Genomic DNA, 57458 nt, shown 5'->3' with positions numbered 1-57458 from the left:
TTCGCTGGGCAAACAAAAAGGTCTCATTTTTTGCAAAATTCGTACCTAAAAAAATAACACTTTATAAACAATTGGTTACAAATAAAAAATATTATAAAGGGTTAAGGTTGTAAAAAAAACTGACATAGTTACCGAGATTATTTAAGTTTATTATTAAATCCCCAAGAGCTGCAACCAAATATTACTTTGAAAAAATAATTAGCTCATATTTTTAATACAGTTAGTTTGTTTACAGGTGTAACTGGTGCACTATTTCAAATGAGGATAATACCAGTTTAATAAAGCGTGTTATTTTATAATATTCAGCTTCAGGTGAAGTTTGTCGCAAATCTGTCACAGTTTTGTCGCAGATAAAATATAAGGAGTTGTGACAATAAAAAGTAGAAGTCGTAAAAATAATAATTATAAATGATGTTTTATTAAGGTATTTAATTATTATTTTTAGAAAAGTTTAGCAATGGCGCGCCATGCAGGAGTCGAACCTGCGACCTTCACCTCCGGAGGGTGACGCTCTATCCAGCTGAGCTAATGGCGCATAATACTAATTTTGACTGTTTCCCTTTTTTACCACTTTAACCCTGACCGTATCCTCCGGAGGGCGACGCTCTATCCAAGTGAGCTAATGGCGCATATTACTGTTTATAATTAAAGTGGCTTTGAGTTATAAATAAACCCGTTGAGCCACAGGTAGATAATTGACGAGCATTCTATAAAAAGCTTTTTGCTAATACTAGTACTTAATTGTTTTAAATTGATTTTTGATTAACACGTTTACTAAGTTGCTCTGCACTTTCTACTCGCTCTGAGTATCTATCGACTAAGTAATCCTTGTTATCTCTAAGTAGTAAGGTGAATTTCATTAACTCTTCTACTACATCAACAATACGGTTGTAATAAGCAGATTGTTTCATTTTGCCATCTTCTTCAAATTCTAAAAATGCTTTAGCCACTGATGATTGATTAGGAATAGTGAACATTCTCATCCATCGCCCCAAAACACGCATTTGATTTACCGCATTAAAAGACTGTGAGCCACCTGATACTTGCATAACGGCTAATACTTTACCTTGTGTGGGGCGAACGGCACCAATACTAAGAGGCATCCAGTCTATTTGGCTTTTTAAAATACTGGTCATGCTGCCATGACGCTCTGGAGAGCACCACACCTGCCCTTCTGACCAAATCATTAATTCTCGTAACTCTTGTACTTTTGGGTGTGATTCTTCGTCGGCATCGGGTTGCGGCAAGCCTTCGGGATTAAATATACGAGTTTCTGCGCCGTAGGCAGTTAACAACCTTGCACTTTCTTCTACCACTAAACGGCTATAAGAACGTTTTCTAATTGAACCATATAAAAGTAAAATACGTGGTTTATGCGCTTCGGGGGATGTTTTAAATTTATCTATAGTCGGAATATCGAAAGCATCGTTATTAATATTAGGTAAAGTGTCTGTTGTCATTAATCATTCCTTGCTGTGGAAAAGTAAAAATATAGGATCGTAGTGATAAAAATAATGAAAACTATGCCATATAGAAAAGCCTTAGTACAAACCTAGGTCGTAATTTAATAGGAATCTGATTGAATTATAAGAAAGGGCAATTTATGATAAATTTATTAGTAAGATTATTCATCGCTTAATAAAAAGTGTATGACTATGTCCCAGCCTATTTTTACATACTACTTCGATTAAGCTGATCAATTCTGTGCAAAAAAATCAACTTAATGGTGCCATACTTTAGGAACATATATAAATGGAAGTTATTGGTATATCAGGTTATTTTTTAGCAACAAGTGCTTATTTAGTATTTATATTATTGTTGTTAGCAGCCCGCAATAAAACCCTCACCGGTGGATTGGTATTGCTGGCGGCATTATTAGTTTTTGCTTCTTCACTTAGCGCCGCATTACAGCCTAAACAAGGTTTTTCATTGCTGATTATTATGGCAATAGAAACCTTCAAGCTTGCGGTTTGGTCTTTGCTTATTATTTGTACTCAAGCGAATATTAAGTCGATTAATGACTTTGTAACACACCCCAAAATTAAACAATATTTGAAGGTTTGGGTTGGTTTATCCTTACTTTGTTGGTTGGCAGTGTTCTTTGTTAATGACGGGGTAAGTTACTTATTTTTATTATTTTTATTATTAAATTTATGGCTATTAGTGTTACTTGAACAATTATACCGAAATGCAGAAGTTAAAGTTAAGTGGGCTATTTGGTCATTAATTATGGCGCTTGGTGTGTCAACGGTTTTCGATTTTATAGTCTTTGCTCAAGCGGCTATGGTTAATCAATTAGACTTTTCGTACTGGTACGCACGTGGTTATATTGTCGCTGTGGGTATGCCGTTAATCTTAATTAGCACCAGACGAATTAAAGATTGGTCGGTAGATGTTTTTGTTTCTCGTGACGTTGTTTTTTATAGTTCAATGTTAATGATTTCTGGCTTATATTTATTGCTGTTGGCCTTTGCTGGGTATGTAATTAATTACTTCGGAGGCTCTTGGGGTAATATTATCAGTATTGCTTTTTTGATTTTAGGTGGCTCTGTTTTAGCGGCTTTATTGGCAACTGAAAGATTACGTAAAGAAGTAAAAGTGTTTATTACCAAACACTTTTTTGCCAATAAATATGATTACCGGGTTGAGTGGCTTAAATCGATTGAGCAATTAGAAATTAATGAAAGTGATAATTATCATCAAACCGCGACCGACATTATTTGTTCGTCGTTGAATATTCATCAAGGCGCGTTAATTAAAAAGAAGCCTTCGGGTCAGTTTCAGTTACTCTATCAAGAGAACTTTAGCCTTGAACAAGCTGATTTAAGTTTTTTAAGTGCGGTTGATGATTTTTGTGTGCAGCATGGTTGGATTATAGATATTCGCGAGCTTGCACGGGTAGATGAAAGTTATCCTGGATTGTTCGTAGATGTTAAGTTTTGCAGTCAAAAGAATATAGATATTATTATTCCTATTTTTATGAATAAAACGATTTATGGCTTCTTTTTATTAGCAATGCCTAGCAAACAAGAGTTATTAAACTGGGAAGATAGAGATTTACTTTTCTCAATATCTAAACAATTAAGTAATTATTTATCGTTAAACGAAGCTAACGAACGTTTAGCTGAGTCTAAACAGTTTGATGCTTTTAATCGTATGTCTGCTTTTTTAGTGCATGATTTAAAAAATATTCAAGCACAATTGGGGTTAATCAATAGTAATGCTAAGCGTCATAGAGATAACCCAGAATTTATTGATGATGTTTTTGAAACTATTGAGTCTGCAACAGCGCGACTTGAAAAAGTATTAACACAATTACGTAATAAGCAAGTTGCTGAGTCGAGCAGTAAAGAAGTGAATATTGCAGCTTTAATCACTGAAGTCGTTAAACAGCGCAATGTGCAACTGCCTAGCATCAAAATGGAAGTGTCAGTTGAAGATAATATTGCGATAGATGCCGAAACTTTTTCATCAGTATTAAATCACTTATTACAAAACGCACAAGAAGCGACAAATGATAACGGCTGGGTTACTATTGTTGCTAAAGTTGAGTCTGATAACTTATTGATTAAAATCAGTGATAACGGTTGTGGCATGTCGGAGCAATTTATCGCTAATAGGCTATTTAAGCCCTTTGATACCACTAAAGGTAATGCCGGTATGGGGATTGGAGTTTATGAGGCTAAACAGTTTATAGAGGGGCTTGGCGGTATTATGCAGGTCACTAGCCGTGAAAATGAAGGTAGTGAATTTAATATAACTATTCCATGTGATTATTCAGCATAAAATGATGTATTAAATTGCCGTATACTCACTGTAATTAAAAGAAAAACTGTAACTTAAATAAAAAAATAATAGAATTTAAATAAAGGAAATAGCATCGCTATGGAAAAGTTACTGATTGTTGATGATGATCCAGGTGTACAAAAACAGTTGAAGTGGAGCTTAGCTGACTATGAGGTTGTGTTAGCTGATAATCGCGAAAGCGCTATTGCTGCTGTGCGCCGATATGAGCCTAAAGTGGTGACTCTTGATTTAGGTTTACCACCAGATGAAACCAATGCCAGTGAAGGTTTAGCGGCGTTAAAAACTATATTAGAAATAGCCCCGCACACTAAAGTTATTGTGATAACGGGTAATGATGACCGGAGCAATGCGTTAAAAGCGATTGAAATGGGCGCTTACGATTTTTATCAAAAGCCTGTCGATGCTGATGTTATCAATGTAATTGTATCGCGCGCTTTTAGTTTAGCTAACATAGAAAACGATAATCGTAGCATGAAGTCTGTGATTGGCTCAGATTGCGGTATTATCGGTAGTAGCGAAAGCATTGATAGATTACGTCTTATGGTGCAACGTATTGCGCCGACCGAAATCACTGCTTTATTATTAGGTGAAAGTGGTACGGGTAAAGAGGTAACAGCAAAAGCCATTCATAAAGTGAGTGACAGAAGCGATAAGCCTTTTATCGCGATTAACTGTGCTTCTATTCCTGAAAATTTATTAGAAAGTGAATTATTTGGTTTTGAAAAAGGTGCTTTTACTGGAGCTCATAAAACAACGTTAGGGAAAATAGAATGTGCCCAAGGAGGTACATTATTTTTAGATGAAATTGGAGATATGCCCTTCCCTTTACAAGCTAAATTATTGCGTTTTCTACAAGAAAAAGTCATTGAACGTTTAGGTGGGCGCAAAGAGATACCCGTTGATGTGCGCGTGGTTTGTGCAACCAATCAAGATCTTGAAGCCATGGTTGCCGCTAAAGAATTTCGAGAAGATCTTTTTTATCGAATTACTGAAATCACTTTAAATATACCGCCATTGCGAGATCGCGATGAAGATATTCTTATTTTAGCTAATTTCTTCTTACAACAATACGCGGCTGAATATAAACGTAATGCTAAGTCTTTTGCTGATGATGCCTTATATGGTTTACGTCAGCATAAATGGCCAGGTAATATTCGAGAGTTACAAAACAAGGTTAAGTCATCGGTTATTATGAGTACCACCAATCAAGTTACGGCGTTTGATTTAGGTTTTTATGATAAAGAAAATGCAGAATATGAATTGTCGTTAAATTTACGGACGGTACGAGAACATGCAGAAACTATTGCGATTCAAAAAGCTTACGCATTAACCGAAGGGAATATGTCTAAAACGTCAGAGTTATTAGGTATTACTAGACCTACGCTGTATTCGTTAATTGAAAAGTATAATATTGCGATTAATATTTAGTTTTATTATTTAGTTTTATAAAATAACTTAGAGCACCATTTAGTTAGTATTAACGAATCTAAATGGTGCTTTTTTGTTTAACAGCAGTAATTACGCTGCGGTTTCTTTCTATTCTTTCTATTCTTTATTAGTTTGCGCTTTGGCAAATTCACGACTTTTTTGCTTTAACAGCTTATCGATATAACGTGTCATTTTAATCTTATGTTGAATAGAATTTTCTAGTATTTCTTCTACTTCTCTTAAAACATTTTTTATGTTTTCAACGTTTTCGCTTGAATTTATTGCCAACGGTTGTGCTTGCTCGGTACTTTTTAATGCGGCTCCGTTAAGTGAGCCTGTAAGCTCAACAGACATTTCGCTGGCGACTTCATTAATAACATCACAGTTAATCGTTGTGAGCTCTTCAAGAAAGCCAAATAACAGTAAACGATCAACAAAGATGTTTATTTTTCTAGGCACGCCAAGGGTTTTTTCAAAGATCACTTGAAAAGCGTCATCAGGAAATAGTGCTTCTTTATTGCAATTAGCCTGCACTAAACGATGATTGATATAATCTTTTACTTCTTCAACTGTTAATGGTCTTAGGTGCGCTGAAGCTATGATGCGCTGTCTAAATTGTTCCATATTAGGCGCAGATATAATGTCTTTTAACTCTTCTTGACCTAATAAAAAGCTCTGAATAAGTGGCTTATTATCAAGCTGAAAATTAGAAAGCATGCGCAGCTCTTCAATGGTTTCTGACGGTAAGTTTTGCGCTTCGTCTACTAATAATAATGCCCGCTTACCTTGCTTGTGTAAACCAACTAAAAACGACTCTATAGCACGTAATAAGTCAGCTTTACTGTTTCCTGCCACTGGTATTTTAAATTCGGCAGCAATAAGTTCAAGTAGCTCGTCAGGTGATAATTTAGTGGTAACTAACTGTGCTGCTACAATATTTTCATCAGCAATATTAGCTAATAAATTACGAGCAATAGTTGTTTTACCTGTACCAATAGGACCAGTAATAACGATGAAGCCTTCACCTTGTTCGAGTCCATATTGCAAATATGATAAAGCGCGTTGATGGTGGCTTGTTGCAAAGAAAAAACGTGGATCAGGGCTTAATTGAAAAGGACGTTCACTAAAGCCGTAGTAACTTTCGTACATATTAAAAATCTTTTGTTAAGTTAATAGAAGCTCGTGCCTCGGTATAGTCATAGCGAGCGATATTTGATTCTCTATCAAGGTATTGTAGAGTAAAAAATGTATTGAGTGATGACGCTAAGCTTTTATCATAAGTCGCTGAAATGGTTTTATATCTATCATCTTGATATGGACCTCCAGGTATATATTTATCAAAAATATTCTGGGTGTAATCAACAAATACAGTCATGTTACTACGCGAGCTTAAACGACGAGTCATAGTCAAGCGGGCATCAGCATATATATCAACTATATTAGTACTTAAGCTTTCTGTTTGGTTATATGATGCTGCAAAGGTAAAAGTTGTTCGAGATAGTGCTAACTTGGTTTGCCATAACCATATTTTATTTAAAGTGAATTGATTACTTTGCTCTAATACCGATGTAGTTATGGGAATACTTTCAAAACCATTAGTGTTATCAGGCACTTGCCCTGGCGGTAAACAATCATTAATACTTGCAGCGTTAGTTGGACACCATAAATCATTATCAATCTCTTGATAATTAGTACGTTCAAAAGCGTTTATTGTTTCATGATAAGAAACAGTGTTAGTTAATCTTCTGGTACGGTGCGTAAAGTCTAGCTCGTAAGAGTCACCAAAAAAACGGGTTGAATAACCAGCTTTAAGTGAAGTTCGCTCTGATGGTTGCCAGTCTATATTAATGGCAGTGTAATCATCACTGGTTTGATTTTCACCAATAATATAGTTGTAGGATAAATCTATTATAAAGTGTTTACTGGCCTGAAAACGAATACCTGGTCCCCAAGAAGGGATGGCTTCAGGGTTACTGCCTTGTAATGTGCCTGTTACCCTTTCATTATAAATCCGAAGAAAAGGGTTAATTTTGTAATCTGTTATAGCCCCTATTTTGGTTTCAAATTGATAGTTTTCACTGGTGTAACCTTCATTTTTTTGATTAATAAAATTACCATTAACATCCCAAAAAACATTACGTGCAGCGCTACCATTAACACTATTTATAGTGGCTGAAAACCCATGGCTTTCGCCTATATCATCTTCTGTTTGTACGTTGTTATAAATTAAAGAAGTACCTAAAATATAGTTACTGTTACCACTATTAAAAGTCAGCCCTACTGCGTTGTCTATTTGTTGAATAGTATCGCCTGTTATTAAATCAGCTAAGCTGTTTTCAGTGGCGTTTCTGTTAATATTACTCACTGATGAACTAGCAATCACCTTTAGGTTGTCTTGCCAAAGGCTATATGAAGCATTAGTGTTGAGTGCTAAATAAGCATTGTTTTTTTCACTGTCATGGCTATAACCCGCAAAGGTTTCGGTGCCTGAGAAAGAAAATTGCAACTTTTTTGAAGTGTAGTTTGCATCGGCGCCAACGATAAATTGGCTAACTAAGCTAGATACTTTGTCGGTATTTGTTAAATTTATATTGTTTGTGTAAGTTTCGGTAAGTCCTAAACTAGGCACAAAAGTCCACTCACTCGCTAACAAAGTGTTTGGAGTAATGCAGCTATATAACAATAAACTTATTGTTATATAGCTGGCTTTTATTTTTAGAAAATTACTGGTTTTTACGACCATAGCCATATCCATAATAGCCGTAGATATCTTTCTTAGAACGAATAGTTTTATTCATCACTAAGCCTAAAGCGATATCACTATTGAGCTGACTTACCGCTATTTTTACATCATCTGTTTTAGTTTTTGACTCTTCAACCACAACAAGTGCTTGGCCTACTAGATCTGATAAAACCGGTGTTTCTGTAACCCCTAATATTGGTGGGCAATCAAAAATAACAATTCTGTCTGGGTAACGTTCAGCCAACTCTTTTGCTAAATTAGCCATACGCTCACTGGCTAATAACTCATTGGTTAAGTGATGTGGTTTACCTGCAGGGACTAATTTTAAGTTATCAATATTGGTGCTGTAAATAATATCTGAAATAGATGAAAGTTCGCCAAGTAAGTATTCAAGTAAGCCCTTCTTACTTTCAAATTCTAATTCGCGGTGCAAACTAGGTCGTAATACGTCGGCATCAACTAAGAGTACAGTTTTGTCTTGTTCAAGCGCAATACTTAGCGCTAGGTTAATCGCGACATAGGTTTTACCTTCATTAGGATGAGAGCTACTCACCATAATTAAGTTACTATGATTCAACGTTTTTGAAGCTAAACCAAAGGCATTATTCAATAATTTACGTTTAATGTGTCTAAACTCTTCTTGAATATAATGAGTGCTATCGGGGCTATAAATAAAACCGCGCTCATTAAGCCTTTCACCATTAAGTATTATCTTATCTTTATTGTCATTGCTTTGTGTTTGCGCAGGTATGTTATCTATATTGTCGGTATTGGGTTTAGCAACAGCGTTATTGCTAATATTACTTTCAATGTTATCAGCGCTTTTTTCAACAGTATCGTTAGTGTCGTTATTCGTTTTGCCTTGTTGCGCTAACTTTTGCTTAGCCAAGGCTTTTTCAATAATACTCATGGCTAAAAAATCCTTAAAGATGCTGGAACGTGTTCAGTAAATAAAAAGTAGCTTATGAATAATGCTAATAAACAAAATAATAACAAATTAGAAGCAATAAAAATTAAGGTTTTCTTTTTGTGCCATTTATGAAGACCTAAGTTTTCATTGGCAGAAATAACCCCAAAAATAGGCACACCAGTAATTTTAGACAGTTGCGTAGTTGAAGTTGCTACCGGATTTAACTGACTCATTAAGAACGATAAACCAATACCTACCGCAAAACCAAATACCGTAACTACACCAAATAAAATAAAGCGTTTTGGTCCCGATGGTTGAGTAGCTGTACGTGGCGGGTTAAGTACGCGAAATTGAATTTTATCTGTTGTTTCATCAGCTTGCTGTGCCAATTGTGCGGTTTCTTTACGTGATAATAACTCTTCATATTTTGACTTAGTTATTTCATAGCCACGGTTTAATGCGACTAATTCCGCTTCTATTTCTGGTAAGGTGTGAACCATGTTTTCAAGCTCAACTATACGTTCACGATAGTTATTTGCACGCACGTTAAGTGAAGCTATCAAGTTTTCTAATTGATTTACTTCTATTTGTACTTCTTGCACAACTGGATTGGCGCTTAAGCGCTTTAAAGAGCTATTACTTTCAGTATTTTGTTCTAGGTAGCTTTCAATTTCTGAACTGCGTAATGTTTCTAAATGAGTTAAATTTCTTGATACTTCGATAACATCAGGGTGTTTATCTGTATAACGAAGCCTTAAATTATCTAATTGTAATTCCAATTCGCTAATTCTTGCGTCGTAGGTTGTTTGTATTGAGCTCTCGCTCTTTATTTTATTATCACTGCCAGTATCAGCCACAATAGATTGCGCTAACTGTTCTTTAGCTGAGTTGAGGCGTGTTTCATTTTCTAAAATTTCAAGTTCTATTGCTTTTAACTGGTCTTTAAAACCATTCAGTTTTGCATAGTAGCCACCTGACTGATTAGGTAAAACACCACTGTATTTTTGTTTAAAGTTGGTTAACCTTGCTTCTGAATTAGCGAGACGGTTTTCATACTCTTTTAATTGCGTATTTAAAAACTTTTGTGCACTATCTGAGTTATTTCGGGTTTCACCTAGGGTATTTTCGATAAAAACAGTGAGTGCTGAGCGGACAATAGTTTTGGCCATTTCAGGGTCTTTGTCTTCAATACTTAAGGTATAAATGTTCTCGCGACCCACGCCTGATATTTTTATATTTTCTTTTAAGTACTCAATTATCTCTTCATATTCTTCGCTATTACTGGCTCGTACATCTAAATCGGTCATACGTGAAATTCGTTCTAAATTAGGACGACTTAAAAGTGTTCTAACCATCAAGCGAATTTGTGTATTGGGATCTGTTTCAACGGTTAAGCCTTTTAAAAGCGGACGTAATAAGGATTGAGTATCTACAAATACTTTAGCTTCAGATTCATAAACATCAGGCATAGAGGAAACAAAATACCAACCAACAGGACAAATAAGCCAAGTTGCTATGATGATATAACGACGTTTTAACCAAATACCTTTTAGATAATCAATTATCTCTTCAAATATGTCTTGCATTGTTAACCTTTGAAATTAATCTTTTATTAATGAATAGAAGGTTAATTTATAAAAAATTTTAGGTGTTAATAAGTTTAAAAATATGAAACTTAAATAGTGATAAGTTTAAAACCAAGCTTCAGGAATAATAATAATATCGCCAGGTAACATATCTACATTGGCACTAATGTCGCCATCTTTAAGTAGTTCATTAATCATTACTTGGTATTCTTTTTGTTGGCCGTCTTCTATACGAATAAGTACTGCATCGTTGCCATCAGCAAATTCAGTTAAACCACCAACTTGAATCATTACGTCGAGTAATGTCATGTGCTGAATATAATTAATTGCGCGAGGTTGAGCGGCCTCACCTATTACACGTATTTGTTGGCTAAAAGGGCCAACAAAGGTATCAACCGTAACGGTTACAATAGGATCACGTAAATAAGTCGCTAAAATATCTTCAATTGAACGCGCTAATTCGGTGGGAGTTTTACCTGATACTTGAATATCTTCTACTAATGATGTGGTGATCATACCATCAGGACGAACAACAAAAGTGCCAGATACTTCAGGATTACGCCAAACAAAAATAGTGAGTACATCACTTGGCCCAATTAAATATCGGTATGAATTAATATCAGCAGTATCAGAAGGATGTATGGTTGCCACAGGTAAAGTATTGTTTGAGCTACAGCCTGAAAAGAGTGTTGCTAACAATAGCAGCCCAACTTTAATGTTGTTGGCTAAGCGATTATCCATAATGTACACCTTTTAAAAATATTTTGATTAAAAAAACAAAGGTCAATTGTATGGTATTTTGCCACCTTTTAACAATGTAAATAATAAGCTTAATTTACATCTGTAAATTAAACGTTAACTTTAATATGTTTTTTGTTAGTATAGTAAGGTTTTTGTCAGCGAGTGCTAGCTAGTTAGTTGGTATTTATTAAAGGGAATGTAGTTACCTATCCTAAATAGCGATAGCGTAGATCTAATTCAAATATATTTATGTCTAGTTCAAAGTTTAGAGATTTATCTGCAGGTAGTAAATCTCTTATTGTTATAGAGCAAATCTTATTCTCCGGCTGTTTGTTATTAGCCGTTTATTTAAATGAATTATACCAAATTGTTGATTTTACATTAGCATTAAATAGCCTTTTAATACTTTATGCCATCGTGTATGCATTACTTAATCAACTAAGTGCGCTAGCGTTAGGTTTATATAATTCAAAATTACGAGAAAGCTTTCGCGGTATATTCCGACGCATGTTGATGTGCGTGTCGGTTGGCTTTTTTGCAACAACAATAATTAATCCTCTTTATGGTGAAGGATCCTTACCTATTGAACTGCTTGCCTTGTCATCATTGCTCAGTGTGTTGTTTGTAACAACTTTCCGTTATTTTACTTTTAAAATAAACTTCTTTGGTTTTGGTAAGCGCAATGTTCTAGTTTTAGGTGCTGGCCAACGTGCGTCTATTATCGAAAACCGTATGCGACGCGATGTTGACCGACAAGACTTTACTGTGCACGGTTTTGTTATTATGCCAGGAGATTCTCCTGATGGTATAAAAAGAGAGCCTCGAATTAAATTAACAGAGTCGTTAACTGATTACGTCTTAACGCATGAAATTGATGAAATTGTGGTTGCTAATGACGAGCGTCGTAGCGCCTTACCCGTTGATGAATTATTTGCTTGTAAAATTCGTGGTGTTGAAATAATTGAGATATTAGACTTTATCGAACGGGAAACTGGTCAAATAGCGGTAAACCTTATTTATCCAAGTTGGATCATTTTTTCTAATGGCTTTACTTCTAATAACTATTTGCGTAATGCCCTCGATTGGGTTTTTAATGCAGTAATGGCGCTGTGTTTGTTGTTATTAACTTGGCCTATCATGTTGTTAACCGCATTGTTTATGAAAATTACCGAAGGTTGGTCAGCGCCGGTATTTTATAAGCAAATTCGAGTTGGTTTAGACGGTGAACCATTTAACATTATTAAATTTCGCAGTATGCGTTTAGATGCTGAAAAAAATGGCGCCCAAATGGCTAGTGAAAATGATGACCGGATCACTAAAATAGGTCACTATCTACGTAAATACCGTATTGATGAGTTACCACAAATTTGGAATGTATTGCATGGTGATATGGGTTTTGTTGGCCCGCGCCCTGAGCGTCCACAATTTGTTGAGCAATTGATTGAAAACTTGCCTTATTATAACGAACGCCATAATGTTAAACCCGGTTTAACTGGTTGGGCGCAGTTAAAATATCCTTATGGCGCCACCGAAAAAGACTCTTTAGAAAAGCTTAAATTTGATCTGTATTACATTAAGCATCGTAGTTTTTTATTGGATTTATTAATACTTATTCGTACGGTTGAAATCGTATTGTTTGGTAAAGGGCGCTAATTACTATGCAAAGCAAGAATAAAAACGATTTTTTACCTGAAAAACAAGCGTTAACCGTTGATGTTGAAGATTATTTTCATGTGTCGGCTTTTGAAAACTCCATTGATAAAAGTGATTGGCAAAACCTAGAGTTGCGTGTTGAAAAAAACACTTATCGACTTTTAGAGTTATTTGAGCAAAAACAAGCCAAGTGTACTTTTTTCACGTTAGGTTGGGTTGCAGAGCGCTGTCCTAACCTCATTAAAGCAATTGTTGATCAAGGCCATGAATTAGCAAGCCATGGTTATGCGCATCAACGTACAACAGGTATGACTCAAGCACAATTTCGTGCTGATGTAAGTCAAAGTAAACAAATACTAGAAGATGCGTCTGGGCAAGCGGTTGTTGGTTATAGAGCGCCAAGTTTTTCTATTAATGATAGTAATACTTGGGTGTATGAAACATTAACAGAATTAGGTTTTGAATACAGTTCAAGTACTTACCCTATTGAACATGATCTATACGGGGTTCCTCATTGGCCCCGCTTTAAATATCAAAGAGAAGAAGGAATAATTGAAATACCTATTCCTACCACTCGAAAAAATGAAGAAAATACCGGTATTGGTGGCGGTGGTTATTTCCGTTTATATCCTTATTGGCTGTCGAAAAGGCGTATTGATAAATATTTGAATGCTGAAAAACAGCCGTATAGCTTTTATTTTCACCCATGGGAAATAGATCCCGAGCAGCCTCGAGTTGCCGGTGCGCCCATTAAATCTAAATTACGTCATTATATAAACCTTTCCCGGATGGAAGGAAAGATAATGCGCTTGTTAGATGACTATCAATGGGACACCATGAAAAACGTATATTTAAAGGGAGATATTAAATAAGTATGAATAATCTAATCATAAAATTAGGGCCTGTTGCGGCCCTTTTTATCGCTTGGTTTTATACTTATTATCAAGGGGTAACAACCGCGATTAATGTTTGGGCTGTATCTGAAATATTCAATCACTGCTTTTTAGTTATCCCTATCGCTTTTTTTCTTATTTATCAAAAAAGAGATGAACTCTCTAAGCAGCCTTTTGTTGCTAATTATTGGTTATTATTACCATTAATAGGCACTTTGATTTTATATACCTTTGCATTAGTAGGCGATATTCGTTTATTTATGCATGTGGCGACGTTTGTCTCATTACCGTTAATTATTTGGTTTGTTGTTGGTAATCAAGCGGCTAAAGTCATCGCTTTTCCGTTATATTTTATGCTGTTTTCTATTCCTATTGGTGAGCAGTTAATCCCTTATTTACAAGAAATAACTACTGATATATCGGTGCCGTTATTAGAGTTAACGGGTATTCCTGTTTATAGAAACGGCTTATATTTAGAAATTCCAGAAGGGCGCTTTTTAGTAGCAGAAGCGTGTTCAGGCATTAGCTTTTTAATCACCTCAATCGTGTTTGGTCATTTATACGCTTACATTTCATTTATAACTCTGCGCAAAAAATTATTATTTATTCTAATCTCATTGGTTTTCCCAATTCTGGCAAATGCGTTAAGAGTATACGGCATTGTTTTAATTGCTCACTTAACGGATATGGAGCATGCGGCAGGGGCTGATCACCTTATTTATGGCGGTGTATTCTTCACCATCGTTTTATTTTCGCTAATACTTATTGGTGAAAAAATGAGAGATAAGTTTGCAACAGCTAAGCCTAAACAAAAAGAAGCCACTACTAATACTACGAGACAAATGTTACGTGTTAACAATAAATTAGTGATGGCATCTATCATATTGTTTGTTATGCAGTTTTTTTGGTATTCGGCAATAGTTAGTGATAATTCTGCCGAAGCTAATACAGAATTATTAGTTGATATAAAGACATTACCTTTTGCGATAAAAGATCAGACCTTACAAAAGTGGCAACCTGAGTTTGCTACCGCCTCAAACATTCAACAAGGATATATTCAAGAAGCTACCAATATAGACTTCTTTATCGCGAGTTACCAGAGCGGAGAAGGCGAACTAATCTCTTCAGCGAATAGGTTATATAACGAAAAACGTTGGACATTACTTCACAATAGAAACATCAATGGTGCTGATAATAGCCCTGCACAATTAATAAAAATTGTGTCGCCAATGGGTCAGTATCGCTATATTTTATACTGGTATCAATTGCCAGATAAAACCTTTACCAATAAGGTGAAACTAAAGCTGTATCAAACCTGGATGGCAATGTTTGGTCAAACTGAACAGTCCGCTATTATTGCGTTATCGCTGGAAAGTGAACAAAACATAGAAACGGTTATCGCTATGCTAACCGCTAAAGCGAGTGTTATTCAAAATAGCATTAAGGATTAATGGTAGTGAGCTCAGTTCCTTTTTCAACTCATTTCTCTGTTCCATTTTCTATAAGCGAGAGTCATAACTTATCTCGTAGTGCTCAACCTATCAGTATGGGCTGTCCTTTTGGCGTAGGTATTTTTTTTACCGATACGCCATTGGCTATTAGCCAGAAAGATGGTCAACTTATTTCATGTCAAATATCGCCATTAACGTATTGGCATGACGGCAGTATAAAATGGGCAATGATAGATTTTGTTGTTGATATTAAAGCGAATGAAACATTAGCGCTGACATTGACTGATAATTTTGCCAAAACTGATTTACTAGCAAGTCAACACTCTATAACAATAAGCAAAAGTACTCATCAGTTAGAAATAAATACAGGCTTAGCGACATTTTTCATTAATACTGCTCAAGGTAAGCCTCTAACGCTAGTTAGTGCAGCTTTAAGCGAAACTGGTGATAATAAAAAGCCACCATTAACAATAGAGCTAACCGATCCAACAAATGAAAAGCACCAAGCTCTTGTAGATAAGGTAAATATTGATACAAACATTAGTGCAAGTCATCGAAAAACAGTAAATATTACCGGTAGTTTCAATGATGAAAGTAACAATGGAGTGGGTGTTTTATTTGAAGCAACACTGACATTTTTTGCCAATTCGAGTTACATAAAATCAGAGTTAACAATCCATAATCCGCAAGCAGCAATGCATCCTGGCGGTTTGTGGGATTTAGGTGATGAAGGTTCTATCTTATTTAAATCACTTAATGTAAATATTCCTGTAGACAGTAATGGCACTGTTAATATTTATGATCATATTACCAATAAGTCAGTTACTTGCGGTGAAAACGCTTCAATTCAACAGTTTTCAAGTGGTGGCGTTAATTGGCAAAGTCCTATTCATAAAAATGCAGCAGGCAAAGTAGAGATTGAAAAAAATGGCTTTGAGATAACCTCTACTAGTGCAGCGTATCATGAGTTAGAAGAGAGCAAAGGCTTACGCATTTCGCCCGCATTTAGTGTGTGCAATACAAATGTGAACGACACAGAAAATACACTTAGCGTTTATGTTGAAAAATTCTGGCAAAACTTTCCTAAAGCCATAGCAAAGCAAAATGATGTATTAAGTGTTGCGTTATTTCCTGAGGGAAACTTTGAACTTCAAGGCGGAGAAAAAAAGACTCATTCATTATGGGTAGATTTTGTCTCTACAGAGCAAAACTTTGCTTGGCTTGATAAACCTCTTAACATATCAATAGCACCAAAATATATTGAGAAAACAGCCGCTTTTGATTTATTTGTCGCTGACTTGAAACGAGATGAGTTAGCTAAAATAATTGAAAAGGGCGTTCATGGCGAAAATAATTTTTTTGCAAAGCGAGAAGCGGTAGATGAGTTTGGCTGGCGTAATTTTGGTGATTTATACGCTGATCATGAAACCGAAGGTTATACGGGTAACGAGACTTTTGTTTCGCATTATAATAACCAATATGACCCTATTTATGGCTTTGTTTATCAATACTTAGCACATGGTAACACTGATTATCTTGAATTAGCGAATGACTTAACTAAGCACGTTGCTGATATTGATATTTATCATACCGTTGATGATAAAGATGAATACAATGGCGGACTTTTTTGGCATACAGATCACTATTTAGATGCGTCAACAGCCACGCATCGAACTTTTTCTAAAAATCATAGTGCAGTCTACGAAGGGTATACTTCAGGTGGCGGTCCAGGTGGACAACACTGTTATACCACAGGCTTAAAGAATTATTATCAATTAACGGGTAATGAAAACGCTAAAAAAGCAGTATTACAACTAGCTGATTGGATTACCTATTATTATGAGGGTTCAAATAGTTTTTTAGCAAAGTTATTTGCGATAAAGCAAAGTAATATTCACGACCTTAAAGACCACATATCAGAGCAGTATCCATTAGATAGAGGTACAGGCCATTACGTTATAGCTTTACTCGATGCTTATGATTTAACACAAAGTGAAAGTTATTTAACAAAAGCCTTTAAGGTTATTTGTCATACTTTTCATCCTGAGGATGATATTAGTTTACGAAATTTCGATAATATTGAAGAAACATGGTTTTACACGGTATTCTTACAAGCGGTAGGTCGGTTCTTACTGATAAAAGAACGTAATAGCCAATTAGATGATGACTTTTATTATGCCCGCGATGCGATGCTGCATTATGCAAATTGGATGTTAGACAACGAATTACCTTATTTAACGCAAGCAGAAAAGCTAGAGTTTCCCAATACCACATGGGCAGGACAAGATTTACGTAAAGTCGGTATTTTTTATATGGCTAATTATTATTTACCAGCAAGTAATGTCTCGAATAAAAGCACATTGTTCTTAGAGAAAGCGACTTATTTTAAACAACACATTGTACAAAAGCTACAAAGTGACGCTAACAATGACTATACAAGAGTTTTAGTCTTGCTGATGCAAAACAGTGGTTTTGCTGATTATTACCAACAAGCCGTTAGCAAAAATAAATTTGAAAATATTAAAGAATACGCGAAGCCAGCAAAGGTAAATAAATATTTAAAAGTCGCTTCTTTATTGTGTAAAGAATTATCACGACTATCCATTAAAAATGAAATTAAATGGTTAAGTTTACGCTCTGCTAAAGTTGCAAAATTATTAGGGAAGAAAAGCTAAATGAAAAAGCTTAATGTATTACAGTTTATTTGTTCATCGGGCTTTTACGGTGCAGAGCGCTGGGTATTAGCATTGGCAAAATACTTAAACCCAGAAGAAGTCAATTGTCATCTAGCGGTGACGATTGAGCCAAATAACGATGAATTAAAAATAGTTGATGAATTTAATAAACTTAATGGTGAAGTATTTCAATTACCTATGAGTAATCGATTCGACTTTAAAGTCGTAGATAAGCTAGTAGAAGTTATTAAAGGTAACGACATAGATGTTATTCATACTCATGGTTACAAGTCAGATATACTTGGAGTATTAGCGGCTAAAAAGGCAGGTATTAAGGTTGTTATTACGCCACATGGTTTTGAGACTGGTATTGATTTTAAATTAAGATGCTTTATTTGGTTAGGATGTCAGGCTTTCAGGTTTGCTGATATTGTTGTGCCTCTTTCTAAAGCGCTTTGTGATGATGTTCGCGGGTTTGGCGTGAAAGAAAATCGCTTGATTTACGTACAAAATGGGGTTGATTTATCTGAAGTTGAAGAGCAAAAAATTAAAGTTAATCCATTAAAATCAGTTGGCGATCACAAAAGAATTGGGTTTGTCGGTCAAATGATTAAGCGTAAAAATATCAAAGATATACTCGATATCTTTGAATCTTTGGCGGGTAAGCATCTTAATATCACCTTAACTTTGTTAGGCGATGGTGAATCTAGAGTTGAACTTGAAGAATATACTCAAACTTTAGCGCATAAAAATAGAATCGAATTTTTAGGTTTTAGAGATGACCGTTTAGAATTACTACAAAGCTTTGATTTATTCGTAATGACCTCGAGCTTAGAAGGTATTCCTCGTTGTTTAATGGAAGCCACCGCAATGGGCATTCCAGTTGCTGCATATAATATTGCGGGTATTGATCAATTAATTGAACATGAAAAAACAGGCTTACTTGCTCCTTTTGGTGAAAAAGAACTGTTATCAAGTTATTGGGAAGAATTACTTTTTAATCAAGAAAAAGCAGACAAACTATCTAATGCCGCTTGTGAGTTTGTAAACGCTAACTATTCAGGAAAACGTATGGCGAGTGAATACACTGAAATTTTTCAAGATTTAGTGAAAGGTTAAATTGATCATGGCAACACAAAAGAAACCAAATGTTTTATTTGTCTTGTCGGTAGACACGGAAGAAGAGTGGGATTGGCAAACTGAATTTCCACAATACAATGTGCAAGTAGAGAATATTCAAGCGATAAAAACATTCCAACAAGAATGTAATTATATTGGTATTCGACCAACTTATTTTGTAGATTACCCTGTTGTTAATAACTCCAAAAGCGCGCAGGTTTTAAAATCTATTGCTGAAGAAGAGCAATGTGAAATTGGCGCACATTTACATCCTTGGTGTAATCCGCCAATGACAGAAGAAAATGATGAGTTTTTCTCACATGTTGTTAATTTACCAATAGAGTTAGTAGAGCAAAAGCTAGTTAACTTACTTGGACTATTACGCTCAACCTTTGGAAAAGAGATTGCATCCTTTCGCACCGGTCGTTGGGGTATAAACGCAGAGATCATGAATTTGCTAATAAAGCATGATATTAAAGTCGACTCGAGTGTTTATCCTTTTTATAGTAATAATTATTTTAGTTGTGAAGGTGCACCTATTGAACCCTATTGGCCTGATTTATCAGATCCTTTAAAGGCTCAATATCAGCAATCATCTATATATGAAATACCCGTTTCTGTGGGATTTAATCACACTCAATTTGCATTATTTAACAAAATTCATAAATTGAGCAGCACACCACTTTTGTCGTTTTTAAGAGCACCAGGAATTCTTTGGCAATTAAAACTATTAAGAAAGATATACCTAAGTCCTGAGTTAGCCTCAGCAAAAGATATGCAAACCTTAATTAAAGTATTACTTAAGCGAAAGTCGCCAATTATTCATATGAATTTACACAGCTCAAGTTTAATAAATTTACCGTATAGTAATCATCCTTTTACCCAGCAGCAGATATTAGAAAACATGAAAAAAACAATTAGCTTTCTACAGGAACATGCCAATGTTACTTTTTGCACTATAAGTGAGGCTAAGAAACTATTAACTCAGTCAGAGGTTACGCAATAATGTTAGGCTCTGAGGTAACTATTCAGCAAATATCGGCAAATGAATCAGCATTATGGGATGAGTACGTTCAGCAACACGTTGAACATAGCCCTTACCATTTATTTTCTTGGTTAGCTGCAGTTGAACTTGCCTATTCTCATCAAGTGTATTATTTCGTAGCAAAGCAAGATTCAGTGATTGTTGGTATTTTACCTTTAGTAAATATTCGTATTCCGCTTAAAGGTAGTTCATTATGTTCATTACCATTTTGTGATGTAGGCGGTTGTTTAGCAGATAACGATGAAATAAAAAACTTGTTAGAAGCAAATGCAGTTAATTTAAAGTCAAAACTACAATCTAAATCTATTGAATACCGTGAACGCACACAAATTAGTAATAAAGCTCAATTTGAAGGTAAAAAAGTAAGCATGCTTTTACCTTTGCCAGCCACGAGCGATGAATTGTTTGCTGGGTTTAAATCAAAATTACGTAGCCAAATTCGTAAAGCAGAGAAAAACGGCTTGACCTATGAGTTAGGAATAAGTCAAAAGTTCATTGATGAATTCTATGCTGTTTTTAGTGAAAATATGCATAGATTAGGCTCTCCAGTGCATAGCAAAAAATGGATTGAATCTATTTGTAAGCAATATAACAACCAATGCATTATCGCGATAGTTAGATTAGATAACGTTGCTGTTGGTGCTGGCATAGTTCTTTTTACCGATCAAAAAGCCTGTATACCTTGGGCATCTACTCGAGCTGAATACAACCGCTTGTCACCTAATATGATGCTCTACTGGGAATTACTTAAGTTTGTTACAGACAAAGGCTGTACCGAGTTTGATTTTGGTCGTTCAACTTTTAATGAAGGGACATATCGTTTTAAACAACAATGGGGTGCAGAGCCAATATTACTAGAGTGGAGGGAGGATCCGCTCAACCAATTAAATGAAAATACAAAGAGCAATACATTTTCTGTTAGAGCAATTATAGAAAATATATGGAAGAAGTTACCATTGTCACTTGTTAATATTATTGGCCCATTGATTAGAAAGTATATAACCCTCTAGGAATTGAAATGAATACAAGATATAGGTCAATGGACTTCCTAAGGACCATTGCTATTATGTTGGTGCTGTTGGCGCACTCTATATTAGCTTATGGAGCACCATCTTACCTCGCCCCTCTACAGTTAGGTGGAATTGGGGTTGATTTGTTTTTCGTTCTGTCTGGTTGGTTATTGGGTGGTGCTTTAATTAGAGAAGCAAATCGTGAAGGAAGCATTGATATTAAACGCTTTTGGATGAGACGTTGGTTGAGAACATTACCAGCATATTATGTAGTGTTAATTTTATCAGTCGCTCAAAGATTAATTACAAAAGACAATGTATCTTTTCCAATTGAGTATTTTATATTTACTCAAAATTATTATTTTCCTTTAGAGTTTTTCTCAATCAGTTGGTCTTTGGCTGTTGAAGAGCAATTTTATTTATTAATAGCTCCATTAATGGCTTTTTTAGCGACTAAAAATAATAAATATTCAACGATAATATTATTGGTTTTATTAGTTATTCCTTTTATCTTTAGAGAGTTAAATCTTTATAGTAACCCTAAGGAAACGCATGTAAGGATTGATGGTTGTGTTTTCGGGGTGTTATTAGCGCATATTTATTATACGTATCCTGCAATCTGGAAAAAAGCAGCTGATAAGGCTTTACCAATTAGTATTATTGCTACCTTTACATTTGTGTTTTTCTTTGTTGCTCGATATTTTCCTGAATGGGGAGTTCAAGATCCGAATAAGCTGTTATTAGCTTTTATTTTTGGCTCATGGGTTTTATTAGCTAATTCATCAAAGGAATGGAGTGAAATGTTATATGTACCTGGTGCGTATTATATAGCTACCAGATCATATTCTATTTATTTGTTACACCCAGAAGTTCTAGCTTTGATGAAGCGAATTCCAATTCAGCTTCCTTTTCTTATATATTTTTTACTAACAATAATTGGTTCATTGATAGTTGCAGAGTGTTTATATCGATTAGTTGAAAAACCTTTAATGGACTCTCGTGAACGTTGGTCTTTTTCAAAAGTAAAAGGATAAGTATGTGTGGTATCGCGGGTTTTACCCAATTCAATCAAGTTAAAGCAAAGCAACAAACATTAGTAGAAATGGGTGAGGCTATTTTTCATCGAGGCCCTGATGCTGGCGGTGAATATATTGATGATGGTGTTGCCTTATGCCACCGCAGATTAAGTATTATTGACTTATCAGCAGCAGGCACCCAGCCAATGCACTCATCGGATGATAAATTTGTTATTGTTTTTAATGGCGAGATATATGATTTTGACAAAATTAGAAATGACTTATTAGCCGAAGGTTATCAATTTAATACGCATACCGATACTGAAGTAATACTTGTACTATACGCTAAATACGGCGAAAAATGTTTAGAGCATATTAATGGTATGTTTGCTTTTGCTATATGGAATAAAGAAAAGCAAGAGCTGTTTATTGCGCGTGATAGAATGGGTAAAAAACCGTTATATTATTATTTTGATAACGAAAACATATTCTTTGCCTCAGAATTAAAAGCATTACTCGTTTTACCTAATATCCCTAAAAAAATCAGAGAAGATGCGGTTTATGATTTTTTTGCTTATCAATATATACCTGATCCAAAAACTATTTTTGAGGATGTTTACAAATTAGAGCCCGGTCACTTTATTACCCTTAACTCGAAAGGACTTAAAAAAGAGCAGTATTGGGATGTTTCTTTTGCTCAAACGAGTAATGATTCAGAAGAGAAATTAAAAGCAGATTTAACTCAACTAACCGACCATTGCACTAAAAGTCGCATGGTGAGTGATGTGCCGTTAGGAGCCTTTTTAAGTGGCGGCGTAGACTCTAGTGGCGTTGTTGCCTTGATGGCTAAAAACAGTGAATCACCAATCACTACCTGCTCAATTGGCTTTGATGATGAAAAATATAATGAAGTTGATTTTGCTCGCTCAGTAGCCGAGCAGTATAAAACAGACCATCATGAATTTACCGTACATCAAAATGTGAAAGATGAATTGATGGATATAGTCAGTTATTTTGATGAACCTTTTGCTGATCCATCACTGGTACCAACCTATTTTGTTTCTGAACTAGCAAGACAGCAAGTAACAGTTGCCATTGCTGGCGATGGTGGTGATGAAGTTTTCGCTGGTTATGAAAAATACTCTGTTGATAATGTAGAGAACAAGCTACGTCAAAAATTTCCATCTGTTATTAGAAGGTCAGTTTTTCCGACCCTAGCTAAAGTTGCAGGTTGTGTTAAAGCTAAGCCATTTAGAAAAGCAAAATCGCTATTAACAAGCTTAAGTGTTGAGCCGGCAATGGGTTTTTACATGACTAACTCATTTATTACCGATGAAATCTGGAATGGCTTAGTTAACGATAAAATGAAAAGTAAGCTTAACGGTTATCACCCATCTAAAATCACTTTAGATGCGTATCACAAAGCCGATGGCCCAGATCATTTATCAAAAATTCTCTATACCGATATGAAAACCTATTTACCAGGTGGTATTTTAGTCAAAGTAGATCGCATGAGTATGGCAAACTCACTTGAGGTGAGGGCGCCTATTTTAGATTATAAACTTGTAGAGTTTGCCGCGAAAATCCCTTCTAAATACAAATTTAATGAAGGTGAAAAAAAGTATATTTTAAAAGAAATATTTAAACCCTTTTTAACCGACGATATTTTGTACCGTAAGAAAATGGGTTTCTCCGTGCCTTTAGCTGATTGGCTTAGAGGAGAAGTCAAAGACATTACAGAAGATTGCTTGTTCAATCGTAAAGCTGGTTTAATCGATTACTTTAAACCAGAAGTGATTAAAAAAATGTGGCAACAGCATCAAGATAAAAGTATAGATTACTCTGCGCCCTTATGGAGCATGTTAATGTTTCAAATGTGGTGGGATAAATACATGACGGTAGAACAATAATGACATCACGCCACAAAAAATTAAACATCATGCATATCACTTACGATATGCGTATTGGTGGTACTGAAATGGTCATCAAAAATATAATTGATGGTAGTGAACATAATCAATTTAAAATGTCTGTACTTTGTATTGAGTCACCTTTAGGTCCATTCGCAGAAGAACTTCAAAAAGATGGTATAGAATTCTTTGAGTTTAACAGACAACCTGGTTTTGATAAAAAGCTCATTGCTAGTATTCGTAAAACCATTAAAGAAAATAATATTGATATTATCCACTGTCATCAATATACACCATGGGTGTATGGTGTTATTGCTGCAGCATTCACTAAAACAAAAGTGATTTTTACTGAGCATGGCCGCTTCTATCCCGATTCAAGCACTTGGAAGCGAAAGCTAATCAATCCAATACTTAATCTGTTTACCGATCAAGTGACAGCAATTTCTAAAGCAACTAAGCAAGCGTTAGTTGAGTTTGAAAATATTTCAGAAAAGTCTATTGATGTAATCTATAACGGTATTGCTCCTTTGCAGGTTGATGATGAAGAAGTCCGCGCGCTAAAAGAAAGCCTAGGTATTCCAGATAATCACATGGTGCTAGGCACAGTCGCAAGGTTTGACCCGATTAAAAACCACACCATGATGCTCAAAGCCTTCTCAAAAGTATTAGTAGAACATCCTAATACTACATTGATGATTGTTGGTGATGGTGAAGAGCGTGAAAATATTGAACGCTGTATAAAAACGTTAAACTTAGCTAACAATGTGATTTTAACTGGCTATGAGTCAAAACCCGCTTACCATATTGCGTTAATGGATATATTCCTACTTTCATCGTTAAGTGAAGGTACTTCAATGACCTTACTTGAAGCAATGTCTATTGGTAAACCCTGTGTAGTAACCAATGCTGGAGGCAACCCTGAAATAGTTATTGAAGGTGAAAATGGCTTTGTAACCATAAATAAAGATGAAAGTCTATTTGCGGAAGCTATGATAAAAATCATTAGTGAGGAGTACAAATATTTAGAATTAAGTCTCGCTGCAAAAAAGAGATTTGATTCATACTTTTCAGCAACCACAATGAATTACTTATATAGCAATATTTATAAGAAACTGAGTTTTAAATCTTTAATAGGCATTAAATGAACATTGCATTTGTAGTATACCAAATTCATAAGCATAGCGGCGCAGCTCAACAGGCACTTAAACTTGCTAACGCCCTCGTCAGTTTAGGAGTAAATATAACAATATATAACTTAAATGACGACAAGCTTAACCACAATGAAAAAGTAAATGAAATAACGCTAGCTCATGTTGGTAAAGGGCAGGTAGGTAAAGCTTGCTTTTTTTGTTGCCAATTTATTAGGCATAACTTCGACGTAGTACATTTTCACGGCAATTTTTCCATTCCATTTATATTGGCCACATTACTAAGAAAAAAAACCTTATTAAAGTCAACACTGTATGGGCAAGATGATTTCGATACTTTATCAAAAAAAAAATTCGGTAACTATTATGTAGAATTACTTAAATCAGTAAATATTAATAATGCTCTCTCCAATCAAATAGCCGCGAGCAACAGTAAGTATTTAGCAAGCAATAAAATTGTTATAATACCCAATGGTGTTGAATATCAAGTAGAAGCAATAAGCTTCACAAAAAAAGAAAATATATTTGTATTTGTTGGGGCTATTGTTAAAAGAAAGCAAGCTCACATATCAATAAAGTATTTTATTGATCATTATTCAAAATTAGAAAATGCACAGCTGTACTTAATTGGTCCCTATGGTAATACGGCGGCGGAAAGTGATATTAGGTATTTTAATATGTGTAAAGAACTTGCAGAACCTTATAATAATAAAATTCATTTTACTGGGAATTTAGATAATAAAGAATTGACTAAATTTTATAAAAAAGCGAAAGGCTTATTGTTTTTTTCTTTAAAAGAAGGAATGCCTAACGTTGTACTAGAAGCAATGTCTTTTAATGTTGTTCCTATATTATCTTCAATGGAAGGGCTATCAAGAGAAGTCGTTACACATAAAACCAATGGTTTTATCCTTGATGATGAACTCAACAAGGTAAATATAGAAGATATAGATATTTTAATAAAAAGAATGACCCCTTATACACACATAAATGCCAATTTCTCTATGCCGAATATAGCTAAACGGTATTTAGATACTTACAAAAAAATGATCACTTAAAATGTCACTTGCCATTAAAACACTCTCTAGCTCGCTTATTTCTTTGGTTATCAAGTTTTTCGAAAGAGGACTCGGCCTTATAAGTACGCTTGTTCTTGCAAGAATTTTAACACCAAGTGATTTTGGTATTGTCGCGATCATTACTATTTTTATTTATTTATTTGAAACTATAAGCTCTGCGGGCACAGAACAATATATTATTCAAAAAAAATACGTTTCAAATGATGATTTAAACTCTGCGTGGACTCTTGATATTATTCTTAGGACTTTACTGTCAATCATTTTTTTTTGTTGTGGTCCTCTCCTTGCAAACTTCTATGAGCTTAAGGAAATTACCTATGTTTGCTGGGTTATATCACCATGGCTATTAATTAGTGCTTTAAACAATCCGGGTTTATTCTTGTTAAAGAAAAAACAAAATTATATACCAATCATGAAGTTAGCTATTATTCAAAAGTCTATTAGCGTTGCTTTAGTGATCATCATGGCTTTTATCTGGAAAAATTATTGGGCGATGATCGTGGGGCTTTTACTTTCTGCTATTTTAAAATGTATCGGCTCATACGTAATTAACGAATATAGACCTAAAGTGACTTTGGTAAAAATAAAAGAGCAGTGGAATTTTTCAAAGTGGATATTATCAAAGGGAATAATTGGTTATAGCAGAGCTCAAGCGGACAACTTTATTATAAGCGCTTTTCAAGGAGTGACAGCCATTGGTATTTACCATACTTTTAAATATGTAGCTACAATGCCTGCAGCGCAGGTGCTAGGCCCTGCCTCTGAACCTTTATTAGCAAGTTTCGCCGAAGATAGCCACGATAGAGATAAATTAAGACATAAATTTAAGTTAGCAGTTTTGACTTTAGCTTTATTGGCATTACCTATAACTATGTTTATGTACAGCTTTAGTGCAGAGATTGTGTACGTGCTTTTAGGTGAACAATGGATGAAGCATGAAAGTGTTTTTAAAGCTTTTTCATTGCTTTTTTTAGCATTCATTTTAGGAGGAATATCAAGCCAAATTTTAATTGTAGTGGGGCAATTAAAACCCCTTTTTTTATATAACGTATTAACTTTGCTTGGTACTGTAGCATTACTATTATTCTATAGAAATGAATCGTTTGAATTAATGGCTAATTACCGTAGCTTATTCGAAATAATAGCCACATTAACTTTGCTTTTATATTGTTGTTTTATTTTAAGATGTTCAATTCGTTCATTTTTTATTTTAATACTTCCCTTATGTATTTCTAATTATGCTGTATATCTCGCGGTTAGTACACTCATCAATATGATGAGTTTACCTTCTATATTTATTTTAATTTTTGGTTTTTTACTTTACAGTTTTTTTTATTTTTGCTGTCTGTTTATTAGTTATCAACTTTATTATAAAAAGACCTCCGAAGGGGTGCATTTAGCATATATTTTAAAGCCAATAGTAATCAAACTATTTAAAAAAACTACAATTAAAAATCACATCGAAAAAACATAACGAATTCAGGATATGCTAAAGTCAGCCTATCAATTATATTAAAAACACCATAATGAGAATAAAATGATCGTAAAATTAGTTTATTTTATCAGTAAATTTCACGGGTTTTACGCAACAATAGACTTTCTTGTTGAGTATTCGATTCGCGTCTTGTTACCAACTCAAAAAAGTTGGGAAAGATATTTAGAAATGTATTCGGCTACATATAAAGATTTTGGGCCAAGCCAAAAATTTTATAAAGATCCTGGTCGATTTTTAAAAAATATGGCTATTGTATTGCGATCAAGTACAGAACAAGAGAAAGGTATTCTATTGATTGCATATAACTACGCTTTTCCAACTCTTACTTACCTTTTTAACATAGATGAAATTACAAAACGTTATCACATTGTTATAGAGCCAAGCACTGCCCGCTTTTGTATGCCTGATATCCTAATGTTTAAAGGGTTGAATACAGATGTTTTTGTACAAACTGGTGAGATAAGAGATGAGCGATTTTTAAATCGTTTTTCTGATAATTTAATTCCAGTTCCAATAGCCGCGAACTGGTGGATAGACTCAAGAATATTTGCTCCAAATAAAGCGGTTGAAAAAGATATTGATATCATCATGGTATCGTCTTGGTTGAAATTAAAAAGGCATTATTTACTTTTTGAAGCATTACAAAAACTAAAAAAACGAGGGAAAATATTTACTTGTGTTTTAGTGGGATATCCGATAGACATAACTAAGCAAGATATAATCGATTTGGCCTGCAAATATGATGTTTTAGAGCAAGTAACTCTATTTGAATCACTCAATCAAGTTCAAATCGCAAAGCTATATCAAAGATCTAAATTGAATCTTTTATTGTCGAAACGGGAAGGGTTTAACCGCTCAGTAATAGAAGGGTTACACGCTGATGTCCCATGCTTAATACGAGAAGGGTTTAATTTTGGCGATAAATATTCATATATAAATGAACAAACTGGTGGTTATTTTAATGATGATACTTTAGATAAAGCAATTGAGGCATCAATAACAAATATTCATAAATACACACCACATAATTGGATTAAAGAAAATAAATTTACTGCTCAGAATGCGGCAATTATTTTAGAAAAAGCTATCTACGATACTTCTTGCAATAAAATTTCGTCAAAAGTAAGTGCATTAGATGGTATGGAATATTGGACACCTGAAGATATTGATAATTTTTCAAGTGATTACGAATTTTTAATAGAATGTATAAAGGATGAGATTTTAATAAATGAATAAAGCCCCTATTTTTATTGTCGGTGTTGGCCGTTCAGGTACAACGTTAATTAGACAAATGCTTAATAGCCACTCTAATATTGCTATACCGTATGAATCTCACTTTATTACCCAATATTACGACAAAAGAAATGACTTTGGCGTTCTAAGCTTATCAGATAATAGACTGCGGTTAATTGAAGAGATATTGTCTGAAGATATTCTAAAGTTGTGGGATGTAAGTTTTAAGGCTTCAGAGGTGATGGAGCAGTTAAATGATAAGAGCTCTATATCTGATGTTGTTGAAGCCATATTTAAATTATATGCGCATACACATGGTAAAGCTCGTTGGGGGGATAAATCTGATTATTTAGACCGTATGTACAAAATTAGACAGATGTTCCCTAGCTGTAAGTTCATTCATATTATCCGTGATGGTAGAGATGTAGCTAACTCTGTAATGAAAATGACATGGGGACCCAAAAACGTTAAAGATGCAGCTGAATGGTGGGCTTCACATGTGAAATTGGGTATGTGCTCAGGGAGAATGCTACCGAATGATAGTTACCTTGAAATTAGGTACGAAGATCTTGTTCTTCAATCTAAAGAAACGTTGATTCAAGTGTGTCAATTTTTGGAAGAACCTTTTGAAGAAAATATGCTTGAATTCTATAAAAGTTCATCAAAATATATACCGCAGTCACTTTTGAATCAACATTATAATGCGGATTCACCTCCTCAAAATCAAAGAGTATGCGCTTGGAAAAATGAAATGTCTGATATTGATATTGCAATATTTCAAGATGTGGCATCAGAAATGTTATCTGAATACAATTATGATATTGTTAAAAAGCCTGTTTCGTCAATATTAAAAAAGATAAGAAAGTTGCAATTAATCATCGGTAAACCTTTCAAACGAAATGCTTAATGTACTTCTATTTATAGGCATTTACTTTTTTGGAATAGTTAGGGGGGTTTTTAGCCACCCTATCTATTTTGTCATTGTATACCAGCTAGTGTATTTCTTTAACCCAAATATGCGTTGGTGGTCTGCCAGTGTGCCTAACCTCCCTTATTCATTTATAATAGTTGTCCTTTTAATATTTTTTACACTTCTAAATAAAAACTTACTTTCTAAAAATAAATTTTTTGCTATTCCCCCATTTAAATGGATGGTTCTGTTTATCCTTTGTTATGTAGCCGTAACTCCACTCGCTGTATTAGATATTTTACATAATCAAGCAACCATAGACTTTATAAAGTTAGGAATAATTACATATTTTATATTTAAATGTTGTGATTCGTATAAAAAATTAGATTGGATGTTATATAGCTATATTGCAGGAAGTTCTTATATTGGTTTTCAAGCAATGCAAGTTGGACGAAATGCTATGGGAAGAGTAGAAGGAATTGGTATGGTTGATTCTCCAGACTCTAATGGAACTGCTGCGGCAATAGCTTCTAGCTTAGTATTCTGTTTATATTATTTTTGGTTTACTAAAAATAAATTGGGAAAGCTATGTTTTGTAATTGCAGGAGGCTTAATCACCAACGGCTTAATTCTAATAAATAGCCGAGGGGCATTTTTAGCTGTATTCGTTAGTATTACTTTATTTTTATTCTCCGTATATTTTTCAAAGATAAATTTACGGTTTAAGAGAACATCCGTTATTTTCATTATACTAATGGGTCTTTTGGCTCTTTCAATTATAGTCGATAAAACGACTATTCAGCGTATTCAGACCATGCAAAATTATGAGGTTAATGAGGGGGCAGAAAGCGGAGCTACTAGAACTGTTTTTTGGAAAGCAGCTATAGATCTATCAAAAGATTATCCACTTGGTACTGGCTATAAAGGATTTGAATATTTTGCTCCTTTTTATATACCAGAAAATATTCATACAGGTAAAAGTAAAAACCGTGCTGTTCACTCTACTTGGTTCGAAGTACTTAGTGAGGTTGGTTATCCAGGATTAATAGTTTTTTTATTACTCATTTTTAGCTCTATAAATCACCTAAGAAAAACAATTATTACGTTGAAAGGGCGAGGGGATATAAAAGGTTACTTTAAAGTTATAGCAATTAGATCTTCATTTATTGGATTTCTTGTGCTTATGACATTTTTAAATAGGGCTAGGTCTGAAGTACTTTATTGGTTAATATTGTTTTCTGGGATTGCATATAATTTATTCGTAGTTCAGAAAGCTACAAAAAATGATTAGGCCGTTTAGTAGATCTGTCATTTACTGTTTATGTTGTAATCAATTATGTAATCAATTATGTAATCAATTATGTAGTGAATTAGGTTTGTGCCCTAAGCGTCCTTATACTTTGAGAACTGCATATCCTTAATTTTTGTCGTTTGAATCATAAGATATTCGAATATTAGTATACGTTCGTCGAAGGTAGTGTGTAATGACCTACTAATTGATATAAACTAGGTCATTACACATTTATTGTACTCCATTTCAAATTGGAAAGTATCACCGAACATTAATCTTATATTTTAAAAATAGTGGAGATTTATTGTATGTCTCTATTGTGTCACCATTTTTCAAGGCAATGTACAAACTCATACTGTCAGCATCGAAGGCTGCTCCCCTAAGTTTAGCTTTAGTTAGGGTGTCAAGTATTCCGTAATCATATGGTCTTACATCATAAGTGGCGATCTCGCCATTTTGAACTTTGATTAAATCACTAACCTTCCAAAACCAAACATAGTTGTAGATATCTGCCGCCACATTGGCACAAGGCCCCCCACATACAGTACCATCGTCTTGTGTACCTTTGTATGTAATACCATGTTCATGCCCGCCTGAAGCGCCTAGCGTCACATATGTGTTTGTTCCGGGTACAATAAATCCATATGAAGCCTCAGATATCTCTGTCCACAGTGCGTTTTTGCCATCCTTATTTTGGAAAGTGTCACGGGTATGTCCTTCTTCATAAGTATAAACAGAGGTATCATACAGCCTATTAGCTAAGCTGAAGTCTAAAACAGGAGTGGTTTCTATCGCTGAACCAGATGCTTTTGTTATTAGATCTATTTCAGGATAAAATAGAAACCCTGATGGGCCTATAGATAGTCTCGAATGAATAGAACCACCTGAGAAGCCACTAATATAACTTCCCGCTAGCTGGTCTCGCCAATATTCAGGAATTGGTGTCATCCATCCTGACGTATGTGCGGCACCTTCAAGTTGGAATGGCCCGACGATTGCAGAACCTTTCAAGTTAGATGGGTCCTGAAAAACGACGGTAGTATCTGTTTCTGTACCAGGGCCATCATACCAATTGATATAATTAACCACTAACTTTGACTCAATAAGTTCCATGCCGGTGATCCTGAAATAATTATCAATACCCGTATCGACTCTGTCAGTCTTATAAAAGTTAGAAAAGTTTTGAATAACGTCATTCCCTATATTGAAATCATTGATATCCCTGCTATTTACTATTGCTGGAATTTTAAATTCTGCGATTCCTTGTTCATAATCATGACTAACAACAAAAAGGGAGGTGTTGTCCTCATTAAGTGCAATAACTCCGGGAGAATAATTCAAATTAGCATAATCAGTATCGCCATATTTTGCAGCTGATAAACGAAACCCTCCTTGGTATTTAAAATCATTGATTTCTAATAATGGAAATTTAGCTGGAGTTGAAGTGATAATTATATTGTCGCTACTATCTTCACCTTTATCATTCCAAATAGTTAACAAAAATTCAAAATCTTCTGCTGTATTCGGTAACTCAAAAGAGATCAAACAACTCGAATCATTATCAAGTGTAATAGGGCTACCTGAAACCTGTACCCATGAGATGCTGAGTTCATCGCCTTCAGGGTTTATACTTTGGCTGCAATCTAAGGTTACCTCTGAACTTGGTGCTAGGACTTGATCTTCACCAGCATTTGCAATGATTAGCTCATCAATAGGGTTTATAATTATGGAAATTGAGTCGGTGTTTACCGCACCATAATCATCTGTAACAGTTAATTCAAAAACTAAAGTTTGAGCACCATCATCTACAGCTAATGTAGGAGCAATAAAGGTTGTATGGGCTGAAAATGGATCATTTATTTCTACTTTCATACCGTCGATCTGTTTCCAAGTCGTTGACTTGATTGTGCCATCAGAGTCACTTACTTCTCCAGAAAGTATCACAACATTTCCTTCGTCATCTTCAAAATCAGAGCCAACATTAACTAAAGGGGCTTCATTGACTGGGTTTATAGTAATGGAGATTGAATCATCACTTTTTGCGCCTGAGTTATCTATAACCGTCAACTTAAAGACTAATACTTGTGCACCTTCTTCGGATGATACTGTAGGAGCAATAAAAGTTGTAGTAATAGAGGAAGGATCATTTATTGCTACTTTTATACCTTTGGTCTGCTCCCATAAAGTTGACTTGATTGTGCCATCAGAGTCACTTACTTCTCCTGAAAGTGTTACAAATTTTTCTTCGTCATACTCAAGATCAGAGCCTGCATTAACTAAAGGGGCTATATTAACTGGCTCCACAGGAGTAACTGGGTCAATAGGAGTAACTGGGTCAATAGGAGTGACTGGGTCAATAGGAGTAACTGGGTCAACAGGGGTAACTGGGTCAACAGGGATAACTGGGTCAACAGGGATAACTGGGTCAACAGGAGTAACTGGGTTAACCGTTACTTTAACAGTTGAGGAGCTTTTAGCTGCTAAATTGTCAGTTACCGATAGCTCAAAAACTAAAACTTTTGTTTCTGGTACGTTAGGAGCAACAAAAGCTGTTTTCAATGATGCTTTATCATTAAGTTTTACGTTTGGTCCCTCTAATTGAGACCAGGATGTTGAAACAACTGTTCCATCAATATCGCTAGATTGCCCATCAAGGACAACTATATCTTTTTCATTATAAGCGACATCAACTCCGGCACTAACTACGGGAGGAGAATTAACAACCGGTTTTTCATTATCTGTTACATCTATAACTTCTGGAGGGACGGTAACCTGTACCTCTATGGCACCTTCACCACACCCAAATAAAATAAAAGCAAAAGCGGTAGCTAAACAGCAAGAAAAGTTAGCTTTTAAATTTTTATTCATAATAAGAACTCCCTTTGTTCGTTTATTGCCAAGACATTATGATAGGAGTTGTTAATTCTATGAGCTAAGCGCTCATTCCAACTTACTGCAATCAGATACTAAGGCAGTATAGACTATAATAAACTTAGTGATCTAATAACTAACGTGGCAATTTATACTTTATTTCATTTGATAAGGTATAAAGTTTTACGGTAATTGTAACTAGCGATAATATGATCTTGATTTCAACGATAAATTACATTTTGAGATTAACACTGATTAAAAACATCTAAACCCGATTAAATGTAATTATTTTTCCTATAAATAAGCTGCGGTGTAGTCACATAAAATTGAACTAATATAATAAAAAATATTACGCGTTGCTTTATTATACTTATTAATAAACCTCATTAACATTAAATATTATCCTGCTTTCTTAGTGAAAAAAATATATCATTTATTAAAATATATAGTTCGTATTAAAATCAGGTAGCAAAAAACGTGAATATCCTTTTTCTCGCACAACGAGTGCCCTTTCCTCCCAATAAAGGGGAAAAAATTCGCACCTTCAATCAATTAAAATTTCTCGCAGAACAGAAACATAAAATAAGTGTTTGTGCGCCTATTGAGCAAAATGAAGATGTTAATTATTTTAAAGAGTTGGCGGATAAATATTGTGAGAATGTTATAAGTCACGAATTAACGGTAAAGCCGTTTAGATTAATTAAGGGGTTATTAAAAGGGCAAGCATTAAGCGTTGCTAACTTTTATACTAAGAGGTTACAAAGTAAATTTGATGATTTATTACAACAAGAGTGTTTTGATGTTGTTATTTGTACCAGTTCAGCCATGGCGGAATACATTTACCGAAGTACGAGTATCAAAAAGTTAAAAAAAAAACCAATGTTGTTAATGGACTTTATGGACTTAGATTCTGATAAGTGGCAACAATATGCTCAAACATCTAATTGGCCAATGAAGTGGGTTTATCAACGAGAAGCTAAAATATTAGCTAAGTATGAACAACAAATAACGCATGATTTTGATGTGAGTTTTTTCATCGCTGATGCGGAAGTTGAGTTATTTAATTCGCGATGTAGTCATGCAGGAAAAGTACTAACAATGGGTAATGGCATGGACACTACAGCCTTTATTCCTGCAACGATTTCTCCAAATAACGAAGCCCCTGTATTTTTGTTTACTGGTGTAATGGATTATAAACCGAATATAGACGCTGTGATTTGGTTTGTTGAAACGGTGTGGCCAAGTATTTTGACTAAATATAAAAAAGCGCGCTTTATTATTGCTGGTATGAATCCCACCTCGCTAGTTAATGATTTAACAAATATTACAGGTATTGAAGTAACTGGTTTTGTTGATGATATATTACCTTATTATCATCAGTCAGATTATTTTGTTGCTCCGTTTAGGTTGGCTCGTGGTGTTCAAAATAAAGTGCTACAAGCATTTGCGTGTGGGTTACCCGTTATTTCAACGCCTATGGGCGCTGAAGGCATAGATTGTACTCAAGATGAACATATCCTAATTGCTAATAGTGAAATTGATTTTTTAAGTGCTGCAGAAAGATTAGAAGATGATAAGGCGTTTCGTGCCAAAATTAAAAATAATGCATTATCGTTAATTCATGAACACTATTCTTGGCAAGGTAAGTTGCAAGTATTAGATGATGTACTGAATGATCGGTTGTAGCTTGGGGTGTATGCTAAAAATGATATTATTAGCACTCAAGTAGATCTACATTTAGATTAATTGACAGTGAACTTAAAGATTAAGGCGAAAGTGTTTTGAAGGCATTAATTAAAACAACCCTATTTACTATTGTAGCTATTGTTATGCTCCCAATAACATTGCTTTATTTTATCTTGAATGCAATTGTAGACAGCGATACTTTGTTATCAGGTTTTAGTCAATTATTAAGTCTTATCCCAGGTAAGTTTGGGGCATATCTTAGGGCAGGTTTTTATCGATTTACCCTTACAGAATGTGCTCCTAATGCTGTTATCTCTTTTCTTGTTTTATTTTCGCAACGAGATACTCAAATAGCATCGGGTGTTTATATCGGTCCACAAAGTAATATTGGTAAATGTAAAATAGGGGCTGACACACTAATTGGTAGTGGTGTTCATATTATGAGTGGTAAAGGTCAACATAATTTTGATGATTTATCTAAGCCAATCAAAGATCAAGGCGGAAAGTTTACAAAGGTAACTATTGGTCGAGGTTCTTGGGTTGGCAATGCTGCACTTGTTATGGCCAATGTAGGTAATCACTGTGTGGTAGCAGCAGGTGCTGTTGTTATAAATGATGTTGAAGATTATTCTGTTGTTGCCGGTAACCCAGCTAAGGTTATTAAAAAGCTAAATGAATAAGTATGTTAATTCAGGGTTTATATTTTTTTTTATTCTGAACTTATTGTATAGCGCACTTGCTAAAGCTTTAACGATTAATACAGGTGATATTTTTCAAGCTACATTACTGCCTCAAACGAGCATCCCCAATTATTATAAAACCTACGCGGTTAACAATGTTAAACAAGTCTACCAAGCTCTAAATACCATTAAAAATGATCAAGGTTACAGCGCCATTATATTTAATGAGGGTGTTTATCATCTTAAACACACATTGAATATTACCTCGCCCAATTTAATGTTTTTATCAAAATCGGCTGATCCATCTAACACTATTTTACGTGGCAATGGCATGAAACCCACCAAGGGGGTCGATAATTTATTATATATAGCAGCCCCTAATTTTATCATTGATGGTTTAACACTGGAGCAAGCTGGTAATCACCTTATTCAAATCGCTGGCGAAAAAGGTGCTCGAAAGCCAATTATTAGAAATGCAATCTTACAAGATAGTTATGAGCAATTAATTAAGGTTACTTATTCTAAGAAACACCGAGATAAATTTTCAAATGAAGGGGTAATTGAAAATAATTTATTTCGCTATACTAAGGGTGTTGGCCCTAATTACTATATTGGAGGTATTGATGCTCATGGGATTAGAAACTGGGTAATTCAAAACAATATATTTGAAAACATTGCTAGCCCAAGTAAATACATGGCTGAGCATGCCATTCACTTATGGAATGATACTTTTAATAATGTAGTAAAAAATAACTTAATTATTAACTCTGATCGAGGTATCGGTTTTGGGATGAGGATGCAAAACCCCAACTATATTTATCACTCAAACTTTGGTGGGGTTATTGAAGACAATATTATTTATCACGAGAATAACAACAATAAATTTTCAGATGTAGGGGTTATTCTCGAAGGTAGTCCTAACACTATGATTGAAAATAATATCATTTTTTTAGAACATAATTACCCTAATGCTATTGAATATAGGTTTGAGCAATCAACCAATATAGTTATTAAAAATAATACAACCAACAAAGATATTCAGCAGAGAAATGGTGCCCAAGCATCGGTGAAAAAGAACAACGTTATAAAGCTGCGTGACGTTGATATCATTAAGGCTATTAATAAGTTTAAAGAGCTTAATTTTATTAAATAGTTCTATTTGTTAGTGTAACTTAATGGAAGTCATAATAGCTTCATTAACGTTATTACTTGTTTAATAGCAATGTACTTATCGTAAACCTTCCAGGTGCAAGCTACACTTTGTTGCAATTTATAAAATGAGTGTTCGCCTTTATTTTATGATTAAACCTTAAATGATTTGAATATCCCTCCTATCGTGCCTATGACCCTTGCTGGGAAGTAGGTAATATAAAACTGAAGAACTCGGCAAAAGCTAACTTCTTTTCGGACTAATTTATATAACCTTAGGCTGTAAAGTACGAATGGCAACAGAAAAGAAAATAGAGTTAACAGTGTAAATACCGTGTTATTAGTGAACATGGTACCTATAAAAATCATTAATAGGATAGGTAAAGCAATAGGGATGATGAAGCTAGGAACCTCCCTTAAAGGGATATCTCGCCCACTAATTGATTGTAAATTTGACTGACCTCGCCAAATCTCTTTTTTGTACATTTCTTTGTATTTCTTATCTTCACCTAAATGTACGTAAGTTGCTTTAGATGTGTAATAAAGATTGCCAAGTTGATTTATTTGGTCGGTAAAGTAGTAATCTTCACAGGTTATTAGGTGTTCAGGAAAACCGTTTACCTTTTCAAAGGTCTGCTTAGATAAAAATAAGTTTCGTCCCGGTAAAAAACTAACATTACAGTCTAAATCAGCATTACTTAAGGCGGTTCTTATTTTTTCTAGGGGAGGGGCGTTTTCACTATTAGCTTGTGCTGCACTCGCTAATACGCAGTTTTCTTGCTCAGAAAGTGTTGATAACATGGTGTTTAGCCAGTTTTCGGAGAGTGAAACATCGGCATCTAAAAAGGCAAAAAACTCTCCTGTAGATTGGCTTGCGCCAAAATTTCTTAACGCTGAAATTGTTAATCGATCCTCTAAAAAGGAGATTATTAGGTTGCTGTTCTGCTCTGCAAGCTTGGATAACTCAACTAGGGACTTATTCTGCGTTACTACTATAATCTCATAAGATGTTGTCTCGGCATTTTGATTGAGAATAGAAGTGACTGTTTGTATAAGCATCTCTTCTCGCCCTTTATGAGGGATAATAAAAGAGACTTTTTTGTTATTAGTCAATTTAGCTTCCTAGTTTAGTGTGCGGTTTGAAACAGACGTAAAAAATGAGATTATCGTTTGTTTTTCCATTATGATTACCGCTTATTAAAAATAAATTATTGATTATAATTAATAATTCATAGCATCTACAGATGGTGAGATATTTTGCATTAATTGTGAGCAGATGTAAAAATAGTTTTAAAGTTTTATATGTAAATTCAATAGTACAGAGGTTTGATGTCTATAAAAAAACATACCATAACAATCAAGCCTTTTGATAAAAGTCAAAAAGAAAACCTTGGTGATAAATGGCAGTTATTGGAAAGTAACTCTGATTGTAGTGTTTTCCTCTCTTGGTTATGGATAGGTAACTGGCTTGATGCTGTCAAAGGTAACCTATTTATTGTTGAAGCTATTTGCGACGATAAAACTGTCGGTTTAGGTTTGTTTGTTGAAAAGTCACGTAAGGTTTTTGGTTGTTTTCCTATTAAACAATGGTTACTTCATAAAACAGGGATTCAACAACAAGATCAAATGTGGATTGAGTATAATGATTTTCTACTGGACGCATCTTGTGAGTCGTTAGTTAGAGAAAAAATGATCAAAGCCGTTGGTAATTTTGACCCATCAATTAAAGAAGTCATCATAGGCTTGTCAGCCTCAGAAGAACTTGATTTATTCACTCAGGCTTTCGCTAAATTACAGTTTTTAGCTACAAATATCGTTAAGACCAATGGCTACTTTGCCTCGTTATCAGCGACTAAAGATGCTTTCTTTACACAAGTTCTTTCTAAAAATACTCGTAATCAAATATCTCGTAGTAAAAAGCGGTTACAAGCTCAGGGAACTTTACGTTTTGAGGTGTTTTCTGAGCCGCAAAAACTAATGACGTTGTATCCTAAAATTGCCCGTATTCATATTGACCGTTGGCAAGATACTAAAGAGGGAAGTGGCTTTTCTAACCCTATTTTTGAGCAATTCCATCACTCGATTGTCGCTCATAATGCTAACAACATGGTACAAATTGCAGTTTTGAGCTTAAATGATGTTGAGTTAGGTTATTTAGTTAACTTTGTGTATCGTAATAAAGTATATTTTTACTTGTCTGCTTTACAAGATAGTCCAGATAATAAAATTAAAGTTGGGATGACGCTACATAATGAAGCTATTCAATATTATGCCGAACAAGGTCTTGAATCTTATGATTTTCTGGGTGGAGAGGCGCGTTATAAAAAGTCATTATCAAATAATCAATATCAGTTAGAAATGATTTGTTTTTATCGTGATAGTTATCTTTTAAAAATCGAATGCTTATTGAAATCTTGTAAGGCGAAGTTATTAGCAATATTCACCGATAGCGAGCAATATTAATCTGGTAACCAATAGGTTTATACGCTTTTAAAAACCGGATCCCCGATTAATATACCACGGGGATGACGTCGCTAGGTGTAGGGTATTACTGTTAATCAACCTGCACATTATTATCGCCACTGGAGAACGCAATTAAGCGGCTCAGTTGCGTTAACGTATAACCGCTTTGCTCTTGCAAATCATTAAAATGGTTTTGAATAGCGGTTAAACTCTTTTTACTTTGTAAGCCACCATCAATAATTTGTTGAGCACGTAAATACGCTTCAACATCAGTACTTAGAATAAAAGTATCTTTACCTAGCAACCTCAAAGCGTAAGGGCCAGTATTACCACCTAAACGTTGACCGTGTTTTTTTAAGTGCGCCCATAAACCAATAATGTCTTTACTTGGCCAATCTTGTATAAACTGTGCGAAGCTGCCGCCACTAATTTGCTGATCAAATATCATTTGCGCATTAGCTTTTATGGTTTTTACTTTATTGAAGTTACGAATTATTTTTGGATCTGCGGCTTTTCGCTCTAGCATTTCTTCGGGCATCATTAACACTTTTTCAATATTGAAATTAAAAAAGGTTTCTTCAAAATCAGGCCACTTGTTTTCTACTACTCGCCAAACAAACCCCGATTTAAATATCTGTTTGGTAAACGCTGCTAGCACTCGGTCATCACCTAAATTGGAGATGTTTTCTTGTGCGGCAGAGTCGTCGACTAATCGCTTACCAATGATTTTTTTGCCAAGTAGTATTTCGAGCGCCAGTTTTCCAGATTTTCTGTCGGCTGCGCGATTAAAAATTGCCTCAAAGCTTTCAGGTTTATTTAAATTCATAGGTATAGCTAAATCCAACTTTATTTATTTGACCAAAATTATCATCTGAAATAAAAGCAAAAAGGTTAAATGAGTTTTGTGAGTTGAGTTTATAGCTTATGCCGCCACCGCCCCACACATTACTATAATCATTTGAGCCCATACCTCCACCAGCAAAGGCTAATGCGGTCCAATGTTCATTAATAGGACGTATAGTAAACGCTCCGAGGTAACCACCATTACTGGTATTTTGTTGCATTACTATACTGTCTTGTAAAGTATCGCTTTCGGTAGGGGTAACGGTTTCTCCGGTATTATGGTTAAACCCGGCCATAGGAAAAACCATCCATTTGCCGGTATCTACACCTAATACATTTAAAGGCAGAAAAGTACCAAGAGAGTAATTGTTTTTATAGCCGCCTTCATCATATTCAGAGCGGCTTACAGCAAAGTTAATAATACCAAAGTCAAAAAGCCATGAGCCACCTAAGCGCCACTCACTGGCATCAAAGTTAGTTTTTGCGTTAAGTTTACGGGTTGCATCAAGCGCTAATGAGCCAGAGATAGTTAAATCTTCTGTATAACCTAAGCCTATTTTAGTAATGACTTTAGTTGGATCATTAGGATCTTTTTCTGGCTTTGTTAGTTCAGCGGCAAAAGATAAGCTACTTGTTAAAGCCAGAGGTAATAGTAGTGAAAGGTTGGTAAAGTTACGCATAAATATTCCTTTATTGTCAATTGCTACAAAATACTAATATAGTAATTATGTGCTAAACCATTATGCATTAATACCACTATGACGTAATAACGCATCAATTTCTGGTGCTCTACTTCTAAAGCGTTCAAACAAAACGCTTGGCTCTTCACTACCGCCTTTTTCTAAAATATTAGTTAAGAAAGATTGTCCAGTTTCCTCATTAAAAATACCTTGCTCTTCAAATAAACTAAATGCATCAGCAGAAAGAACTTCAGCCCATTTATAGCTGTAATATCCGGCAGAATAACCACCACCAAAGATATGGCTAAAGCCATGTTGAAAGCGATTAAATGCTGGCGTTTTAATTACCGCGTATTTTTCACGTACTTTGTTAAGTGTTTGTTGAATATGCTGTTCGTTATTAGCAGCTTTTGGATCGTAACTTTCGTGCATAGTAAAATCGAAAATACTAAATTCTAATTGACGTAACATTTGCATTGCTGATTGAAAGTTCTTTGCCGCTAACATTTTGTCTAACATTGCTTGTGGAAGAGGCTCGCCCGTTTCAAAATGTCCTGAAATAAACGCTAGGGCTTCGGGCTGCCAACACCAGTTTTCTAAAAACTGGCTTGGTAATTCTACCGCATCCCACGGAACGCCATTAATACAAGCAACACTGCCGGCATTTATTTGGCTTAACATATGATGAATACCATGACCAAACTCATGGAATAAAGTAACCACTTCATTATGAGTAAATAGTGCAGGTTGATCGCCAACAGGGCCATTAAAGTTACACGTTAAGTAAGCTACTGGTAATTGAATTGAACCGTCAGACTTTTGCGTACGCCCAACGCATACATCCATCCAAGCGCCGCCGCGTTTTTTCTCTCTAGCGTATAAATCAAAATAGAAACTACCGCGCTTTTCGCCGGCTTTATCAAAAATGTCGTAAAAGTTAACGTCTTTGTTCCAAACATCAACGTCTTCACGTAGCTTGATATTAAGGCCAAATAATTTATGAACCACTGTAAATAAACCCGATACTACTTTGTCTTTTGGAAAATAAGGGCGTAGTTGTTCGTCTGAAATAGCGTAACGACTTTGTTTTAATTTCTCGCTGTAATAGGCTAAATCCCATGCTTGTAAATCATTTTGACCAAATTCACTGGCGGCAAAGTCATTTAATTCTTGAAAATCTTGTTTGCCTTGAGCTTGTGATTTTATGGCTAAGTTTTCTAAAAAGGCCATAACTTCGCTGGTATTGTTAGCCATTTTGGTGGCAAGTGAATGTTGAGCGTAGTTGTCAAAATCAAGTAAGTTTGCTAATTCGTGACGTAAACTTAACAGTTCATCCATTATCGCACTGTTATCAAACTCATTTGCGTTAGGACCTTGATCTGATGCGCGAGTAACAAACGCGTGATGCATTTTTTGACGTAACTCAGCATTGTCACAATACATCATTACCGGTAAGTAACTTGGCATATCAAGGGTGAAAGTATAACCTTGCTTTTCTTTTGATTGGGCTAATTCTTTTGCCGCGGCCAGTGTGCTTTCTGGCAAACCCGTTAACTCTGCTTTATCGGCAATAGTTTCGCTAAAAGCATGTGTTGCATCTAACACGTTATTACTAAAGTTTGAGCTAAGCTCTGATAAACGCGACACAATTTCGCCGTAACGTTTTTTGTCATCATCGTTTAAGGCAATGCCAGATAATTTAAAATCACGTAGCGCATTGTTGATTACTTTTTGTTGCGCGGTATCAAGAGTTGCAAAGTGACTGCTATTTTTAAGGCTTGAATACGCTTGGTATAACTCTTCATTTTGACCAACAAAAGTGCCGTATTCAGATAGCAGCGGCAAGCAAGATTCATAAGCTTCACGCAATTCATTACTGCTTTGTACCGAGTTTAAATGTGAAACGGGTGACCATAATTTAGAAAGTACATCATCGATTTCATCAATAGGTAACACCAAGTTATCCCATGTATATGTTGTGTTATCGGTTAGTACTTTACTAATAACCTGTTTACATTCAGCTATGGCTTTTTCTACCGCAGGCTTAACATGTTCAGGTTTTATTTTTGAGAATTGAGGTAGCGTAGTTTGTTCTAAAAGAGGATTAGCCATGATTCTGAATTTATTAATAAATGATAAATAAGATGTAGTGCTCAATAGCTTAGAATTCAAGAGTTAACCGTATTTGTTAATAAAATAATCTATTATTGAGTAGACGAATATAAAGGCGTCTAAAAATAGCGTTTATTTTCAACGCTTGTTAGCTGGATCTTTATGTCACTAAAGATAGTTTTGCTATTAGCTTTGATTAAAGTGAAGCTATTTATTGGTATTCTATATTATCGATAACGACATTCTAATTAATTTACTTGAATAACAGTCTACTTCTGTCAAAGTAGTCAATATCTTAAGAACTTAGGTTTAGTTCAGATTAGCTATTAAGTGAAAACAAATATTATTAAGGGTACATCATGACACAACATTTTGATTACATTGCTATTGGCGGCGGTAGTGGTGGTATAGCATCAGCAAATCGTGCAGCAAGATTAGGTAAAAAAGCCGCTGTTATAGAAGCAAAATACATTGGTGGCACTTGTGTTAACGTAGGGTGTGTTCCTAAAAAAGCCATGTGGTATGCAGGGCAAATATCAGACGCGTTAAAGTATGCTAATGATTACGGCTTTTCTGATTACCTCTCGCAAACGGGCAATAAACCAAAATTTGATTGGGGCAAGCTAGTTGCTAACCGTGAAGCTTATATCGAGCGCATACATGCTGCTTATCAACGTGGTTTTGATGCAAACGATGTAACTGTTATTAATGGCTTTGCTAAGTTTGTCGATAAAAATACTGTTGAAGTAAATGGTGAGTTAATTACTGCTGATCACATTACTATTGCTACCGGTGGTCGCCCTGCGGCACCAAAAATTGAAGGGGCGGAATATGGCATCGATTCAGATGGTTTCTTCGCCTTAACTGAACAGCCTAAAAGTGTTGCTGTTGTTGGCGCAGGTTATATTGCCGTTGAATTAGCCGGCGTATTTTATGGTTTAGGTAGCGAAACACATTTATTAGTGCGTAAAGAGAAACCATTACGTGGTTTTGACGACATGCTTAGCGATACCTTAGTTGAGCAAATGGCAAAGCATGGTCCAACACTACACACTCACAGTAATCCAGAGCGTATTGAAAAATTAAATGATGATAGCTTATTAATCCATTTAGATAATGGCGAAACTATTGGTCCTGTTGAAAGTTTAGTGTGGGCAATTGGTCGAGAGCCTGCCACTGACAATATTAATATTGAAGCAACAGGTGTAGAGCTAAATGATCGCGGTTTTATTAATACGGATAAATATCAAAATACTAACGTTGATGGTATTTATGCGGTAGGTGATAACACTGGGCGCGCGCAATTAACCCCAGTTGCCGTTGCTGCTGGTCGTCGTTTATGTGAGCGTTTGTTTAATAACAAACCAGATGAGCATTTAGATTACTCAGGTATTGCTACGGTGGTATTTAGTCACCCAGTTATTGGCACTGTGGGCTTAACGGAAAAAGAAGCCATTGCAGAATACGGTGCAGACAATGTTACCGTCTATAACTCACAATTTACGGCGCTTTATCAAGCGATCACTGAAGATTACCGTGATCCAACCCGCATGAAGTTAATTTGTGCAGGCAGCGAGCAAAAAGTAGTGGGCTTACATAGTATTGGTTTTGGTAGTGATGAGTTATTACAAGGCTTTGCTGTAGCAATGAAAATGGGCGCAACTAAGGCTGACTTTGATAATACGATTGCTATTCACCCAACATCTGCCGAAGAGTTTGTGACTATGTAGGTTTGTCTTGGTAAGTGTTTATACTCGTTCCCGCGCTCCACGCGGAGCATGGATACGAGGTAACACGAAATGGCTAATTCAATAATTTGGGTTAGCCATTTTTTTATATTGCTCACACATAATGATACGTTGTATCATATCAGCAGTTAAAAGGGTTACGATTAATTCTTTTTATATTGATTAGCAGCAACAGGAGAGCACATGGGCGTAGTTACTGAAAATACAGTGGTATTTAATGAACTTACGGCGACGTCACCACACTCTAAAGAGAGTGATGATGCTAATGTATTAACCAATATTTATCGAGATGATACTAATATAACCGTTTGGCAGCGAGAGATGCAGCAGGACTTAACGGCAGCTGTAGGTAGCTTTTTACACGAGAGGCCAACCCGAGCGACAGTATTAGCGGTAACTCCTGAAAGTGCTTACCAGCAATTATGTGAAAAATTTGGTGCCAGTGAAGACGTGATGACTTTAAGCAAAGATATTGCTTTATTAGTTGATATGTTTTGCTGCTTATTTGACCTTAAACAAGCAGGTTTACGATTAAGTATTTTAGAACACGCTATGTGTCCGCGTTTTCATGTTGACCATATTCCTTGTCGTTTGGTAACAACTTATCGTGGTGTTGGTACACAATGGTTACCTCATTATGCGGTTGATCGCACTAAACTTGGTGCGGGTAACCAAGGGAAGCCAGATGAAATATCAGGACTTTTTAACGATATAGCCGATATTAATCAGCTAACACAAGGCGATGTAGCGCTACTTAAAGGTGAAGGCTGGAATGAGCAAACAGGCGCCGGCATAGTTCATCGCTCTCCTGTAATACCTGCAGGTGAACGTCGCTTAATTTTAACACTCGACTTTATGAATGATTAGGTCGAAAATATTTAATTTACTGAAGTGATCATGAAAACCAACTTATTATTTACTATGCTGTTAAGTGTTTTTATTAGCCCAAACAGCTTTGCTAAAAGCAGTACTCATTTAGATGCACATGTACATGGCCTGTCTGAATTGACCGTAATATTGGAAGATAAAACTCTTGATATTGAATTGCGCTCACCTGCGGTAAACCTTGTTGGTTTTGAGTATAAAGCGACAAGCGAACAAGAAATTTCGCTGGTTAAGCAAGCTGAATTATTGTTAAAGCAGCATGATGCTTTGTTTGTCTTACCTAATGGCCAGTGTGAATTAAAAAAACAAAATATTGATATATCAAACATTGTAAGTAACAAAGATACTCATGCTGAACATGAACATGAACATGAACATGAACATGAACATGAACATGAACATGCAGAAGCGAGTCACAGTGACGTAATTGCCCATTATCAATTTCGTTGTGCAAAGCCACTCGCTTTGTCTCAGGTAACTGTAAAGTTATTTGAGGCATTTCCAGGGATACAACAAGTGAATGCGATGTGGATTACCGCAACTCAACAAAACTCGAAAACTTTAACTGCCAACAACCAAATAATTGATTTACAATAAAAGCTATATAAGTAATGTTAATTTAACAAGAGATAAAAATGAAAGTATCACAACTCCTTCCCGATAAATTTGCCATTGGCCTATCAATGTTATGTGCAATACATTGCTTAGCATTACCAATTATCTTGGTGTTATTGCCTAGCTTAGGTTCGTTACCGCTTCAAGATGAAGCGTATCATCTTTGGATGCTTGTCGCTGTTATTCCAATTAGCCTTTATGCTTTAACATTGGGTTGTAAAAAACATAAAAAATATCAAATATTTATATGGGGCGCTTTAGGTCTGCTTTTAATGGTTTTAGCTGTGTTATGCGGTCACGAGTTAGCTGGCGAATACGGTGAAAAAATATTAACCTTATTAGGTGCTACTTTTGTATCGTTTGCTCACTTGCAAAACTTTAGACGTTGCCAAAAAAATGTAACTTGTAAGCACTAATGTATTACATACGGCATGCACTATTAATACATGCCGTCTTCCATATAAAGTTCAAAGTGATGAATTTCCATGGTGTAAGCGGCCGTTGCTAAATCATTTTCAACAAGAGATGTTTTTAAAATACCAGAAATCCAATAAGGCTCGGTGATTGAATTAACGGTTATACCTTGTGGATAATTTACAAATATTGTTTGATTCGGTGGCGGCGGTGGTAAATGAATACAGGCACCATAATAAGGCACCATAAAAAACTGGGTTACTTTTTGGTTGTCATCAAACTCTAATGGCACAATAAAAGTCGGAATACGAATAGGGGCACCATTAAGCGCATCTATTACTCGAGTTGAGGTAAGCGCCTTTTGGTATTCTTTATCTAAGGCGTCATTTTCAGCCGCAATAGCTTGGTCTAGGCTATTTTCTTGATTGGTTTTTACTTCATCAGTATTTACTTTATTAGTATTATTAAACTTATTCGTTAATGCGTCTTCACTTGAGCCATCTGCAATTTCATCAAGATAACTTGGCGGATTTAATAACGCTGCTAAATCATCTTCAGGCATTAAATCAACCCAGTCAGCAGTCATAAAATCTTCTGGAGCAAGGGGCGTTTCTATTTTATTGCTTGCTTTGTCGTGTTGTTTAATAGCATCTTGTGGCTTTTCTTCTGCTAATGCTTCAGTGTCATCAATATCCACAGGTTTAGTTACAATATTTTGCTGTTTACTCAGTTCAGTTTGAGCTGGTTTATCACAACCATAAATCAACAAAATAAGGACACTCGTATAGAGTAGTTTCAGCATAAATAGACCAATTTAAAAAGGAGTTTAATTAATAAATGATACACGGTATCATTTTGTAATTAAACTGTTTATAGCTATTCTCCTTGAAGAGCTTCGCTTTAAAAAGTCTGACCAATTGATAACTAAGGCACCTGTGTTATCAAGGTTATTCTTTTATCAAAAATGTAACGCAACCAGAGTAATGAATTAATTATGGTGATTACCCTTAATAATGTTTGTTTTAGTTATGCCGAACAAGCTGACGTTCCAATTTTAAACATCCCCACGTGGTCGTTAGCGGCAGGTGAAAAAACCTTTGTTTATGGCGCTTCTGGTTGTGGTAAATCGACCTTGCTTGGGTTATTAAGTGGTATGTTATCGGGCAGCACAGGGGAAATTACTGTACTGGGTGAGCGTATAGACAAAATGAGTAACCGACAGCGTGATAAGTTTCGCGCTAATAATATTGGTTATGTTTTTCAAGCGTTTAATTTAATCCCTTACCTTGATGCTATTGATAATATAAAGTTGGCGCATTATTTTTCTAAATCAACTTCAAAAAATGCACTACACCAAGAAATTGAAGCGTTATTAACTACATTGAATATGCCTGAGCATGATTGGCAAAAACCGGTGCGTAATTTGAGTATTGGTCAGCAACAACGTATTGCCATAGCACGCGCGTTAATTAATAAACCTAAGTTACTAATTGTTGACGAGCCAACTTCGTCACTCGATCAAGAAAACCGCGATAGCTTTATGACCTTACTTATGTCGATGGTAACAGCGCACAATATTAGCTTGTTATTTGTTAGCCATGATATGTCGTTAGCGCCTTATTTCGATCGAGTTGAATCGTTAAGTGAGATTAACCATATGGTGGCAAATACCAGAGAAAAAAGCCAAGGAAAACAGTCGAATGTTGATTAATCTTGCCCTCAAAAGTTTACGCGACCGTAAAGGCTCAATTGCTTTGTCATTAATGGCGATGACCGTCAGTATTTTCATTCTATTGGGGGTTGAACATATTCGCCATCAAACAAAAGAGAGTTTTTCGAATACAGTTTCAGGCGTTGATCTTGTTGTTGGTGCTAGAACAGGTAGTCTGAATTTGTTGCTCTATTCTGTTTTTAAAATAGGTAACCCAACCAACAATATGAGTTGGCAGTCTTTTCAAACTATTGCCGACAGCCCTAAAGTAAAATGGGCTGTTCCAATGTCTTTGGGTGACTCACATAAAGGTTTTAGAGTGCTGGGTACTACTGATGAATATTTTAAGTATTTTAGTTACGGTCAACAGCAGCATTTAACTTTTGAACAAGGCGTACAATTTAACCAGGTCTTTGACGTGGTTTTGGGATCTCAAGTAGCGAAAGAGTTAGGTTATAAATTGGGCGATCAGCTTGTACTAAGTCATGGTATTTCTAGAAATAGTTTTAGTTTGCATAAAGATAAGCCTTTTACGGTGGTTGGTATTTTATCGCCGACAGGTACACCTGTAGATCACAGTTTACATGTTAGTTTACAAGCGATTGAAGCCATACATCTTAATGGTAATTCGGATTATTTAGCACAACTTAAATCAACAGGATCTCATACTAGCTCGCAAAGCGATGACAGTGATGCAGAACGAAAGGAAAAACAAGAAGCTTTATTTGCTCAGCTACAACCTAAAACCATTACCGCGTTTATGCTTGGTTTAGAATCGAGAATGACGACGTTTCAAATACAACGACAAATTAATAACTTTGCTGCCGAGCCATTATTAGCAATATTGCCAGGAGTCGCTTTGGCTGAACTGTGGCAAATGATGTCAATTTTAGAAAATACGTTACTGTTAGTGTCGGCGCTAGTGTTTGTGTCTGCCTGTTTAGGGGTTAGTGCTATGTTGTTATCATCAATAAGAGAGCGTACTCGAGAAATTCAATTACTACGGGTTATTGGCGCTTCACCTATGTTCTTGTTTTTATTGATTGAGCTGGAAGCCTTGTTTATTGCCATAGTGAGTATTGCGTTAGGGGCAGGGTTGTTGATGTTAAGTTTATTAGTTGCCCAAAGCTATTTAGTGTCAAGTTTAGGTTTATATATCAGCCTAAATGTATTTTCTGCAAGTAGTTTATATTTACTGGCTACTATTGTTATCGCCTCGCTACTTGTTGCGATGATCCCTTCGATAATTTGTTATCGACAATCTGCATCGAATCAAGTTTCTCTCTGATTGTTTTCTAAGTTTTATAAAATAAAAATAAAAATAAAAATGGCTAACCTAATTGCTTAGGTTAGCCATTTATCGCATTTACTCTAACGCTTGTGCGCTATGAAAATTTAGTTATGAGTAACTTCTAAAGCATAAAATGTTGCTTGAGCAGACTCATTAGGTCTATTACTTGATGCAGAATATGTCTCCTCATCATAAGCTAATTTATCAGCCATATAAATTCCGGCTTTAAAATACATATAATCATCAGCAACATCAAACAGGCTACCATTCATACTTATTGTTTTAGTAATAGTCTCTTTGCCATTACGTAAAATACTAACGCTTAATATGTTACCTGTTACATTAATTTCATAGCTAAACTTTTCATCAAGTGCAATACCATCAACAGGGTTACTCGCGCCAGAGCCACGAGTTCCTATCATTTCGATCCATATTTCATCAGCTGCGTCATAAGCTGGCTCATGGGCAAAATAAATAGAACCTTTAGAGTTACCAGGAAGTTTTTGATAATAAAGACGAATAGGCTCATCATCTTTAGCGTGAATTTGACCAATAACAACACGGCCTACGCGGTATTCACTTGTTTTATTTTTACCATCTTCTACATAATCCTCTATGATTTCAGTTACATGATTAATGGCAAGAGTTGCTTTCATTGTCCCATCAACCCCTCCTGCTTGATCTTGTGCGCTAATAGGAGCAGAGCTGAAAACCCAGTTATTTTTATTCACACCTTGAGTACTAATACTTGTATTGCCTGCGCGGATCATTTCACGTAATTCTACGCGAGTATAAGTTGTATTTGTTGATGTTTTATAACCTGCTATTGGGCAATTAAATACCATGCCGCCATCAGCTGCAGTATAGAAAAACTCTTTGTTTTCATCTTCGTAAGCATCATTTAATGCTTTTTCATAAATACTATCTGACTTTCCATCATCATTGGTATCTGTCGGAACACTTAGGTACCAGTAAGATAAGTCAAAGTTTTCTGATGGCGCCTTTGTGCTATCGAGAGAATCATAAGTTAAAACAGCAGATGGAGTGCCAGTAGGTGTTGGGAATGCATCACCGGGTGAAGTGTCATCGGTAACATCTTCTGGTTTATCAGCATCAACGGGTGCATCTAATGCACATTTATATACTTCAGTTTCAATAATACTATTCCAGTTAGCTCCGCCCTCTGAATTACCTAAGCCAATAATTTTCACATATTGTGCGTTGATACTTTCATGTAGATTCACTACTTCAAAACCTGTATCTGCACCACTAGATTCTTGTGCGCTTAATGCGGTACTCCATGCTTCATTATCAATTGACGTGTGTATATCAAAAACGCTAGTTCTACTATCGCCTTTAAGCCACTTTATTTGTAAAGCGTTAACCTCTTTAGTTTCACCCAAATCAAATGTGATTGCTTTGCCAATGCCAGCAGATGACCAACGGGATTCGTTAGCAGTATTACCATCAATCGCTTTATCTGGGCCTTCGTTTGTATTGTGAGTTCCATCATCAGTTGCTGAAGTAATGGTATATTTTTCATTTATACATTGAGTCGCACTTGAGTCATCAGTATCGGTGTCACCGTCGTCAGCTCCACCAGTATCAGTGTTAGAACCATCATTGCCGCTATCGGTATCATTATCACCACTATTATTGGTATTACCATTTTCGTCAGTATTGGTATTACTGTCATCGACGATCACGGTATCATTATCTTCTAGGTCATCTATACTTTCTTTTATTGAATCTTCACTACAAGCGGCCAAAAAAGCCACCAACGAAAAAGCCACTAAATTTTTTATTATCATTATATTTACTCTACTACTTGTTGTGTAATACCTAGATATTACCTGAGTATTATAGTAATTCATATTAAAATAAATACCTTTAATGACATAACTAAATGGCTAAATTATTGTTTTTTATTTACGGTATTCTTTGTTTTTATAAAATGTTTTTTATAATAATAGCTTAGCTAACTCGCCATTATAAAGTCCAATCTCATAGATTTTATTTAATCATCTGTAATAAATTCTATGATGCTTCTCATGGTTTGTGTTTTATTTGGTAATGTTGATTTTTTATTTGGTAATGCCAGTTGTTTGTTTTGATATACAATCTTTGTGGGGAGTCATCAGATTTTAAGACTTATTGAAAATCTTGAACTTTGAATGATAACGGGTATAAAGCAAATTAATAGAGTAGGGCTCAAAAGATATTTTGTGATTAATTTTAAATTATTATTGCCTTAGATCTGTTGCTAACAAGCGCCAATACTCGCTTATGTTTTTTTGTTATTTTAAACTGTAAATAATCTGTAAAAAAATTTTAATAATAAGCTGGTAATCACGGCTAATTCTGATAATCTTTTAGCTTGTTATTTTCCGTAGTTGGTTTTTCGTACAACTAAAAAATAACTGTGATAATAAAATTATCCACAAATAATAAAAATAAAAACATTGTGTATTTAAAAGCTCGATCATTCCGCTTTTTTCAATGAAACCAAAACTTTATATTTTAATCGCCAGCTTTGTATTGCACAAACGTCTGGCTATTTTTCGTACTTGATCACAAGGTTATCCACAACTTGCACCAATACGGTGAGTAATTTTGGTGATGATAAAGTGGAGCCAATCTCCGCTTTGTGGCATGCTTAACCATCTTTAGCTTATTTAGTCACTTCGCGTACTTTTATGACAACTCTTGAAACCACTCTCGAATCTTTGAATACTCAATCACCGTTAATTTTAGTTGATGGCTCATCGTATTTATTCCGTGCTTACCATGTTCCTTATTTACAGGCACTTTCTACCGCAGATGGCCAACCGACAGGAGCAATTACCGGTGTTTTAAATATGCTGCGTAGTCTAAAAAAAGACTATCCGGACGGCAATATCATCGCTATTTTTGATGCGAAGGGAAAAACCTTTCGTAATGATATGTATCCAGAATACAAAGCTAATCGTCCGCCAATGCCTGATGATTTACGCACCCAAATTGCACCAATACACGACATTATTACCGCCATGGGCTTACCGTTATTGGTGATCCCTGATGTTGAGGCCGATGATGTTATTGGTACCCTTGCTAAACAAGCTGATGAACTAGGTATTGAAACGGTAATCTCTACCGGTGATAAAGACATGGCGCAGTTAGTTACTGAGCATGTTACTTTAATTAATACCATGACAGACGTAGCAATGGACGTTGCCGGTGTAAATGAAAAATTTGGTGTGCGCCCTGATCAAATTATTGATTATCTTGCCCTAATGGGCGACAAGGTGGATAACATTCCTGGTGTTGTTAAGTGTGGTCCTAAAACTGCTGTTAAATGGTTAACTGAATACGAAACGCTTGAAGGCGTTATTGCTAATGCTGATAAAGTAAAAGGTAAAATTGGTGAGAACTTACGTGATGCGTTAGAGCAACTACCATTATCCTACCAACTAGCCACCATAAAGTGTGATGTTGAATTAGAGCAAACCGCAGGTGAGTTATCTGCAGGAGAGCCTGATGTAGAAGCTCTAACCGAGCTTTATACTAAATATGAATTAAAACGCTTGCTTGCTGATTTAGGAAAAGGTGCTAATGAAAGTGGCAACAGTAATGTAAAAACAGTGACTACAAATAAAGCTGATGCAAGTAATGATCAAGCAGAAGTAACCGCTGTTGCAGTGGCAGAAAGTGAATACGATGTTATTTTAGATGAAACATTATTTAACGATTGGTTGTTAAAATTAAAAGCCTGTGAGGCTTTTGCTTTTGATACTGAAACCACCAGTGTTGATTACATGAAAGCTGAATTAGTGGGTGTATCATTTGCTATTGAAGCTGGAAAAGCAGCTTATGTACCATTAACCCATGATTATGAAGGTGCACCAGAGCAACTTGATAAAGATTGGGTACTCGCACAATTAAAGCCTTTACTTGAAAGTAAAAAAATCAAAAAGATTGGTCAAAACTTAAAATACGATGCCAACGTGTTAAGCCAATACGATATTGCTATTGACGGTATTGCTTTTGATACCATGATTGAGTCTTACTGTTATAACAGTGTTGCTACTCGCCATAATATGGATGCATTAGCGCTTAAATATCTTGATTACAAAACGGTGCATTTTGAAGATATTGCCGGTAAAGGCGCTAAGCAACTTACCTTTAATCAAATTGATTTAGAAAAAGCCGGTCATTATGCAGCAGAAGATGCTGATATTACCTTACGTTTACATCAAGCAATTTTTCCTGCGCTCACACAATCAAGCTCACAGCTAAGTGTGTTTCATGACATTGAAATGCCGCTATTACCAGTACTTGCTCGTATGGAGCAAACTGGTGTGTTAATCGACAGCGACGTATTGGCAGATCAAAGCTTTACCTTAGGGCAACGTTTAGACGAGTTAGAAATTGAAGCGCATAACCTAGCAGGAAAAAGCTTTAACTTAGGCTCACCAAAACAATTACAAGAAATTTTATTTGAAGAATTAAAAATTCCGGTCATTAAAAAGACACCAAAAGGTGCGCCATCAACGGCTGAAGAAGTACTGCAAGAATTAGCGCTTGATTATCCACTGCCGAAAGTAATTTTAGAAAACCGTGGTTTAAGTAAGCTTAAATCGACTTATACCGACAAACTGCCGTTAATGGTTAGCGAAAAAACCGGCCGTTTACACACTTCTTATCATCAAGCCGTAACGGCGACAGGGCGTTTATCTTCGACCGATCCAAACTTACAAAACATTCCAATTCGTAGTGAACAAGGCCGTAAAATTCGCCAAGCGTTTATTGCGCCTCAAGATCACAAAATAGTTGCCATAGATTACTCGCAAATTGAATTACGAATAATGGCGCATTTATCAAACGACAAAGGCTTAGTGGCCGCTTTTAGTGAAGGTAAAGATATTCACCGAGCAACCGCAGCAGAAATTTTTGCCGTTGATTTAGACGAGGTAACTACCGATCAGCGCCGTAGCGCTAAAGCCATTAACTTTGGTTTAATTTACGGTATGTCTGCTTTTGGTTTAGCGAAGCAATTGAATATTGGTCGTCAACAAGCGCAAGAATATCAAGACAAATACTTTCAACGCTACCCAGGTGTATTAACTTACATGGAAGACACGCGTCAACAAGCTAGCGAAACAGGTTACGTTGAAACCATTTTTGGTCGCCGTTTATATTTACCAGACATTAATGCTAAAAATGGTATGCGTAAAAAGGCAGCTGAGCGTGCAGCCATTAACGCACCAATGCAAGGTACCGCCGCAGACATTATTAAAAAGGCAATGTTAGCTGTAGATACTTGGTTACTTGAGCAAAATGATGAGCGCGTGAAAATGACTATGCAAGTACACGATGAATTGATTTTTGAAATTCACCAAGATATTGTTGAAGAAACCACTCAAAAATTAGTTGAGTTAATGAATAATGCGGTAGAGCTGAGCGTACCGTTAATAGCCGAGTTTGGCATTGGCGATAACTGGGATGAAGCCCATTAGTTAGTTAATTAGTTTGTAGTTAACTTTACATTGGGGTACTAACAAATCTCATTAATAAAAAAGGTTTGCATAACAGGAGAAACTCATTAAAGGCACATTCGCATTAATGAGTTTTTATACTTTCAAAAATAAGATTAATCTTGTGGCTTACAAAGTGCCTGCCGTTATTTTATTGGCAATTTCTTTTAATTGAGTCAGTAAGCCATTATCAAAAAGCATGGTATCGGTGAAACAAAACTCTTGCCTTTTTTTAATTGTTTTAGAAACATAATTTTGTCGACTATCATTAGCTAGTGCATAACCTGGCGTTCCAAACCAACGCAATGTAATTAACTTTTCACCATTAATGACTTCACTGTAAGTAAACGCTTCTTTTTTTAATCCGCCTTCGGCTTCGGTTTTCATAAACTTTTCTTCAATCGCCTTTATGAACCAAGGTAAGCCTTGTTTGGGGAATTCAATATTGGTTCCACCTAACCATTTTTCAGGTTGATCGTTTAGTGCTGGGAATAGACCTTTTCGTGCCCACAACAAATGATCACCGTCGTGAAGTAAATAGTAATAATCTAATCCTTTACCATTAAATCTTGGTTGAGAGTACTTTAATATAATACGGCTATCATTATCGAGGGTATTAGGGTTTGTATTTGTAAATTGTTTCATGCATTTAATCCAGTGCTATGCGCTTTAACGCGCCTGATTGTTCGAGTTTACCCAGTTGTTGTGGGTTTTTGTCGTAAGAAAACACTTCAACGGGGCCATAAGCTACTTTATCTGTTACATTGGTGTCGCGTGTCATGCCATTACCCGTGAATATTTCCCATGCACTTATTTTAATTGCTACATCGTGTCGTTCACTTAAAAGATCTGCGGTTTCTGGGTCATGCCCTAGGTTCATTGCAAAATTTACACGGTCTTCATGCTCATTCATATTAATCCCTGCCTCCCACCCTTGGTTGGCAAAGGTTTCATATTTTGGCGCAAAGTCGGCATTCATCACTTGTTTTGATAACTCAGGCGAAATACCGATTTCAGGATTGTTGGCAATCATAGCATTGAGGTTATCAAAAGTTGGGATAATTGAGGTAACATCACCTTCCTTCGCGACCTTATTACGGTCAATCAACAAAAGGGTATAGTTTTTACTTGCATCATCTCTTGTACCAAAGGCGTTAAGTAATAATACCGCATCGCTATCAGCATGCTCTACTTGGCTCATAGGGGCTGTCCATGTAATAGAGCGACCACCTTTAACTTGACCTATCGTGCCATCGTCACCTGCATGGGGTGTTTCAATCACGCGTACTAAAATATTTTCTTCTAAACCATTCTCTATTACTGCTTGTTTATCTGCTAAGGTATACGTCGATTGTGGCAGTGTTGGGATTAATATTTACAACTCACCTGACTCGATTTTTTGTGCAACGTCTTTAAATAAATCAAACAAACCGTGCTCAAACAAAAAACTGTCGGTGAAGCACAAACTTTTAGGGAAATCGTCTTCTTTTCTCGAGTTAGTGTGTATTTCATAACCTGGTTCGGGATTCTCTCTTGTGCCTAAAAACATGGGGCGGTCAATCATCAGTTTTTCGCCATCTACGACTTCAGCATAATGAAAAACGTCTTTAGGTAAACCACCTTCGTGTGATAATTTAAAGAATTTATTTTCAAT

The 57458-nt window shown here is 35.5% G+C and carries 44 protein-coding genes and 1 tRNA gene; 28 read left to right on the top strand and 17 right to left on the bottom strand.

Going from position 1 to position 57458, the window contains the following annotated elements; all coding sequences use genetic code 11:
• Nucleotides 1-458: 458 nt before the first annotated feature.
• A tRNA-Arg gene (locus KO502_RS00225) sits at nucleotides 459-535 on the bottom strand.
• A gap of 211 nt (nucleotides 536-746) precedes the next feature.
• A complete protein-coding gene (gene arsH, locus KO502_RS00220) occupies nucleotides 747-1460 on the bottom strand; it encodes an arsenical resistance protein ArsH (protein WP_216020542.1) in 714 nt (237 codons plus the stop codon).
• A gap of 292 nt (nucleotides 1461-1752) precedes the next feature.
• Between arsH and prsK the strand changes: the two genes are divergently transcribed.
• Both prsK and prsR read left to right on the top strand, forming a co-directional pair.
• Nucleotides 1753-3786 carry an XrtA/PEP-CTERM system histidine kinase PrsK gene (prsK, locus tag KO502_RS00215; protein ID WP_216020541.1) on the top strand — a complete coding sequence of 678 codons (2034 nt, stop codon included), beginning with the start codon at nucleotides 1753-1755 and terminating at the stop codon, nucleotides 3784-3786.
• A gap of 99 nt (nucleotides 3787-3885) precedes the next feature.
• Nucleotides 3886-5235, top strand: coding sequence for a PEP-CTERM-box response regulator transcription factor (gene prsR / locus KO502_RS00210; RefSeq protein WP_216020540.1), 1350 nt, complete (start codon nucleotides 3886-3888; stop codon nucleotides 5233-5235).
• Between the two features lie 117 nt (nucleotides 5236-5352).
• Here the strand turns inward: prsR and KO502_RS00205 are convergent, their stop codons facing one another.
• The 5 genes from KO502_RS00205 to KO502_RS00185 all read right to left on the bottom strand — a co-directional run bounded on the left by KO502_RS00205 (nucleotide 5353) and on the right by KO502_RS00185 (nucleotide 11215).
• On the bottom strand, nucleotides 5353-6384 hold the full coding sequence (locus tag KO502_RS00205) for an XrtA/PEP-CTERM system-associated ATPase (protein ID WP_216020539.1): 1032 nt from the start codon (nucleotides 6382-6384) through the stop codon (nucleotides 5353-5355).
• Between the two features lies 1 nt (nucleotide 6385).
• The gene (locus KO502_RS00200; RefSeq protein WP_252730424.1) at nucleotides 6386-7984 is read right to left on the bottom strand and encodes a TIGR03016 family PEP-CTERM system-associated outer membrane protein; all 1599 of its coding nucleotides are present in this window, start codon (nucleotides 7982-7984) and stop codon (nucleotides 6386-6388) included.
• Nucleotides 7959-8888, bottom strand: coding sequence for an XrtA-associated tyrosine autokinase (locus KO502_RS00195; protein WP_216020537.1), 930 nt, complete (start codon nucleotides 8886-8888; stop codon nucleotides 7959-7961). Before KO502_RS00195 ends, KO502_RS00200 begins: the two co-directional genes overlap by 26 nt.
• A gap of 2 nt (nucleotides 8889-8890) precedes the next feature.
• A complete protein-coding gene (locus KO502_RS00190) occupies nucleotides 8891-10474 on the bottom strand; it encodes an XrtA system polysaccharide chain length determinant (RefSeq protein ID WP_216020536.1) in 1584 nt (527 codons plus the stop codon).
• A 105-nt stretch (nucleotides 10475-10579) separates the two neighbouring features.
• Complete coding sequence (locus tag KO502_RS00185; RefSeq protein WP_216020535.1) at nucleotides 10580-11215, bottom strand: XrtA/PEP-CTERM system exopolysaccharide export protein; 636 nt, start codon at nucleotides 11213-11215, stop codon at nucleotides 10580-10582.
• 249 nt (nucleotides 11216-11464) lie between these two features.
• Between KO502_RS00185 and KO502_RS00180 the strand changes: the two genes are divergently transcribed.
• The 15 genes from KO502_RS00180 to KO502_RS00110 all read left to right on the top strand — a co-directional run bounded on the left by KO502_RS00180 (nucleotide 11465) and on the right by KO502_RS00110 (nucleotide 31143).
• Nucleotides 11465-12868 carry a TIGR03013 family XrtA/PEP-CTERM system glycosyltransferase gene (locus KO502_RS00180; protein WP_216020534.1) on the top strand — a complete coding sequence of 468 codons (1404 nt, stop codon included), beginning with the start codon at nucleotides 11465-11467 and terminating at the stop codon, nucleotides 12866-12868.
• Nucleotides 12869-12873: 5 nt separating this feature from the next.
• Entirely contained in the window at nucleotides 12874-13740 is an 867-nt protein-coding gene (locus KO502_RS00175; protein ID WP_216020533.1) for an XrtA system polysaccharide deacetylase, read from the top strand.
• A 2-nt stretch (nucleotides 13741-13742) separates the two neighbouring features.
• A complete protein-coding gene (gene xrtA / locus KO502_RS00170) occupies nucleotides 13743-15212 on the top strand; it encodes an exosortase A (protein WP_216020532.1) in 1470 nt (489 codons plus the stop codon).
• Nucleotides 15213-15217: 5 nt separating this feature from the next.
• On the top strand, nucleotides 15218-17887 hold the full coding sequence (locus KO502_RS00165) for a glycoside hydrolase family 127 protein (protein WP_216020531.1): 2670 nt from the start codon (nucleotides 15218-15220) through the stop codon (nucleotides 17885-17887).
• On the top strand, nucleotides 17888-19006 hold the full coding sequence (locus KO502_RS00160) for a glycosyltransferase (protein ID WP_216020530.1): 1119 nt from the start codon (nucleotides 17888-17890) through the stop codon (nucleotides 19004-19006).
• A 7-nt stretch (nucleotides 19007-19013) separates the two neighbouring features.
• Nucleotides 19014-20012 (top strand): WalW protein, encoded by a 999-nt coding sequence (locus KO502_RS00155; protein WP_216020529.1) that lies wholly within the window; start codon nucleotides 19014-19016, stop codon nucleotides 20010-20012.
• Nucleotides 20012-21061 (top strand): FemAB family XrtA/PEP-CTERM system-associated protein, encoded by a 1050-nt coding sequence (locus KO502_RS00150; RefSeq protein ID WP_216020528.1) that lies wholly within the window; start codon nucleotides 20012-20014, stop codon nucleotides 21059-21061. The genes KO502_RS00155 and KO502_RS00150 overlap by 1 nt, the downstream gene beginning before the upstream one ends.
• An 8-nt stretch (nucleotides 21062-21069) precedes the next feature.
• Nucleotides 21070-22095: an acyltransferase gene (locus KO502_RS00145; protein WP_216020527.1), complete on the top strand. Its 1026-nt coding sequence runs from the start codon at nucleotides 21070-21072 to the stop codon at nucleotides 22093-22095.
• Nucleotides 22096-22097: 2 nt separating this feature from the next.
• Entirely contained in the window at nucleotides 22098-23987 is a 1890-nt protein-coding gene (asnB, locus tag KO502_RS00140; RefSeq protein WP_216020526.1) for an asparagine synthase (glutamine-hydrolyzing), read from the top strand.
• Nucleotides 23987-25132 (top strand): glycosyltransferase, encoded by a 1146-nt coding sequence (locus KO502_RS00135; RefSeq protein WP_216020525.1) that lies wholly within the window; start codon nucleotides 23987-23989, stop codon nucleotides 25130-25132. The genes asnB and KO502_RS00135 overlap by 1 nt, the downstream gene beginning before the upstream one ends.
• Nucleotides 25129-26193: a glycosyltransferase family 4 protein gene (locus KO502_RS00130; protein ID WP_216020524.1), complete on the top strand. Its 1065-nt coding sequence runs from the start codon at nucleotides 25129-25131 to the stop codon at nucleotides 26191-26193. Before KO502_RS00135 ends, KO502_RS00130 begins: the two co-directional genes overlap by 4 nt.
• A gap of 1 nt (nucleotide 26194) precedes the next feature.
• Complete coding sequence (locus tag KO502_RS00125) at nucleotides 26195-27688, top strand: oligosaccharide flippase family protein (protein WP_216020523.1); 1494 nt, start codon at nucleotides 26195-26197, stop codon at nucleotides 27686-27688.
• Nucleotides 27689-27751: 63 nt separating this feature from the next.
• Nucleotides 27752-28945: a glycosyltransferase gene (locus KO502_RS00120; RefSeq protein ID WP_216020522.1), complete on the top strand. Its 1194-nt coding sequence runs from the start codon at nucleotides 27752-27754 to the stop codon at nucleotides 28943-28945.
• Entirely contained in the window at nucleotides 28938-29849 is a 912-nt protein-coding gene (locus tag KO502_RS00115) for a sulfotransferase (RefSeq protein WP_216020521.1), read from the top strand. Before KO502_RS00120 ends, KO502_RS00115 begins: the two co-directional genes overlap by 8 nt.
• Before the next feature lie 130 nt (nucleotides 29850-29979).
• Nucleotides 29980-31143, top strand: a complete 1164-nt coding sequence (locus tag KO502_RS00110) for an O-antigen ligase family protein (protein ID WP_216020520.1) — start codon at nucleotides 29980-29982, stop codon at nucleotides 31141-31143.
• Between the two features lie 261 nt (nucleotides 31144-31404).
• On the opposite strand, the gene KO502_RS00105 is transcribed toward KO502_RS00110, so the two are convergent.
• Nucleotides 31405-33702: a hypothetical protein gene (locus tag KO502_RS00105; RefSeq protein WP_216020519.1), complete on the bottom strand. Its 2298-nt coding sequence runs from the start codon at nucleotides 33700-33702 to the stop codon at nucleotides 31405-31407.
• 789 nt (nucleotides 33703-34491) lie between these two features.
• Here KO502_RS00105 and KO502_RS00100 point away from each other — a divergent pair.
• From KO502_RS00100 to KO502_RS00090, 3 genes are all read left to right on the top strand, one after another.
• Complete coding sequence (locus tag KO502_RS00100; RefSeq protein ID WP_216020518.1) at nucleotides 34492-35700, top strand: TIGR03087 family PEP-CTERM/XrtA system glycosyltransferase; 1209 nt, start codon at nucleotides 34492-34494, stop codon at nucleotides 35698-35700.
• Nucleotides 35701-35795: 95 nt separating this feature from the next.
• A complete protein-coding gene (locus KO502_RS00095) occupies nucleotides 35796-36380 on the top strand; it encodes an acyltransferase (RefSeq protein WP_216020517.1) in 585 nt (194 codons plus the stop codon).
• Nucleotides 36373-37533 (top strand): right-handed parallel beta-helix repeat-containing protein, encoded by a 1161-nt coding sequence (locus KO502_RS00090; protein ID WP_216020516.1) that lies wholly within the window; start codon nucleotides 36373-36375, stop codon nucleotides 37531-37533. Before KO502_RS00095 ends, KO502_RS00090 begins: the two co-directional genes overlap by 8 nt.
• 149 nt (nucleotides 37534-37682) lie before the next feature.
• Here KO502_RS00090 and KO502_RS00085 read toward each other — a convergent pair whose 3' ends face one another.
• Nucleotides 37683-38642, bottom strand: a complete 960-nt coding sequence (locus KO502_RS00085; protein ID WP_289846755.1) for a glycosyltransferase family A protein — start codon at nucleotides 38640-38642, stop codon at nucleotides 37683-37685.
• A gap of 216 nt (nucleotides 38643-38858) precedes the next feature.
• On the opposite strand from KO502_RS00085, the gene KO502_RS00080 reads away from it, so the two are divergent.
• The gene (locus KO502_RS00080) at nucleotides 38859-39992 is read left to right on the top strand and encodes a GNAT family N-acetyltransferase (protein WP_216020515.1); all 1134 of its coding nucleotides are present in this window, start codon (nucleotides 38859-38861) and stop codon (nucleotides 39990-39992) included.
• A 91-nt stretch (nucleotides 39993-40083) separates the two neighbouring features.
• Here the strand turns inward: KO502_RS00080 and KO502_RS00075 are convergent, their stop codons facing one another.
• The 3 genes from KO502_RS00075 to prlC are packed head-to-tail and all read right to left on the bottom strand — an operon-like array spanning nucleotide 40084 to nucleotide 43627.
• Complete coding sequence (locus tag KO502_RS00075) at nucleotides 40084-40818, bottom strand: DNA-3-methyladenine glycosylase I (RefSeq protein ID WP_216020514.1); 735 nt, start codon at nucleotides 40816-40818, stop codon at nucleotides 40084-40086.
• On the bottom strand, nucleotides 40805-41515 hold the full coding sequence (locus tag KO502_RS00070) for a hypothetical protein (RefSeq protein WP_216020513.1): 711 nt from the start codon (nucleotides 41513-41515) through the stop codon (nucleotides 40805-40807). The genes KO502_RS00075 and KO502_RS00070 overlap by 14 nt, the downstream gene beginning before the upstream one ends.
• 60 nt (nucleotides 41516-41575) lie before the next feature.
• On the bottom strand, nucleotides 41576-43627 hold the full coding sequence (gene prlC, locus KO502_RS00065; protein WP_216020512.1) for an oligopeptidase A: 2052 nt from the start codon (nucleotides 43625-43627) through the stop codon (nucleotides 41576-41578).
• Nucleotides 43628-43986: 359 nt separating this feature from the next.
• Between prlC and gorA the strand changes: the two genes are divergently transcribed.
• The 4 genes from gorA (at nucleotide 43987) to KO502_RS00045 (ending at nucleotide 47291) form a co-directional block, all read left to right on the top strand.
• Complete coding sequence (gene gorA, locus KO502_RS00060) at nucleotides 43987-45357, top strand: glutathione-disulfide reductase (protein WP_216020511.1); 1371 nt, start codon at nucleotides 43987-43989, stop codon at nucleotides 45355-45357.
• Nucleotides 45358-45558: 201 nt separating this feature from the next.
• Nucleotides 45559-46242 carry a DUF1826 domain-containing protein gene (locus KO502_RS00055; RefSeq protein WP_216020510.1) on the top strand — a complete coding sequence of 228 codons (684 nt, stop codon included), beginning with the start codon at nucleotides 45559-45561 and terminating at the stop codon, nucleotides 46240-46242.
• Nucleotides 46243-46272: 30 nt separating this feature from the next.
• Complete coding sequence (locus KO502_RS00050; RefSeq protein ID WP_216020509.1) at nucleotides 46273-46857, top strand: DUF2796 domain-containing protein; 585 nt, start codon at nucleotides 46273-46275, stop codon at nucleotides 46855-46857.
• A 38-nt stretch (nucleotides 46858-46895) separates the two neighbouring features.
• Nucleotides 46896-47291, top strand: coding sequence for a MerC domain-containing protein (locus KO502_RS00045; protein WP_216020508.1), 396 nt, complete (start codon nucleotides 46896-46898; stop codon nucleotides 47289-47291).
• A 23-nt stretch (nucleotides 47292-47314) separates the two neighbouring features.
• Here the strand turns inward: KO502_RS00045 and KO502_RS00040 are convergent, their stop codons facing one another.
• Complete coding sequence (locus KO502_RS00040; protein WP_252730423.1) at nucleotides 47315-48091, bottom strand: DUF3299 domain-containing protein; 777 nt, start codon at nucleotides 48089-48091, stop codon at nucleotides 47315-47317.
• 192 nt (nucleotides 48092-48283) lie between these two features.
• On the opposite strand from KO502_RS00040, the gene KO502_RS00035 reads away from it, so the two are divergent.
• Together KO502_RS00035 and KO502_RS00030 are read left to right on the top strand one after the other, a co-directional pair.
• Nucleotides 48284-49000, top strand: coding sequence for an ABC transporter ATP-binding protein (locus KO502_RS00035; RefSeq protein WP_216020507.1), 717 nt, complete (start codon nucleotides 48284-48286; stop codon nucleotides 48998-49000).
• The gene (locus tag KO502_RS00030; protein ID WP_216020506.1) at nucleotides 48990-50288 is read left to right on the top strand and encodes an ABC transporter permease; all 1299 of its coding nucleotides are present in this window, start codon (nucleotides 48990-48992) and stop codon (nucleotides 50286-50288) included. Before KO502_RS00035 ends, KO502_RS00030 begins: the two co-directional genes overlap by 11 nt.
• Before the next feature lie 107 nt (nucleotides 50289-50395).
• Here KO502_RS00030 and KO502_RS00025 read toward each other — a convergent pair whose 3' ends face one another.
• Entirely contained in the window at nucleotides 50396-52102 is a 1707-nt protein-coding gene (locus KO502_RS00025) for a polysaccharide lyase family 7 protein (RefSeq protein WP_216020505.1), read from the bottom strand.
• Nucleotides 52103-52987: 885 nt separating this feature from the next.
• On the opposite strand from KO502_RS00025, the gene polA reads away from it, so the two are divergent.
• The gene (gene polA, locus KO502_RS00020; protein WP_216020504.1) at nucleotides 52988-55786 is read left to right on the top strand and encodes a DNA polymerase I; all 2799 of its coding nucleotides are present in this window, start codon (nucleotides 52988-52990) and stop codon (nucleotides 55784-55786) included.
• Nucleotides 55787-55933: 147 nt separating this feature from the next.
• Here the strand turns inward: polA and KO502_RS00015 are convergent, their stop codons facing one another.
• The 3 genes from KO502_RS00015 to KO502_RS00005 form a co-directional block, all read right to left on the bottom strand.
• Nucleotides 55934-56449 carry a hypothetical protein gene (locus KO502_RS00015; RefSeq protein WP_216020503.1) on the bottom strand — a complete coding sequence of 172 codons (516 nt, stop codon included), beginning with the start codon at nucleotides 56447-56449 and terminating at the stop codon, nucleotides 55934-55936.
• A gap of 4 nt (nucleotides 56450-56453) precedes the next feature.
• Nucleotides 56454-57086: a hypothetical protein gene (locus tag KO502_RS00010; protein ID WP_216020502.1), complete on the bottom strand. Its 633-nt coding sequence runs from the start codon at nucleotides 57084-57086 to the stop codon at nucleotides 56454-56456.
• Nucleotides 57087-57179: 93 nt separating this feature from the next.
• Nucleotides 57180-57458 (bottom strand): hypothetical protein (locus tag KO502_RS00005; protein WP_216020501.1); only part of this gene is annotated, 279 nt, incomplete at its 5' end.

Source organism: Colwellia sp. E2M01, from assembly GCF_018860585.1.
Taxonomy (GTDB): domain Bacteria; phylum Pseudomonadota; class Gammaproteobacteria; order Enterobacterales; family Alteromonadaceae; genus Colwellia.
Note: the sequence above shows the minus strand (reverse complement) of the source record. Positions and strands in the feature narration are given on the sequence as shown.

Excerpts from the sequence above, each read along its gene's own strand:
- KO502_RS00115 (WP_216020521.1), top strand. The coding sequence starts at position 28,938 with ATGAATAAAGCCCCTATTTTTATTGTCGGTGTTGGCCGTTCAGGTACA.
- gorA (WP_216020511.1), top strand. The coding sequence starts at position 43,987 with ATGACACAACATTTTGATTACATTGCTATTGGCGGCGGTAGTGGTGGT.
- KO502_RS00190 (WP_216020536.1), bottom strand. The coding sequence starts at position 10,474 with ATGCAAGACATATTTGAAGAGATAATTGATTATCTAAAAGGTATTTGG.
- KO502_RS00145 (WP_216020527.1), top strand. The coding sequence starts at position 21,070 with ATGAATACAAGATATAGGTCAATGGACTTCCTAAGGACCATTGCTATT.
- KO502_RS00035 (WP_216020507.1), top strand. The coding sequence starts at position 48,284 with ATGGTGATTACCCTTAATAATGTTTGTTTTAGTTATGCCGAACAAGCT.
- prsR (WP_216020540.1), top strand. The coding sequence starts at position 3,886 with ATGGAAAAGTTACTGATTGTTGATGATGATCCAGGTGTACAAAAACAG.
- KO502_RS00180 (WP_216020534.1), top strand. The coding sequence starts at position 11,465 with ATGTCTAGTTCAAAGTTTAGAGATTTATCTGCAGGTAGTAAATCTCTT.
- KO502_RS00025 (WP_216020505.1), bottom strand. The coding sequence starts at position 52,102 with ATGATAATAAAAAATTTAGTGGCTTTTTCGTTGGTGGCTTTTTTGGCC.
- KO502_RS00045 (WP_216020508.1), top strand. The coding sequence starts at position 46,896 with ATGAAAGTATCACAACTCCTTCCCGATAAATTTGCCATTGGCCTATCA.
- KO502_RS00040 (WP_252730423.1), bottom strand. The coding sequence starts at position 48,091 with ATGCTGAAACTACTCTATACGAGTGTCCTTATTTTGTTGATTTATGGT.
- prsK (WP_216020541.1), top strand. The coding sequence starts at position 1,753 with ATGGAAGTTATTGGTATATCAGGTTATTTTTTAGCAACAAGTGCTTAT.
- KO502_RS00125 (WP_216020523.1), top strand. The coding sequence starts at position 26,195 with ATGTCACTTGCCATTAAAACACTCTCTAGCTCGCTTATTTCTTTGGTT.
- KO502_RS00135 (WP_216020525.1), top strand. The coding sequence starts at position 23,987 with ATGACATCACGCCACAAAAAATTAAACATCATGCATATCACTTACGAT.
- prlC (WP_216020512.1), bottom strand. The coding sequence starts at position 43,627 with ATGGCTAATCCTCTTTTAGAACAAACTACGCTACCTCAATTCTCAAAA.
- KO502_RS00150 (WP_216020528.1), top strand. The coding sequence starts at position 20,012 with ATGTTAGGCTCTGAGGTAACTATTCAGCAAATATCGGCAAATGAATCA.
- KO502_RS00185 (WP_216020535.1), bottom strand. The coding sequence starts at position 11,215 with ATGGATAATCGCTTAGCCAACAACATTAAAGTTGGGCTGCTATTGTTA.
- KO502_RS00070 (WP_216020513.1), bottom strand. The coding sequence starts at position 41,515 with ATGCGTAACTTTACCAACCTTTCACTACTATTACCTCTGGCTTTAACA.
- KO502_RS00200 (WP_252730424.1), bottom strand. The coding sequence starts at position 7,984 with ATGGCTATGGTCGTAAAAACCAGTAATTTTCTAAAAATAAAAGCCAGC.
- KO502_RS00015 (WP_216020503.1), bottom strand. The coding sequence starts at position 56,449 with ATGAAACAATTTACAAATACAAACCCTAATACCCTCGATAATGATAGC.
- KO502_RS00195 (WP_216020537.1), bottom strand. The coding sequence starts at position 8,888 with ATGAGTATTATTGAAAAAGCCTTGGCTAAGCAAAAGTTAGCGCAACAA.
- xrtA (WP_216020532.1), top strand. The coding sequence starts at position 13,743 with ATGAATAATCTAATCATAAAATTAGGGCCTGTTGCGGCCCTTTTTATC.
- KO502_RS00175 (WP_216020533.1), top strand. The coding sequence starts at position 12,874 with ATGCAAAGCAAGAATAAAAACGATTTTTTACCTGAAAAACAAGCGTTA.
- arsH (WP_216020542.1), bottom strand. The coding sequence starts at position 1,460 with ATGACAACAGACACTTTACCTAATATTAATAACGATGCTTTCGATATT.
- KO502_RS00050 (WP_216020509.1), top strand. The coding sequence starts at position 46,273 with ATGAAAACCAACTTATTATTTACTATGCTGTTAAGTGTTTTTATTAGC.
- KO502_RS00075 (WP_216020514.1), bottom strand. The coding sequence starts at position 40,818 with ATGAATTTAAATAAACCTGAAAGCTTTGAGGCAATTTTTAATCGCGCA.
- KO502_RS00090 (WP_216020516.1), top strand. The coding sequence starts at position 36,373 with ATGAATAAGTATGTTAATTCAGGGTTTATATTTTTTTTTATTCTGAAC.
- KO502_RS00155 (WP_216020529.1), top strand. The coding sequence starts at position 19,014 with ATGGCAACACAAAAGAAACCAAATGTTTTATTTGTCTTGTCGGTAGAC.
- KO502_RS00120 (WP_216020522.1), top strand. The coding sequence starts at position 27,752 with ATGATCGTAAAATTAGTTTATTTTATCAGTAAATTTCACGGGTTTTAC.
- KO502_RS00080 (WP_216020515.1), top strand. The coding sequence starts at position 38,859 with ATGTCTATAAAAAAACATACCATAACAATCAAGCCTTTTGATAAAAGT.
- polA (WP_216020504.1), top strand. The coding sequence starts at position 52,988 with ATGACAACTCTTGAAACCACTCTCGAATCTTTGAATACTCAATCACCG.
- KO502_RS00130 (WP_216020524.1), top strand. The coding sequence starts at position 25,129 with ATGAACATTGCATTTGTAGTATACCAAATTCATAAGCATAGCGGCGCA.
- KO502_RS00030 (WP_216020506.1), top strand. The coding sequence starts at position 48,990 with ATGTTGATTAATCTTGCCCTCAAAAGTTTACGCGACCGTAAAGGCTCA.
- KO502_RS00205 (WP_216020539.1), bottom strand. The coding sequence starts at position 6,384 with ATGTACGAAAGTTACTACGGCTTTAGTGAACGTCCTTTTCAATTAAGC.
- KO502_RS00055 (WP_216020510.1), top strand. The coding sequence starts at position 45,559 with ATGGGCGTAGTTACTGAAAATACAGTGGTATTTAATGAACTTACGGCG.
- KO502_RS00160 (WP_216020530.1), top strand. The coding sequence starts at position 17,888 with ATGAAAAAGCTTAATGTATTACAGTTTATTTGTTCATCGGGCTTTTAC.
- asnB (WP_216020526.1), top strand. The coding sequence starts at position 22,098 with ATGTGTGGTATCGCGGGTTTTACCCAATTCAATCAAGTTAAAGCAAAG.